We start from the raw sequence: 57671 nt of genomic DNA, 5'->3' as shown, positions 1-57671 counted from the left end.
GCGGCTTGCCATCAGCCCTACCAGCACACGAGCTTCTGGGAAGCCCTTGATTTTATTAAACGTCATCGCCGGACCGATGCGCGTCGGACGTATTACCGTACCGCCCGCGCCGATATGGCGATAAACGCCCGCCAGTTCGGCATTGGGATCGATCTCGCGGTCAGTCTCGATATAGTGGCCCGGCAGGGTGTTCAGCAGGGCAATTGCCGAGCGCAAATCGTTGACCGGCGGCACATCCCAGCCCTGCGGATGTGGTTCGCCCGGCTTGACGACGCGATAGGTATGCGGTTTTTTCTGCGGCATCATGATTCTCCTTACTCGGTTTCCATAAAAGTTTTCAGCTGAAAAAGCACTTCGCCCCAGTAAGTGTTGCAAAACGGCAGGTGCGCATCGGCAGGTGTCCATTCGCCGTGCGACAGCGCCACCAGCGTGCGTCCGTCAGGCAGATCGGAGAGAGTGAAGGTCAGGGTTTTGCCTGCCTGGCTGTCGGTTTCAAGCAGCGAGGTCTGCACGATGCGCGCGTTGGTATCCAGCGTCTCGGTGCGCCAGCTGAAGTAAGTATCGCTCTTCGGGCGCAGCGTCAGCACCTTTCCTTCTGCGATGTCGCCTTCGACTTTACCGGCATGCCAGGCGGCCATCTGGACGATGTCAGTCAGAGCGTTGTATACCGCAGGGCGCGGTGCGGCAATCTTGATAGCGTGGTGAAGTGTGATCATAAATAGCCTCATCCGAGAAGGTCCTTACGGGCCTGAGTGAAAGAAAAATTCTCATCAGGAAAAGTATAGGAAGGTTCTGAACATCAGCCGTTGCGCTTGCACAAACCATTGTTACAAAGTGCGAAAAGGACTTTAAATGATCATCTAGCCGCTTTGCCGGGTGCCGCTAGACTGTGCTTCGACACAACGCTGCCACCGCGTGCCGTTATCAGGGGTCAGGCCATCACGTCCCGCAGCAAGACCCGGAATGTGCCCGAAGCGCACACTGTAAACACCTTCAGAGCGCTAATGAATAAGGTGCAACCATTCGTTAAATCGCTAATTTGAACAAGTAAAAATCAAAGCTTTCAGCCTTGCGTATGATGCACTGCCAGAGACTACTTTTGGTAAGAACGTAGAATTAACGTGTTTCCAAAAGTCATTCACGAAAGACGGATCAGGCTGTTCAGCCGCAAAGATATGCAAAAGTTCCTTACTCAATACTTTTAAGATCAGTCAAATAAATGTCCGCTTTTCGCTCATAGCGGACATGCGCACGCTGCACAAATACTGACATTCAGCCGAAGTACGCTTACGTTGAGCAGCTTTATGTCAGTCTTGTAATGCTTTAGAGAAACATACAGCCTCTTCCCAGCCTATGTATGGTCCGTAGTTCTCAATGCGGATGTAGCCATTTTTTATAAAAAATGTACAGCCCTGTGGTTAACAAGCCGGGTTTCAAGCCAGAGCTCAGTATATCCCATGCTCTTCGCGGAAGTTTCGAGAAAAGTAAGTAAAGCATTATCAATACCAAGAGAGCTCCGGTCTGAAAACATCCTTTTAAGTTCCGCTATATTTCCTGGCAGCGTTCGGATAGCTTCGCATCCTATCGCATCGCACTTTATATTTCTTGCCAGTACCGACATTGATCTGTCCCCGTCCATTGAGTCTGGTGTGAAGTTGCTTTTGCCACAAAGCCCTGTCCGAGTCGTTGCGTAATTACTGCCGCTGACCAAGCCGCCCTTTCGCCCTGCTTCAGCCGCACGCTTCCTGTTATCGGCGAAGTTGACGGTACCACCGCATCATCAACTCATACAGCCTCTGATTTCGGTTATGTTGCCTTTAAACTTTAGCCAGTAACTTCCAGCTTTGTTTCGATGTGGTCATTTAGGGATGGCTGATGAAAGGAAAGTCCGGGTAAGGGTTCCCCAGCCGTTAAATAAACCCTATATTTTGTAAAAGAATCCCTGCTGATAGTTTTCTTTGCGTGGATTCTCAACTTATTGAAAATTTAATTAATACTTCACCGCCTTTTACTTTCTCTTTTTCTCTGGAGTGTTGGATGATGGCATTCACCGCATGCCGGTATTCAGCTTTGAGTTGACCTGATTTGAGACCAGATGAGCCCATTTCTTTATCCAGATATTTTGATTTGTGAAAACCCAATACGACGCAGTTGAAAGCCAATTAAACTCATCATATATACAGGCGGCTTTATAAACAGACGGGACTCATCCATAAACACTACATTATCTGTTTCGCAATACTCATACTTTTTGTAAAAATAATATTTTTCTTCGGGCGTCAGCGGAGCGAAGCATTGAGCGCAACAGGCTTTCATATGACATCCTCTTGTCAGATTGTTTTTTCAGACAGACACAACTGGTTTCAGGCAGGTTTTACGAAGCACAGGAACATACTGCTTACTTTTTGCACCTCCCGTCCCCTGGGATCCTCTCATTGCTGCCGTGATTTACGCTTTCTTAACTCTGCTTCCTGATGCCATCTTCTGATACTGACCGGTGCGCTCATTCTGTCAGTCCGGCACACGGGCACCCATTCGAAAAAAGATTAATTATCGATAATATAAACAATAACCCTGCATTTTTTGGTTGACGTTCGCCATCAGACCCCAGCCGCAAGGCCCGGAACGCGTCTTTTTGCGGTCCGATTGCGTTACCGGCTCTGCCGGTTAGCGCAATCGGGCTGACGACCCGGCAACGCCGGGGAGCCGAAGGGGGCCATCAGGCTGTTGATACTAACATTCGCTATGAGCTGTGGGTTCAACGGGTCGATGAACGCTATCCTTAAATGAGGAGGACGTTCCCATGAAACGAAGAACACGTATTAACTACACTCCAGAACAGAAAACGATTATCTGGGACAGATATAAGCAAGATGATCCCTTGCATGATATCGCCAGAATGTTTGATCGATATCACTCTTCTGTTATGTCTACTATCCACCCAAACGGGTGGATTCCGTCCTCCTGTTCGTAAACGCCACCGTTTATCGCTTTCGCTTGACGAAAGAGAGGAGATAACCAGAGGGCTGGTTGAAAAACGCAGTATCAAAGAAATAGCGAATAAATTATCGAGAGCCCCTTCGACTATCCGTCGTGAGATCCAAAGACACGGAGGAGCAACGTATTACCGTGCGGCAAAAGCGGACAGAACCGCATGGGATAATGCCCTGAGGCCCAGGCCTTGCCAATTAATTGAAAGCCTTGCATTGTGAAAAATAATTGCTGAAAAAATGCATCAGGGCTGGTCGCCAGAACAAATAGCCGGCTGGCTGAAGCACTGTTATCCCGATAATCAGGAAATGCATATGTCACACGAAACGATTTATAAAACGCTTTTTATACAAACCCGGGGAGCCTTAAAAAAGAACTGCAACAATATCTCAGAAGTAGAAGAACAGTACGCAAACCCAGAACCACCTCGCTTAAAGGGAAAGGATTAGGCTCAATACCTGATGCAATACCCATCAGCAAAAGGCCCCCGGATGTCGAAGACAGAGCCATACCCGGACACTGGGAAGGCGAGCTGATACAAGGCGCTAAAAACTCCTGTATTGTTACTCTGGTAGAACGTCATTCCCGCTTTGTTATGCTCGCCAGAATCAGTGTTAACAAGGCCACAACGGTAATAGCTGCCCTCATCAGACAAGCCCAAAAATTACCTGACGAAATATATAAAACATTAACCTGGGACAGAGGTGCTGAAATGACTAATCACACGCTTTTTACCGTTGTAACAGGCATTAAGGTCTATTTTTGTGATCCGCAATCGCCCTGGCAACTGGGATCAAATGAAAACACGAACAGATTACTCCGAGAGTACTTCCCAAAAGGAACGGATTTTTCCGTTCATAGTCAGCAAAGGTTAAATAGTATTTCCAGATAACTTAACGAGAGACCGAGAAAAACGCGAGGCTATGAGTCACCCGCAGAGCGATTTAACCAGTGTGTTGCATCCATTGATTGAACTCACAGGCCGGGGCAGGCGCAGGATGTAGCAAATGTCTTTGTCGTGCTGGTGCCATGACAGTAGCCGTTGAGCTTAATCAGGTTAACCGTCGGCAACTCAACACGGCGCGTAAACGTCAGAATGACAACGAAGTTTGCCGCCGCCGAGAACGCATTAGAGGGGGTGCCGCCGCCCTTCCCGCAGGCACCCGGCAGTCTGTACGCAACTAGGGGACGCTGAAGCATGAGTTGGGTTAGCAACTACAGCGAGTTACACATGTATTTAGATGGCGGCCCAGAAGAGGAAAAATTAGGCTGGCCGGGCAGCTTACCGCCACGGTAGACGCGAAAATACGTGCACTTAACGAAGAACTGTCAGGCCGCTCTAACGCCTGTGAATAATACTGAGTTGTCGCCAATACTGTTAATCTTCATCTTATTTTTCTGACATTCCGGACCGGGGAATAGGTTTCCCTGAGTCGGGAAACCTATTCCCCAAAAGATAACATATCATGAATCAAGGCAGTCATAGACACCAGTCAGTTGCAAGAAGAATTAACGCATAACGGACCGGAGTGCTTACGCAATCCACTTAACAGGGTAACAACTTGAAAAAATATGCCGTCGGACTAACTGGAAATTACTATGTCCCATCACGTGCGCATACGCTGGTCAGCCAGATCGTTTCGGAAACGGCTTGCAGATATGGGCTGAACGAAAAATTTCTATAATCTGTCTGATTTTGGTGATTCGTTGGCACTGTCGCGCAATCCTGGCCAGCTGGATGAAAAGGCCTTAGCCGTTATACAGGTTATTCTTGTTGCAGATGTACTAGTGACGGGCGTTCCTACCTACCAAGCCAGCTATCCAGGAATGTTCAAGCATCTTTTCGGCATGATTGATCCCCATGCCATGGCTGGTAAGCCGGTCATCCTTGCAGCCACGGGCGGATCAGAAAGGCATGCCCTGAAGGTTGAGCATCAGTTACGCCCCCTGTTAAACTACTTCCGGACGGCAACAGTGGCAACCGCCATTTATGCTGCCAGCAGTGAATATAATAGTTTGGAGTTACGTGATGCCAGCATGAAACAGCGTATCCTCAGGGCAGTAGATGAACTCAAACCACTGATGGTACCTCAGTATCTGACCACACAGGCTTCAGAGACTGTTTCAATCATCCTATAGGCAAGACGGCATAAATGAGTAACCGCACCGGTTCAGGAAGCTTTTAAAGGAGAAACACAATGCTGGACAAAAAAAACGTAATAAGCGATCTGACCCGCTGGATAGACAGCATGCTATGCACCCCGCTGACCATAGAGATGATTGCCAGTCGGTCAGGCTATTCGAAATGGCATATTCAACGTATGTTCCGTGAAATTCAAGATACCAGTATCGGTGCGTATATTCGTAATAAACGTCTGGATCAGGCTGCGGCAGATTTGCTGAGTTCCGGAGAAGAAATTATCGACATTTCAGAAAAAAATGGATTCGTTTCCCAGCAATCTTTTACCTATATGTTTATCCGTAAATTTGGCATCTCCCCCTATAGCTTTCGGAAGATTAACTGTTAAAAACGCGCTACTGTGTCCGCCTGTCATGCCAACCACATCTGAATGCTCTTGCCGGCTCCCAAACTGAAGACTGACACTACCCCTTAATTGTATAGATTACGCGACAGGAGGCATGAAGGCTTCCTTGGAAACCAAGCGCAGTCTTAAAGTTCAGCTTCAACATTTACGCGGGCCGTTCTCTCGCGCAGCCCGCTCAATTTAAATAAGAGCAGCTTTCTTCAAAACGAGTAAAAATAGGTTAAAAGAGCTGATAAACATATACAAAAACAAACAATTATACACAGCATATCGGGTAAAAACAGGTGAAAATACCCCTCGGGCATATACTGTCTGAACATTTAATTTCACTAATTGCTTAGAGCTGAAAGTAGTAGAAAACCATATTCGACACTGGATACTTAAACCTTGTTTTCGACTTGACGTCCGGACGCTTTCGGGGAACAGAGAAAAGTCATATGATGAGTGTTTATTCGCCTCACTGAGACGGGACAAAAAATGAATCGCCCACTTGGACGATCTGGTTGCGCTGTTTTCAAAAGCAACGGCAATATGTTACTCGGAACTAAAATGGCAGGTCCGCTTCAACGTCAATGGAAAATGCTTCCTGCCTCGCAGACTTTAGCAGGAGAAACGACTTCGACCGTTTAGTAAGTACAGCTAAATGCTTTGCCAGGAATGTATGATACATGTCAGAAGAGTGCTTATGTCCGGGCCGAATCCAAGGCTGCAGTATAATTAATTTTCACCTTTCAAGAGATTGACTGAAAACTACACCAGCCGGGGTGAGCCAAGGCAAATCAGTTAATGATATCCGCTTTCACAAATATGACTTTGAATCTAGTGCCGCCGAAGCAGTAAATTCAAAGCGTCCCTGACAACTCTGTAAAGTACTAATTACCGCTGCAGGCTGTTGTTCCATAGCCTCACGAAAAATGAAGCTGAAAAAACCTTTATTCTATTAATCATCACTAGTTTCTGTGTGACGAAACCACCCAGGAACGTATTGAACCCAAGAAAATTTCCATTTCCCATCAGTATCTCTTCTTAGACGAAAAGGATAGTGAGCTCCATAAATCGGAATACCATCCTCATCGTTAGAACGTTCAGGAATAATTCTGCCGACAAGCATAGTTGCAGTCTTACCATCTTTGCTGACTTTAATTTCAAGTGGGATACCAAAATGCTGCATAACAGGCCAAGGTCGTCGGAAGCCTTTGTTGAGGGCTACGATATTACGTTTACCCTCCATATATCCAATAGGCTGCATATCACCTTGCGCGTCATCACAATAAACGCTGGCATAAAGTTGCCAGTCTGCCTGATCGAGTGCCCAAGCATAACGGGAAAATAATTCACCAATCTGTACTTCATCACTCTCCGACAAGTCGGAGTCAGGAAACAAAGCCCAAACCGATTCATATTCACTAACTAATGATGGCAATGGGTCTCTGATATTCCAACCATTCTCGCCCGGAGGGTTAGCCCAATGAGAAATAAGTTTATTTTGTCCTTTTGACCAATACAATGACATTCTGACTTCACTGATCCGCCATTGATGGTTTAACTGGACACAACGTAAAACCATTGCCCCCCCAAATAGCAGAGCGCCTCCCTTTTTTGAACTCAAGTATCCATAGACATATGCGCTTATAGCACCTTCATTGCCTTGTATAGCAACCGCATAATTACTAGTGGATATTTTAAGAGGGTATGTTAGAACATCTTTAGCAAGTTTATGAGATAACGCATTGAGCCCTATAGCATTGCCGTGCTGGTCACAAAAAAAACTTACTGTTTCAACAAAATGGCCATTGTCGTTGTTCCATATACCGGTCTGCCACGAATAACTGAAATAGTGCAGGAGTTCCATGAATTTTATTCTTATCGGATGCATTGTTTACTCCTGACCAAGAAAATGAGGAAGAACGTGATCAATTAAGTCGTTAAGCATATCTTTGGCGGGTCTCTGCATTGGCTTCATATTGAGTGCAATGTGTGAAACGCCCGCCTCTTCTTGTTGTTTGAAATGTGAAATCAGTGCCTTCCAGCCCCCTCTCAGTACGCCGTGTGAATTATGTAATGGACCATCAGGATTTGGGCTCATGTCAAACCAAGTCGAATAACCATAAGGCCGAAACGTTTTACCATCGCCAGCGGTATTGAAGTCCGTGATTACCTCCCCAATTCGGGATGTGTCAGTTGCATACCACAGCCATGCATCAGCATTACTAGCAATCCATTCCATCGACTGTTGTGCCCGCCCTACAACCATCATAGGAATACGACTTTGTACTGGTTTAGGGACCAGATCAATCGCACCATGAAGGCTTCCATAATGGTGCGTTGTTAATGACGGAAATTCTTCTTCTGTCACTTTTTTGATTAAGTTCCAACCTTCACGATATCTTTCCCCCCGGTCTTCAAATTTTGCATTGAACGCTGGATATTCCACCGGACGATCGCCAGTTGATAACCCCAGTAAAAAACGTCCACCTGAAAGCTGGTCAATACTAGCGGCCTGTTTAGCAGTAAACAGAGGATCGCGGAGGGTTGATACAATTCCGGTTGTGCCTAGCGTTATATTTTTGGTGATTGAAGCGAGATAACCTAAATACACCATCGGGTCATAGATTTGTCCGACATCGCCAAAACGGGGGTCGAAGAAAGGCACATCTCTTATCCATAAGCTTGAAATCCCTCCTTGGTCAGCAAGTTGGGCCATTTCAGCATGATTTTTCATCGTTGGAAAAGGAGATAGTGCATAACCTTCAATTGGTGCAATTAGTCCAAAAGTCAGTTTTCCCGGTTTAAAGACATGTTTAAATCCCCGGTGGTTACAAAGGTCTTCAGGTAATGAAAGATTCATAAGTATGATGTATTCCGTTTATGATCCCGACATTCATTTTAAATGAAACAGACGAGTTTTATGGAGAAGATACAGAACAAATGACACGATAATCTATGTATTGGAGAATGTGTTTCCCCATACTGGGGAGATAATTAATCATTTATTTAATAGGTTGATAAATATGGAAATAAAGAACATTGATGATATTTTGGCTTTCGTGGCTGTAGCAAAAGCTGGCTCATTTACCTCGGCAGGTAAAGTGCTTGGCTTAACACGTTCTGCAGTAGGAAAACGCATTAGCAGGTTGGAAGAACGGTTAAACATTCGTTTATTTCAACGCACAACACGTAGCTTGAGTATGACTGACGAGGGAGAATTATTTTATGCCCGCTGTGTTCCGCTTCTTGAGGAATTACGTGAAGCTGAACAAATGTTGACCAGCCGTAATACATTACCTAGAGGCCGATTGAAATTAACTATGCCGGTTACTCTGGGCCAAATGTACGGAACAGAACTTGTGAACGATTACCTTTATAAATGGCCTGAAGTTGGTATAGACACTGTATTTACCGATCGTTATGTTGATCTTACACATGAAGCATTCGATGTGGCTATCAGGATCGGTGAACCCGATCGAGAATCAAGATTACTCAGCAGGGCAATATGTCAGCATCGTACAATAACCTGCGCTACGCCTGAATACCTTGAAAATATGGGAAAACCGGAAAATATAGCAGACTTGAAGAAACACAGTTGCATCCATTTTTCCTATGACGGAAAGGTCCTGCCCTGGCGATATAAAACAGCAGGTAAGAGCATTACTTTTTCTGGTTCCGGAAGGATCACGGCTGACAACGCTGTAGTATTGCTCCAGGGAGTGTATGCGCATATAGGAATAGCGCAGCTACCACTTTATTTAGTTTCAGATTCATTGCGATCTGGTTTACTCATCCAGGTTATTGAAAGTGCGCAAGAAGTTAGTCAATCAATCAATGTTGTTTATCCTAGCAAGCGACAGTTGTCCCCAAAAGTGAGGCAGTTTATCGACCATGTTATTGCTGCCTGGAGCCCAGTCGCGCCATGGGAAAAGGTAGTACATGATATGCTGTAATATTAAAGAATGTGCTTTTGCTAATATTTACCGAGCTTTTTGAGATTATATGTTCTACAAGACAAATGAAAAGGAGCACCAGAGGTGTAAAGTTCTCTCATGACCTGAAAACTCATCATTACTCTCGCAAGGGAATTTAGTGCTTTTTGTACGCACCTCAAAATGCGACTGGAAGGATGAAAATCGCTCATTTAATAGAACAAAAACGGTTTTCTATGTAATGCATATTTACAGGATACGTTCAGTATCAAGCTGTTTTTAACAGCTCAAGGCAAGTGTCTGTCCGCTCATATCTACTCGTAACCAGTACGGTCTCCTCTGCACCCGAATTGAGCTCCGCCAGCATAAGCCTTTAGAATACAACTACCCCTGACCTGCTCCTCGGTATTAGATACAACGATCAGTTAGTAATGTCGGTTTGTTTACCTTCTAATTTTTCATTTCTACAGTCTGCTGCAAATTCAGATGGTGTCTGGTAATTCAGCGATGAATGAGGTCTGCACTCGTCATAGTCCTGCCGCCAGTCATTAATGATTTTCCGGGCATGCAGATTATCGCTGAACCAGTGTTCATTCAGGAATTTTTCCCGAAGCGGCCGTTAAAGCTCTCAATAAATCCGTTCTCCGTTGGCTTACCCGGCTGGATTAAGCGCAACTCAACACCATGCTCAAAGGCCCATTGATCGAGCGCACGGCAGGTAAATTCTGGGCCCTGATCGGTTCTTATCGCCGCCGGATAGTCACGAAACAGCGCAATGCTGTCCAGAATGCGTGTAACCTGAACGCCTGTAATCCCGAATGCAGTGGTTATCGTCAGACACTCCTTAGTGAAATCATCCACACAGGTAAGGCCACTTAATCCGGCGGCCGCTGCCGAGTGCATCCATGACAAAATCCATCGACCAAGTCAGGTTCGGTGCATCAGGGCGCAGAAGCGGAAGCCGCTCAGTCGCCAGCCCTTTACGACGCCGTCTGCGTTTTACGCTCAGGCCATTAAGGTGATAGATGCGGTAAACCCGCTTGTGATTAACGCAAAGGCCTTCACGCCGCAGACGCTGCCAGATACGCCGGTAATCAAAGCGGCGGCGTTCAAGTGCCAGCTCAGGGATGCGTAGAGATAGCTGCGCGTCAGCAGCCGGACGCTGAGCCGAATACCGGCAGGTTGACAGGGACAGCCCTGCCAGCCTGCAAGCACGGCGTTGCGACAGACCCTAGCCTCGTACATGACTTTCTCGGCTTCCCGCTTCTGGTCTGTCGTCAGAACTTTCGGCCCGGAGCCACCTAAAGCGCCTCCTTATCCAGCATGGCTTCTGCAAGCAGCTTCCTGAGACGGGCGTTCTCCTCTTCAAAGGACTTGAACCGCTTCACTTCGGGGAACCAAACTTCTTGCGCCAGGTGTAAAAGGTGGCGTCTGAAATAGCATGCTTGCGGCAGAGTTCCCGGGCCGAAACCCCAGCTTCAGTCTCGCAGACAATACTGATGATTTGTTCGTCGGAAAATCGCTTCTTCATGGAGATGTGCTCATGTGACTTATGAAGACGTTACTAACATCGCGGTGTATTAATCAACGGGGAGCAGAACAAAGCATCACTTGCCCCGCCACCTAGCAAGCGCGATGACGCGTTGCTAGACGCACTGCTGTTTAAAACAATTCTGGGACATCACGCATAACAGGGAAGGGATATGAAAAGCTGGCTTAACCGGTTTCTGAGGAAAAAAACACAACATACCTTCCCGGTGGTGTGGGATACACAATTGCCATCGATCTATGCACGTCTTGAGCAGGCCTGTAATCAGCGACAACCGCTGGCATGGGATAACAGCGTTTTAGAGAACCAACCGTTAGGTGATTCAGATCAGGCATTTTGGGTGGCGGGCGCGCTTGAAGGCACGATGATTTATCACTTCTGTGTAGGAAGTGAGGGCCCGAGTGCAGAGGACATTCTCTCTGCGTTGCAGCAGGTGCTTGTAATACCGGACTTAAAGACAATGCAGGCGTTGTATGACCTGATAAATCATGATTCATCGCTGCATAACCTTGATGACCTGTTGAAAGCCATCCCGGGGTCCCGTGATCTGCAAGCGGATAAGCTCTATGAGCTAGTGTTATTACTCAGCACCCAGACCCCGGATCGTAATGCGGTAAAGTTTGCCATAGCGGCTTTGGCCTTCTTTCCACATCCGCGCAGTTCTGAGGTATTGCAGTTGCTGGCACGTCATGATGAGTTTACGCTGTATGGTATTATCGCGCTGCGCGCTATGGTCGAGCCAGAGCAGTATGCTGATATCTGGTTTGTCATGGCGCTGCGGGTCAACGGCTGGCGACGTATTTACCTGATGGAGCGTATGCCAGACACTATGGATAAAACGCTTTGTGACTGGCTGTTGCGCGAGGGCTTCGCTAATTCAGTCATGAACGAGTACACCGCGGTGAACAGTACAGTGCGCGGAGGGCTGGCGGATGCGCTGGCAACGGAACACGACAATGCCCTTCTGCTGGGTGCAGCGGAGATGATTTATGCGCTGTTAAACGAAGGTCCGGTTCCCGGTATGTCAGTTTACGACGATGGTGCTAAGGTCTGCCTGCTCTATTTGCAACATGTTCTTGCCTATCAGCCCGCTCATCCCCTGCACTATCTCACTGCCAGCTGGATCGGGGAGTGGGCACAGAATGAGGAATCAATGGAGACAGGCCTGTCCTCGCAATTAGTAGCAATAAGCGCCGAAGTACTGGCGTTAACGATTTGGGATAAGGTGATTAAACTGGCTCTGGCAGGCGACGAAGATTACGCATTCAATCTTGCTATTGAAGTGTGCCGCGCTCGTCAAGAGGATCCCTTCCCTGCTCTGTTTGCACGCCAGCGCGATAATCCTGAGTCAACCCTCTGGTACCAACTGATGCAAACAGAGGACGCAGACCAGGCCAGCCGCGTATGCAGCCTGGCAGAAGCACAGTTTGATCTTAAGGCGATTGTGAGTGGGCCGACGCTGAGCAGCGGCATGGGCCCGAAATGGAATTCTCAACGTCATCTGGATTCGGTATTACATGAAATGAAGCGCTTCCCAGAAATGGGATGGCCTTTACTTGCAGCTGCACTGAGGAGCCCGGTGATCAGAAACCGTCAGATGGCGATTAACGCTCTCGAAGCGTGGCCCTCTGACAGCCTGTCGGTTCATCGTAAGTACATTGTAGAATGCGCTAACGGTGAGCCTCATGAAGAGGTGCAGCAGCGTCTGAAAAGTTTGCAGGAACGGTTCAATTAAATCTGCCTCAAAAATGCCAAAACCGCTTTTTAGCGGGTTTTCGCTTTATCCGAAAAAGCCATCCACTGCTTCATTACACTCTTGATCTCCTGTTATTAGCGGTCAGCAAAAAGCCACCCCAGCAGCATCCGATTCTGCCGTCGAAATGAGCCTTGGCTATAGCGATTTCCGCAAAAAGAAACTGGGAATTTCAGTCTGAAATATATTATAAAAAGTGATTTAAAACAAAAACTTATCATAGAAAATCTGCAGGGAATTTTTAATCTTTAGAGATGCAAAAATTGTCTCCAAATTTAAATCATTCAACTATCCGCGATAACGTGCAAAGGGTAGGGGGCTTGAATAGGCACTAAACTAAGTTCGTTTTAATTCAGCTGCCAGTTTAAACGTTGCAGCTAAAGACAGATACTCGAGATAACAAATGAGATGCACTAAGGTTCTGACCTGCTCTCCGTTGATTAATACACCACGATGTCAGTAATGTCTTTATCAGTAACGTGAGGACATCTCCGTGAAGAAACGTTTTTACAACGAACGGTGCATCCATATTCTCCGCAAAGCCGAAGCCCCGATTTCTGCCCGTAAGCACACCCTCTCAGAATCGTGCTGTCACTAGGTTATCCTGCAACGATAAGAACCGATCTGAGTCCTGAATTACATGTCGGGCACAGGTCAATCGGCTTATGAACATGCCTTGACGCTGCGGTTAAATCAGTCAGGTAAGCCAATACAGAATGGGTTCAGCGATAGCATTCACATCAGGAAATGATTAAAGACTGGCGGCAGGGCAATAACGTATGCAGGCCACATTCAGCACTGAATTTTCAGACGCCATCAGAGTTTGTAGTGGGCTGGCGAAACGGAGAATTTGAAAGTAAACACACTACCATGAGTAACTGGCGGCTCTGTCTAATACCAAGAGCAGGCAGAACCTTCATGCCCGCTTTAAAAACAGTGTGTTACGTATGGATTGATTACATGAAGTAAATCGAGCGAGCCTTGGAGCCAGGTAACGAATTTCTCATTCCAGCTCCCACTGACTGCAAGGCACAAGATGCGTTGACAAAAAGCTCCATCACTGCGGTTTTCAGGTGACATGGGGCTAAATGTAAAAAATACGTTTTAGTAAAACTGCATTCAGATGCTTCTTTCAATCTTTTAATGATTAGTTTGTATGTTCTGACGAGCTGATACATATCGATTGCTTACCCGCGGCTTCCCGCATCCTTCCTGTGAGTCTGCTTTTTACTTATCCCCGTTATCAACAGGATAGATCCAGTAATACGATCTTAATACGATCTAATATCGATCCAAAAAAGCCTAAACGATCCCCGCACCTCCGCAGCCCTTGCTATGTCTGGCTTAAATGGCAATTGAGGTTATCAGTCATATGCAAAAAATTTTCAGTCGTATGCATTTGGTTACTGTTCATATGCTTTAGGTTATCGGTTATATGCTCTTTGATTTCCACTGGTATGCTGATAAGGTTATCCGTCGTATGCAGCGTAGAATTCACCTGTTGATAAACGGATGTTGTTTATGACCAAAAAAGTCAATGACTTAGATAGCATGACTGATGAAGTGAATAAAAAGACGGGTGAACTTGTCCACCTCAATCCTACGGCTAACGCAACGGTTCAGCCGGTCGCCTTAATGCGCCTTGGGCTTTTTGTTCCCAATACCGATCATGCAAAATCTAAATCCTCAGTAAGCACGGTTAAATCGACCGTGGATGCATTTGAGGATCTTTACCATCTGGAAGTGGTTAAGCGGGAAGGCTACAAGGATATCTCTATTCGTTCCGAACGGCTTGATATGGCCACTGACTTTCGGGTGTGGTTAGGGATCATACGTTCAATCTACGATAATGGCAGTTTCGCAGGTAAGCTGAAACTGCCATTCACAAAGTTTCTACAGAACTGCGGGTTCGATTCGAAGCGCTCTAACAAAGACATGAAGAAGCGTATAGATGAATCCCTTATGCGTTTACGTGGCGTGACGATACAGTTTCGTAATGAGACCGGTTCTCTTACAACAGGTCTTGTAAACAGTGCGCATTACAGCCTGACAAAAAATGAAGTCGAGATAGAAGGCGATCCTCGTCTTACTGACCTTTATCAGATGGACTATAAGGTTTATCTGCGTCTCAAGGCAATTGACCACCTTCCCCGTAAAGAATCTGCCCAGGCGCTTTACACGTTCATTGAGAGCCTACCGAAAAATCCAGCTCCGGTTTCAATGAAACGCCTTCGGGAAAGATTACGCCTGAAATCGCGCATTGCTTATCAGAATCATATTGTTCGTAAAGCCCTGGCTGAACTGAAGGAAATCAATTATCTGGAATACAGCGAGTTTAAGCGCGGGAGATCGGTATATTTCAATATCACAAAGAGAAATCCGAGCTTAGTGCCTGATAAAGCCTTAAAAATGAATGATACCTATGCTGCTGAACCTCAAATTCTTGATGAGGCAATGATATCTAAAATCAGTAAGCTCAAGGATTCAGGTTTTACAGAGGAAGAGATTGCAAAAATCCTGATCACCCTCGATAGCAAATGACCAGTAACCAGCGTTAGCATACGACTGCCAACCTTTCCAAAATAATGAGCTTATTCAATTAATTATGAATCAGCTCATCAGCATAATTTCATTTCTCATGAGTGCTTAGCTGACTTTCGGCTCGTTCCTGGTCCCTTTTTAAACTGACGCCCGCATACGACCGATAACCTTTAATCTGATCTCTTACGTTAGAGCATACGACGGGAAACCTTTGCGGATTCAGCCATACCTCAGACGACATGAAAACGGTGCTGATGACACTTTTATTTTATATAAAAAACCATTTAATCTATTGAATTTATTAAATTAAAGTTTAATCGGTGGGTAAAAAAATGACCACAGCGCTGTGGCTAAGCGTTTAGCATTATGTTTTTGAAATTGCATATGGCTGATAACTCTCGCGCATACGACTGATAACCTTCTCTCAATCCTCGCCAGTCAGATACTTCATAGCCCCGCCTGAATAACAGAAATATGCATACGACTGATAACTTTCTGCATGCGACCGATAACTACCAGCATATTTCCGATAACTTTCCCTGATACCCTTTTTAAGGATAATCCACCTCGCTAACACCCTTCATTAAAGCCTTCTCAAGCATACAAGTGATAACTTTTGCATACGACTGGAAACTTTCTTTGCGGTAGATGAGCATACTTCTGGTCCTTTGTTATAGCAGCAGACTATGACCAGAGAGTTTCTTACCTAAGCAGTGTTTTTCATTGGTAGGGCAGGGCTATTACACCGTAATTAGCATACGACTGATAACCATTGGGCCAATCGTCTACGTTTGTTGTTAGCATCAGGAGTTAGAGGGTTAGCGCTCTGCGCTTTTCTAGTCTTGGCAGAGCATACGAATGGAAACCTATTCATTACGCAAAACTTACTTACTAAGGAGTAGAACAAATGATTTTTTATCAAAATGGTATTAAATCAACAGATTGCTTAAATAAAAAGATGCAATAGGAACACATCATTGAGGCATTAAAATCTAATCCAGAACAGACGACTACGGTACAAAAGTAATGCTTAGCCGGAATCTCACGCATATGACCGATAACCTTCAACGCTTTTCCGTGACCCTGCATATCCAGCAACTCACAATGATCAATCTTAGAAGTACGGAATAGGTAATAAGCCAGGCTAAACCCTAAGAGTACGGTGACAAAAAATATTGCCACGTACAACTTTTATCTGAATATCGAAATTTATTGCACATAACAATGCTGTGTGTACACTAATGGAAAATTTGCCAAGGGAGTAGCGGGATGAAAAGCAATTACGGTGGCGTAGACGAGACGGCTCGCAGGGCAAATGCCATGCTGCGCAGCATGAGCGACGACATTATCGATAAACGCCAGGAATTTGGCCTTGATCGGTACTATCAGACTTTCACCCGTAACTCTGTGGCAAATATGCCTAAGCTCAGTCGTCGAGCCGTTGAGCAGGCGATAGAAGAGATGGAAGCGAAGGGGCATTTGTTCGGTAAAAAGGATGCGGGCAATGCCAAGCATTACGCGCTGACCGTTCAGGATGTGGTCGATATTTATGCGCATCGTAAGGTGCCGAAATATCGTGACCTGCATAAAGGGGAAGGCCCGTTTGTGATTTTCGTGGTTAACCTGAAAGGCGGGGTATCGAAAACCGTGAGTACGGTAACCCTTGCCCACGGGCTTCGCGTTCATCCAGATTTGTTACAATATGACCTACGTAACCTTGTGATTGACCTGGATCCACAGGCATCCAGCACGATGTTTTTGAATCATACCAACAGCATCGGTTCAATCATGGAGACCGCAGCGCAGGCCATGCTTAATGACCTGGATGCTGAACAACTTCATAAAGATATTATCCAGCCCACTATCATTCCGGGTGTCGATATCATTCCCGCCTCCATTGATGATGGATTTGTGGCCAGCCAATGGAACGACCTTGTTCATGAGCATCTACCAGGCGTGCTGCCCTCAGAGGTTCTGCGGCGTAATATCATTGATCGGGTCGGTAAAGATTATGATTTTATCTTTATCGATACCGGACCGCATCTCGACGCCTTTATGCTTAATGCCATTGCCGCCAGCGATCTGCTTTTAACGCCAACGCCGCCAGCTCAGGTCGATTTCCACTCCACTCTTAAATACCTCACTCGCTTGCCAGAGATGCTTGAGCAGCTGGAAGAGGAGGGCATTAATCCGCGGATTAAGGGCAACATCGGCTTTATGTCGAAGATGACCTCCAAGCGCGACCATGAAATGACGCATGGCCTGGCTCGGGATGTTTTCACTTCTTATATTCTGGACGCCACACTACCCCGCTTAGACGGCTTTGAGCGCTGTGGAGAGACTTTTGACACCATCGTCAGCGCCGATCCGCAATCCTACCCAGGGAGCGCGGAGGCACTGAAAAATGCAAAACGTGAAGCTGAACGGTTTACACAAGCGGTGTTCAAGAGAATTGAGTTCGTAAGGGGTATCAAATGACAAAAGTAATGAAAAAGATGGGCCGTACGCTGGGCAATTCAAATTTCTCGAAAATGCTGAGTGAGACGGAAGGCGCCCGGGTATTCGTACTGAAATCAGGTGTCGAAGCGCGCTTCGTTCTCACGAAAATATTGCATGATGATATTGAAGCCCAGACCTATGTAGATGCCTCAGTTAACGGTCGGGACCAGTCGTTACTTACGCCTGAATCCGTAAGTGACATTGCCCGTACCATTAAGCTGCAACAGTTTTTTCCTGCAATTGGCCGGGAGATTGATGGTCGTATTGAGGTACTGGACGGTTCTCGCCGCCGCGCAGCGTGTCTCTATAATGGTACTCCTTTTGAAGTGCTGGTAACCAAAGATGATCTTGATTTAGCCGATGCGCGCCAGTTAGCGAAAGATATCCAGACAGCTAAAGAACACACGCTGCGAGAGCTGGGAAAGCGCCTTCAACTGATGTATCCGGAAGGTATGAATCAGTCGGATATTGCCAAAGCCGAAGGACTTTCCGCTGCAAAAATAACCCGCGCATTTCAGGCTGCAGCGGTGCCTGATGAAATGATTGCCGTGTTTCCCTCAGTAAGTGAGCTTTCCATTACCGATTATCAGGCATTACTCGATATTGCAGACAAAGCTAGCGTTCAAAATATTGAAATAGGGGAGTTGGTTGACAGCGTACGTAACCGAATTGAAAACGGGATCGCACTCGATTTCGACGATCCAACAAATAAAACCAAAATTATCGGCTATTTTCGTGCGGCAAGTGCTGGCAGGAAAGCCTCGAAAGTAGATAAAAAGATTGTCACTGAGAAGATGGGAGAATTTGCTGATAAAAAGCAATTTGCCCGTAAGAAAGTTGATGTTGAAAAGCGATTAGTCACCTATGAATTCTCACGCTTACCGGCTGCTTTTCAGGCTGAGCTTGATGTGGCTGTAAAAAAAGTGATTGAGAAAATGCAGTTACAGGAGAAATAAAAGCTTTAATCTTTTAAATCTCATACACGATGGGCCACAAAGCTGCGCTTGCAGTTGAAGTGGTCCTTTTTCTATGCCATGTGGCAAAGTCATATCCAGTGAAAACATTTCCCAATTATTTTTCCACTTAACACCATGTTTTTGAAGATTAAAGTGTTATTATTTCAGTCTGAAATTCCCCGAAAATTTCAAAGGCAATTGAACCTGACGGCATCGTATTTATGTTAGTTGAAAGCCAATAAAGGCAAACTTTATCAACACATATTGGATATGAGATTGACTCATTGGCGTTCATAGAATTAACTCGGTTTTACCAAGAAATTGTATCAGGACATATTTTCACTCGTAACAATCCTCAAATCAACATTGCCATCTGAATAGGTATCAGGTTTATAACCTTGTTCAAGATGCCTGAGCATAATATGTATGGCTGAGGTAGCATGATGATGAGCATTTTGATCAAGCGTATAGTCAAGTTGATCACTTTCTAATAATTGACGCGTTACTGATGAAAGTTCATGGGTAATATAAAGACATGATTTATCTAAGTTATAATGACGTAGTATTTTGCTTATATCACTATTTCCCGTACCAGTATTATATAAGCCAATAATATTGTCGTTCCGTTTCAAAACCGTATTTAAAAGTGATCGAATTTTGTCAGGCTCATCTTGTCCAGCAAGCACCTCATGAAGTGCCAGATGTGGAGCGCGTTGTTCAATCATATCTCGAAAGCCTGCAACACGCTGAATATGTGCATGAAAATCAACACGCCCGCTGACCATGATTATGGTACCTGGCGTGGTGCGGCTCTTACTCATCAATAATCCCGCAGTTCTACCGGCCTGGTATTGATTGATACCTACATGGCAAAGCCTGTTGGCATTGGGTAGATCGGTCGCGAGTGTAATCACAGGCACACCTTTTTCCATGCAGTATGTGAGCGCTTCGTAAATTATCGGGTAGTTATGTCCAAAAACGATTATTCCATCACGGATGTTACTGCTTTGTTTGATTTTTTTGGCAAGCTTATCGGGCTCAGATTCTGGGACTAGGGTACGATGAAGTGTTATTTTACGATAGCCAAGGTTATTCGCGACCAAAGCAAATTCTTTTGCTAACTGGCGAAAGAAAAAGGATTCAAGGCTGCTCAAAAAGACTTCAATTTGCCAGGGATGACTGTTTTCTTCAGGTAATAAGCGCTGAAGGCCGGCAGCACGAGCCGCTATTAACACTTTACGAACAGTTTCAGGTTTTACTCCGCCGCGCTCATTTAACACCCTGTCAACCGTGGCGATTCCAACACCCGCTTTTTCAGCCAGCATTTCCAGGGTTACTTTTTTCATTTTTTCTCCACAACGGTGCAAAAGGAATCAGGAATTGATTTTTAAATGTACAGAGCAAAGCTTATTATTATCCTAAGCACAAACACTCAAATAAGTGAATAGATGCCGCCAAGACACCGAGTATTTTTTCAGAGCGTTCATATATTACTCATGATGGAAAACCATCAAGAAACTCCTTTGAAAGTTAAGAGGAAGTCCTTAGTATTTCGCCGCTGTTAAATTTTCTTTAAGAAACTTTCGAAAATGTAAACAATAAAAATATATAAGTCGGAAGTTTAGAATTAAAAATACCTCATGGAAATGTTCCGCTTTCAGCGGTTCCCTAATCAATTTTTGGCGATTTGTGATTGTTTTTTTAATTAGTCCATTTTGATGTGACCAATTCAATAGCAGGGATAATATGAAACGCAGAGAATTTCTCACTTCCATGACGGCGCTGGGAGTGGCCTCTTCTATACCTACAGTTGCTAAAGCTGATGTGATTAATGGTGGCCAGCCCTGGCAGCCAGGTCAGGTAAATACCCCGCCTCCACCTCCAAGACAAGGAGGATTGCAATATTTAACACCCCATGAATTTGCAACCGTTGGTGCTATTTCTGAGCGCTTTATTCCTGCTGATGAAATGAGTATCAGTGGTAAGGATGCGGGCTGTGCGATCTTCATTGATCGACAACTTGCAGGCGATTATGGCAATGCCGTAGCCGTGTACCGTCTAGGGAAGTTTGTGAAAGGCACACCAGAGCAGGGGCCGCAGTCTGCGCTGACGCCTGCTCAGCGCTACCGACTTGGCATTGCCGCATTGGATCAGGCTACCCAAAAACAATACGGCAAAGCCTTTGTTGATTTATCGGGTGATCAACAGGACAACGTTTTAACAGCAATGGAAACGAATCATATCAATTTGGGTGAGGAAGTTGAGACCAAGGTATTTTTCGAATTACTGCTTCAAAACGTCCGCGAAGGGTTCCTGTCCGATCCTATTTATGGCGGAAATAAAGATATGGCTAGCTGGAAAATGATTGGTTTTCCTGGCGCGCGTTATGACTTCCGCGACTTGCTCGCTAAGAAAGGGCAAAAGCTCAAAATCATCCCAACCAGCCTGATTGATAACACCCTTTAATTCACCGACGCTATTGTTGCGCAAGTACGAGTTTTAAAATGAAAAATATTCGACCAAAAGCTGACGTTGCCATCGTCGGCTTGGGATGGTGTGGCTCTTTAATCGCCGAAGAGTTAACACGTGCTGGTTTAAATGTCGTCGCTATTGAGCGCGGCCCATGGTTTGAAACCGCAACTGATTTTCCCCCTTCGATTGATACTGACGAACTGCGCTGGGATACCCGCCGCCGCATGTTACTGCCACCCGCAGTTGAAACCACAACGTTTCGCAATAACACAACGCAAACCGCACTGCCTTCGCGTGACTGGAACCTGAATGAGCTGGGATATAACGTTGGCGGTTCTGGAACACACTGGGCGGGCATGGCATGGCGCTTTACGCCTTTCGACTTTGAGCCCTACAGCCAAACTGTAAAGCGCTACGGTAAAAAGCAGATTGCTAAAGGCATCATTCTTCAGGACTGGGGAGTGACCTATGACGAGCTTGAACCATTCTATGATCGCTTTGAACGTATCGCAGGCGTTTCAGGTAAAGCGGGAAAACTCAACGGTGAAATTGTTCCAGACGGCAACCCATTTGAGGGCAACCGTAGCACTGAATATCCTTTGCCGCCGCTTGAAGGCATGCGCTTAACCGATATTTTTCGTGACGCGTCAAAATCTCTGGGCCTGAATCCCTTTATGGTTCCTGCAGGCCAGGCTTCACGCGCTTATGTGAACCCGTTGGGTGTCAGGATGGGACCTTGTACCTATTGCGGTTATTGCCTCTACTATGGCTGCGGTAACTTCTCAAAATCCAGCCCTAATGCCTGTGTTATTCCGGCTTTAATGCAGCGTGAAAACTTCACCGTACTGACTGATTCCGCTGTAGTGCGTGTTAATAAATCTGCTGACGGCAAGACTGCTACTGGTGTGACTTATGTTGATAAAAATAAAAAAGAGTGGGACCAACCCGCTGACATCGTCATCCTTTCTGCCTTCCAGATGCAGAACGTCCGCCTGTTGCTTCTCTCTAAAATTGGTAAACCTTACGACCCTGTAAGCAAAACGGGTGTAGTAGGGCGAGCGTACAGCTTCCAGACGGTATCTGGTGCCAGCTTATTCTTCGAAGATGAAAACTTAAATCAGTACATCGGTGCTGGGGCACTTTCACAGCAAGTTGATGACTGGAACGGCGATAATTTCGATCACACCGGGATGGACTTCATTGGTGGTGCCGGCATTTTGGTTGTTGCACGTGGTGCCAGGCCCATAGGCAATGCTGATGTTCTTCCTCCGGGTACGCCGCGTTGGGGTAAAGAGTGGAAAAAGGCTTATACCCACGCGTTCCAGAATGGCACGTTCATCTTTGGGCAGGGCACCAGTTTCTCTCATGAGGATTACTACCTCGATCTCGACCCAGAATACAAAGATGATAACGGCAATCCGCTGCTGCGTGTCACTTTTGACTACAACGATAATGATCGTCTTTCCGCAAAGTTTATCGAAGAGAAGAGTGTGGAAATTGGTAAAGCGATGGGCGCAAAAATTGTTATTGGTACCAATTCCGCGTCAGGCCATTACTCACCGTATAACTTCGCAAGTGACCACACTATCGGCGGTGCAGTAATGGGCGTTGATCCTGAAACCAGCGTACTCAACCGCTATCAGCAAAGCTGGGATATGCACAACCTGTTTGTTCTGGGTGCCTCTTCTTTTCCAAACAATGCCGGATATAACCCGACCGGAACGATTGGCGCGCTCAGCCTGTGGACAGCAAAAGCCATCCTTGAACAGTACCTGAAAAATCCCGGCCCGTTGGTAAAGGTGTGATATGAAAAAGACAACGATTATCGCTGGGGTTGCTGTTGTAGCTGCCACCGTTGCTGCTGCTCTATTGTGGGAAAATGGTGATACGTCATCAGATAATGTTGCCAGCACTGACGTGTTGACCAGCCAGCCTCCCTCCGCATCTGATGGCGGATCAGTGGCGCGTGGTCACTATGTGGCTGTTGCGGGAGATTGTATCGCCTGCCACACTGCGCCCGAAAGCAAGCAGCCATTTTCCGGTGGTTACTCAATCAGTACACCCTTTGGCGGTATCTATGCCAGCAACATCACCCCTGATGCAGAAACCGGTATTGGCAAGTGGACCGAACGCGATTTCTACCGTGCCGTTCGTCATGGCAAAGGTAAGGAAGGGGAAAACCTCTATCCAGCCATGCCTTATAATGCGTATGTAAAAATCAGCGATAAAGATATGCACGATCTCTGGATGTACATGCGGTCAGTCAAGCCAGTGAATTATAAAGTGCCAGAGACTAACCTGAGTTTTCCTTATAACATCCGTCTGGCAATGATGGGGTGGAACCTGCTGTTCTTCAAAAATCAGGGTTTTCAAATTGATACTGCAAAGTCCCAGATCTGGAACCGAGGCGCCTATTTAGTTGAAGGTCTGGAGCACTGTGCTGCATGCCATACAGCCAAAAATATCATTGGTGGTGATACCAGCGACTATCTACAAGGAAGTAACCTGGCCGAGTGGCATGCTCCCGACATCACCCCTAACACGTATACAGGCATTGGCCGCTGGAGCCAGGATCAAATCATCGATTACCTGAAGCTTGGCAGTAACCACGTTGCGGTAGCCTCTGGTCCGATGGCTGAAGCGGTAACAAATTCCACCCAACACCTGACAGATGAAGACCTGCGTGCGATTGCTGTCTATTTGAAAGCTGTTCCAGCTTCAAAGAATAAAGCGCCAGCGGCGATATCAATCAGTAATGCCCAAATGAAAATGGGTGAAAACGTTTATTCAGCTAACTGTACTGCCTGCCATAATAGTGATGGTAAAGGCATTCCAAACCTTGCAGCGAGCCTGGCAGGTAACTCAGGGTTGATGGCTGAAGATGCATCTTCCATTATCACAACGATTCTACAGGGTGGGCGTGGCGCGGTGACTGTCGGCAATCCTACCAGCGGTGCTATGCCAGCCTTTGACTGGAAATTATCAGATGAGCAGGTTGCAGCTGTCGCAACCTATCTGAGAAACAGTTGGGGTAATGCGGCAACGGCTGTCCCGGTAGAAGATGTTACCGAAAGCCGGAAGTTACTGAAGTTAAAACCGCAGATGGCAGCCCATTAAGGTGACATGATGTCCTCATATCATGACGACGGATAAAGCCTGACTGGTTTGATAGGCTGAGGATTTTAAAGGGTTCATTCTGGTCATGAACCCTTTTTTAATACGCAAATTTAAGTGCGGGCCGTGTTTCAATGAGCATTAAAAATGATATGGCGAGACCACGATAACCGCGGCCACACCGTAAAGCGGAGTCATACTCTAATCAGGCATAAAAAGCAGGTTTCGGCGGCATCTTAACAGGCAGAATTTCACCTGAGTTCTGGGCTGCGACACAGGCATCTGCAGCAACAGCTGCGGCATAACCATCCCATGCCGAGGGTCCGGTCATTTCACCTGAAGCCACGTTATCAATGAAGTCCTGCAGCTCTACATCGTAGGCATCAATAAAGCGTTTTTTCCAGTCAGTGAGAATGGCTGTAGACAATTTTGCTGCGCTACGCGTTTGAACGGAGACGGGTTCTGGCAGACGTGCGATACCTAATTCGCCAACAACTTCACACTGGATATCATAGCCATAATCGCAGTTCACGAAGATTTCGACATCAATGCGGGTTCCCCGGGTTGTTTCAAGCAGCACGATTTGTGGATCGCGTAAGTGTGATGAAGCATTGCGTGTTTTACGCGGGAAAATAACCTGCGCACTGACGTAATCGTCATTCAGTAGCCAACGCAGGACGTCAAGCTCATGGATTAAGGTATCGGTAATGGCCATGTCCGTGGTGTAAGCGTCACCAACGCTGGGATTACGATGCGCGCAATGCAGCATTAATGGCTCACCAATATCTCCACGGGTGATTACCTCTTTCAGGGCACGGTATCCGCTGTCATAGGGGCGCATGAAGCCCACCTGTACCAACTTTTTACCTGCATTAATTTCAGCTTCAACGATGTTCAGACAACCCTGTGCCGTAACAGCAAGTGGCTTTTCACAGAATACTGGCTTACCTGCTTTGATACAGGCCAGCACAAACTCTTCATGGGTGGGACCCCAAGATGTCACCAAGATAGCCTGGACAGCAGTATCGTTAATGAGATCATGCGCGTTGTCGTAAATTTGCGCATCAAGTCCTAATTCATTAATCACCTGTTCGCAGTTGCTGCGGTTTATATCGTTTAATGCCACTACGCGCGAGTTTTGAAGAACCTGACTGCAACGACGGATATGTTCACGTCCAATTGCGCCGGTTCCGATAACACCAATATTAATCGTCATAAGTTTATTTCCTGTCGTTGCTATATCAATTTATTGATTCAAGAAAAGAATGCTGTTCTTAATTTCACGAGCAATATCTTCTTCAGTCCATGAGTCCATAACAGATGAGAACGGTTCAAATGCGTAAATACCGCGATAGCCCATCTGCTCAAGCCTGTTTACCTGCTCTTTGGATTTAAGAAGATCGCCTTCACTAAGCATGATGCGTTCTTCATCAGTCAGGAGGTGAGTCGCACGCGTGTCGGTCACGCCAGACAGATGCACCAGGCCAATTTGGGTAATATCAATATCCTGCTCGAAGTCATTCTCAGCATCTTCGAAGAGATGATGATGGAAGGTATCTAAAACGAGTTTAAAGGGTACACCGGCTTGTTTAATCAGGGACTGGGCAACAGTGGCAGATCGTAAAGAGCTTTGAGGAAAGCCCAGCGGCTCAACCAATCCCTGAATGCCATATTCCGCAAACAAAGGCGCGAGCGTTTTCAATGCGGAAATCGTTTCGTCATCTGAGATCTGGGTACCGTCATTAAGCGGGCACAGCACCAGGGATTCGGCACCCACGTCACGTGCATCACTCAATAACTGACGAGTCCGACTCAGAACGTCATCATTCAACTGATTAAAGGGATATACTGCGTTGATCGTGATGATTTTTATTGCAGTTTTGTCGGCCATGTTCCTTACCGCATCGCCACCTTTACCGTCAGTCACGCTTCCGCCGTTCATATCGTTGCGAAGCTCAACTTTATTCAAACCAAGCTCTTTCACTAGCTCGAAAAAACGTTCAATACTGACGGACGGTGCTATTTTTCGGTTAATGCAGAAACGGTCATTAGTGATATTGATAGACATAAGGCATTCCTGAATGTTAATTCATCAATTGAAGGCTGATTTTGTATTTCTCAATAATTTAAAACGCTAAGATGTGTTTTTTTATCAGCATTTCGCAGGCTTGCGGCTAATTAAAAATATATCCTTAGCGCAGGGCTTATATTTTATTTAGAGCCGGCTTTTTATGGTTGTAAAGCTCATAGAAGTAATGCTCCACTTGCTCAAGACTTCTTCCTTTTGTTTCTGGAATAAATCGTATGACGAAAACGCTACCTGCAATCCCAATAACAGCGAAAATTAAAAACGCGCCGGCAAGGCCGAATGCGGCTAGCAGCAAAGGAAACGCCATCGAAATAGCAAAGTTGGCGATCCAGAGTGAGAACACTGCGCCTCCCATGCATATTCCACGCATTCTGGCTGGGAATATCTCTGAAAGAAGTAACCAGGTAACGGGTGAAAGTGCACCCTGCTGGAAGCAGAGAAAAATTAGCATTCCAGTGAGCACCAGATAAGCACGAAGTAAGTTAACCTCACCAAGATGATATTCAGGCATAAAGAAGCAAATAGCACCGATGAAGAACAGGCTACAGGTACAACCAATCTGACCAATCAGCACGAGGGGACGCCGCCCAACCTTTCCAATTAGCCAGATACCCACCAGCGTCATAACAACCGATATGACACCATTGGAGATAGTAGCAAACAGAGCGGCATCATTACTCAGCCCAGCCGCGGTAAGCATGGTTGGAGCGTAATACATAATGGTGTTCACACCAGTAAGCTGCTGTATGGCGGCAATACCGACGCCGAGAAAGAAAATCTTCATCAACCATGGCGTGGCTAAATCACGAAGACGACCTTTACCCTGTTGTCGGTTTTCCTCGATAGTCTCTTCTATTTCTTCCAGTTCCCACTCAACATCTTCAGCAGCACGCGTTTTTTCAAGTACCTTGCGTGCTTCATTTGAGTTCCCTTTCATTACGTGCCAGCGTGGACTTTCGGGCATAAAAATCATGCCGAGCCATAACAGAACGGCCGGTACGGTAGAAAGGGCGAGCATCCAACGCCAGGTATTTTCCCCACCCCATATATCATTGAATGTTGCGTTTGAGATGTAGGCGAGCAACTGCCCTGAAACGATCATCAACTCCTGAAGGGTAACAAGCTGACCGCGTTTATTTGCCGGGGCAATTTCAGCGATGTAGACAGGCACGGTGGCGGCAGCACCACCCACGGCGAAGCCTAAAAATAGTCTTGAGGCAATCATCCATTGCACGTCTGGCGCAAAGGCTGAACCGACTGCACCCACCGCAAAAATAATCGCAAGAATGATGATGATGCGTCTTCTTCCGACGCTGTCGGAGAAATGACCCGCAGCCAGCGCGCCAAACGCGGCTCCAAATAACAGGGAGCTCGTAACCAGGCCAGTTGTGAAGGGGGTGAGTTCTAAATCACCACGCATGAAAAGTAGAGCGCCGGAAACAACACCGGTATCGTAACCAAATAGCAGTCCGCCCAACGTGGCGACGATAGCGATGATCTTAACAAACGGCTCAGTACGGGTAGCGCTGTTAGGGCCAGATGCAGGATTCGACGAGATGTAGAGTTCTTTATCCATGAAACCTCCTGGTAAAAACGGCTAAGAAACATTTAAGAATGTTAAGCAGCGCTCATCCTACCGGTATTTATATTCCGAGTTAAATATTATATGAAATTTTACTTTCATTTTGTGAGCTCAAGCATTTCATATACTTTATTTTGATGGGTTCACATCAATCACAAGTGTTGTCTGTGAATTGTTACCTTTCACTTATTATTGATATAGGCTTGCCGAGTTTTTATGAGGTATCAGATTTTAATGAGCCAGATAGAAGCTACTTAAAATATTCAGATAAAGAGTGATGCGATCATGCATTTTTGATTAATTTAAAAAGTCCTCTAAAAAATCATCTATACACTTTTGATTCTTTTGATTGTTTTGATTGTTTTGATTTAACGATCTTCCGAGAAAGATATTTGATACCAATTTTATGTGAATGCAAGAGTGTTAAATGTAGTGTCTTAATTTTATAAGGTTCGGTTAATTCTACTGCGTTGTCGAAAGAAAGTAATGCCCATTGAGATCTTATAACTGGCAATAATATGAAAATCTGCGCATTCATAACCCGATAACAAATATCATTCTTTAAATTTACGTTAAGCACTGTTCTCGGAGGTATAAATCACAAACTCTACTTTGCCCTCCGCGTAGGTATCCGGTTTCTCGCCTCCTTCCAGATGACGCAGCATGAGCTCTAGTGCCAGTTGAGCATGTTGCCGGGTATTTTGATCCAGTGTTAGCGCGATACTTTGCTGAGCCATTAGTTTATGTGTGGTGGCATAGAGTTCATGAGTGATCCACACACAGGAGTTGAGCTTACGATGACGAGCCAGTGCCTGGCCAATCTCGGTATTTCCTAAACCCGTGTTGTAAATTCCCAGCAAGTTGCCCGACTTAATCAGTTGTTTCTCCAGCATTTTACTGATGGTGTCACGTTCTTCCTGACCGGCAAGCACTTCTCGCAGGTGGATATGTGGATAACGCTCGGATAAAACATGATGAAAGCCCTCTATACGCTGTCGATGCGCGCTGTAATCCACGCGTCCGCTCACTATCAGCACTTCACCGGGTTGATGAAGCATTCTGCCCATCAAATGTCCTGCCGTCCGGCCAGCCTGCAACTGGTTGATTCCAACATGACAAAGCCGCGCTGCGCCAGGAAGGTCAGTGACCAGCGAGATAACCGGTACGCCGCGCTTCTGGCAGGTTTCCAGCGCCTCATAGATAGCTGGGTATTCATGCGCAAAAACGATCAGGCCATCACGCGTCTTGCTTCCGGCAAGAATGCGTTTTGCCACCCGTTCAGGCTGCGACTCTGGAATAAAAGTGCGGTGTAAGGTCAGCCGTCGATAACCCAAATTACTGGCGACATCGCTGAAGTCCTGTGCCAACTGCTTAAAGAAAAAAGAGTCATTACCACTAAGCAAAACTTCAATCTGCCATGGATGACGATGCTCCTCAGGCAAAATCCTGTTAAGGCCACTTTCACGCGCCACCTGCAACACTTTACTAACGGTCTCCGGCGATACTCCACCACGCTCATTGAGTACACGATCCACTGTTGCCAGACCGACACCTGCTCGCCTGGCTACCTCCTGAAGGGACATCTTTTTCATTTTTTCTCCAATGAGGTAAAGACCTCAAAAACAGGGTTTAGCCAGTGTAATCATCAAGGCTATCTTGACGATGCAGCTTTTCCCAAGGATATGACGGAGTTCAAAAAATGAGTAAGAAGCAACGTGTTGCATTGTTAGGTTGTGGGTTTATTGGTGAGGTACATGCAAAAAATCTGGTTGCACATCCCGGGATTGAACTGGTCTATGTGGCCGATACAGATCCGTCGCGTGTTGATATGTTTTCACAACGATTTGATACCCGTGGCGCAACAGCAAGCCAGGCTATTCAGGATGACAGTATTGATATGGTGTTAATCGCCAGCGCCACACCGACGCATGCAGATTTACTTGAAGCCGCAGCGCGTGCGGGCAAAGCAATCTATTGCGAAAAACCGATAGATCTGTCGCTGGATCGGGCGCGTCGGGTAGCAGATGCTGTCCTGCCATTAAATGTAGCCATTACCGTAGGTTTTAACCGTCGCTTTGATGCCAGCCATCAACAACTCAAGCAGCAGCTCCGGCAGGGGCGCATTGGTGAAGCAGAATTAATTCAGATGGTCTGCCGCTCGTCTGAAATGCCGCCACTCAGTTATTTGCAGGCGTCTGGCGGCCAGATGCGCGATCAGGCGATTCATTTCTTTGATCTGTTGCGCTGGTTAACGGACGACGAAGTCTGCGAAGTTGCAGCCATGGGCAGTGCATTAGTCCAGCCCGAAATTACCCGCTTTGGCGATGTGGATACCAGCGTCCTGTTAATGCGGATGCAGCGTGGTGCGCTGGCGCAGCTGGATAATACCCGCCGCACCGGTTATGGCTACGATGAACGTATTAGCGTGATGGGGGCTAAAGGTATGTTGGAATCAGGCAGTCAAAAGCCTCAAGGTGTGACCTGCTATCAAGGCAGTCAGATCCAGCAACCGGGGCTATTTCCCGACTGGTTCAGCCGAGTGCAGGCAACCTATTATGCTCATCTGGACGCTTTTGTCCGCTCCCTCAATGGTGAAAGCGTAACTGATTTGCCCGGCCTGGAGGATGGGCTGAAGGCACAGGCGATTGCCGAAGCTGCGGTCATATCGCTGGCAGAAGGTCGCTTCTGTCAGGTCGCGTTGGCTACGTTATGACCAAAAAAAGGCGGGGAGAGTCCCGCCATTATGACTAAGCACCTGCTCTCAGCGTTGAACCGACTCCCAGCGGCGTGAAGTCATTGACGTTTCAATGGCCGCCAGGATTTCCTGATTTTGCAGGCCAAACGCGAAGTTAGGGAAACAGTCATTGTCGCTGCATATCCCCATCACTAAATCGTGCATCTCGATTACTTTGACGTCGAAATAGCCGAGACCTCCGCCACCAAAATCGAAGCCAAAGAAACCTGAATAGGCGGGGATTTGGCTTCCTGCATAAAGGGTTTTAAATCCACGGTCGTGCTTATCATCATTGAAGCGGTAAACCTGAAGTTCGTTGAAACGCTCGCCATCCATATAGATTGTACCTTCGGTGCCGGAGACTTCCCAGAACACACCAAAGATGCGACCCGCACAGATACGTGACGCTTCAATCACCCCCGCAGCCCCACTGGTAAAGTTGACCAGGCACTGTACCTGATCCTCATTTTCTACCCTGCGCATCTCTGCGTTGTCATCAACGTGACTGGCATAACCGGCATCCACCTGCGGAACGGGACGCTCAGTGATACAGGTTTGCGCGCTGGCTGTGACTTCAGTGATATCACCCATCAAAAACTGGGCCACAGATAAGGTGTGTGCACCGAGATCGCCTAATGCACCACTACCACCAAGACGTTGTGAACAGCGCCAGGACCACGGCAGGTTTGGATCATTATAAAAACCTTGATCGAAGGTGCCACGGAACCGTACTGGCGTACCAATTTCGCCTCGTTCAATAATCTGTTTTGCCAGCAGCGCTGCTGGTGTCTTGATATTGTTGAACGCTACCATAGTTTTCACGCCAGCCTGCGCGGCGGCGACTATCATCTTTCTTGCCTGTTCAGCATTCAGTGCCAGTGGCTTTTCACAGTAGACGTGTTTCCCCGCTGCAATCGCTGCCAGGGCCATGTCCACGTGCAGATGGTTAGGTGAGGTAATGTCGACAACATCAACGTCAGGATCGTTAACCAGCTCCCGCCAGTCACCGTAGGCTTTTTCCGCGCCAAAACGTTTGGCGTTTGCATCAGCCAGTTCCTGATTTTGATCAGCCAGTGCGTAAAGATGGGGATGTAACGGCAGATTTGGATAAAGCATAGCAGCACGACGACAGGCATCAGCGTGGGCCTGCCCCATAAATCCTGAACCGATCAGGCCGATATTCAGTTGTGTTTTCATCAGGCATTCACCTCCGATTGTTGCGTCAGAGCAAAATGCTCGCGCATCCATCCGGCAGCGCGAGTGGCTGTGGCAAGCGGTGGCGCCCGATTTGGGTCCTGTTCTGCTTCAACGATCAACCAACCCTGATAGTGGCCCTGCTCTATAAAACGTATCAACGGAGAGAAGTTGATGGCGCCTTCTCCGGGCACGGTGAACAGCCCGGCACGCACTGCGTCATTAAAGCTCATGTCCTGTGCACGTACCTGTGCCAGCACGTCGCTGCGCACGTCTTTCAGGTGCAGATGTACAATTCGCTGACCCCATTTTTCCAGCACTGAAGCAATATCGACACCCGCCGCAAACGCATGACCGCTGTCAAACACCAAGCCGACATTATCGTGTGTGTGAGTAAGGAAGGCTTGCAGTTCATCGGCATGCTCAACGATCATCATCAGATGATGGTGATAGGCGAGCTTTAGGTTGTAATCACGTAACAGCACGTCGGCCAGAACATTGACCTTATGTGCATACTTGGTGATATCAATCCCACCTAACGCGGGCGATTGTGACAGCGGCGCATCAAGCGGTGCTTCGGCAGGCAACTGGCCGCATTCGCCATAAACCATCACGCTGGCACCCAGTTGTTGAAGTAAACGAGCATGATCCCGAACGGCTTCCAGCTCATCTTCGACGCTACGGTCTGCCAGAAAACCGCTGTACCAGCCTGATGCCAGCTGTAACCCCACGCCGTCTAGCAAAGGGCGTAATGTATCAGCATCACGCGGGAATTTTCGGCCTAGCTCAATACCCAGATAGCCAGCCTGCGCCGCCTGCTGCAGACAGGTTTCTAGCGGAATATCACCGCCTAAGTCCTCAAGCACATCATTAGTCCAGCATAGCGGGCTGACACCAAGTTTTATCGTGGTTAACGCCATGATTTTCTCTCTCCTTTTATGTTCGTGGGCACACTGTAATAAAGCCTGTCAGTAGCGCGACATCGATAAAATGAGGGGAAACCCTCACTGTTATACCTGGTCATATAGCAGCGAAAGGATCTACGCTTTATAAAAGTGCATTAATAAATCCTTATGAAAAGCTTGGGGTTAGGGCATGCAGCAATGATTCCATTTAGGCCGGGATAAAGAATGCAAGAAACACTGTCGGAGGACAAATGACTATTCGTGGTATTGAACATATCGGCATCACCGTTACCAGCTTACCGGACGCTGAACGTTTTTTTATTAAAGCTCTGGACGCGTCGGTCCTGTATCGCATTGTGCCGCCTGAAGATTCCGGTGCTGATGTTGGGGGTGAAGAGATGCATCCTCTTAATGGGTTTCCAGCAGAGATGAAAGTGACAGGCCTGGCGATGCTGCGATTAGCAAACGGATGCAATGTTGAGCTTTTCCAGACGGAACCGGCTACCGAGAACATCAAAGCTAATCCAGGGCAGGCGGGTATTAATCATTTTTCACTTTATGTGGATGATATTCACTCTACGGCTGAAAAGATGCGGGAGCAGGGTGCCAGGATGTTTGACGGGCCCAATGACTGTTTTGCTCAGGAGGAGGGGAAGGGTAATCAAACCTGGTTTGGTATGACGCCATTTGGCGTGCTGATTGAACTGATTACGTTGCCATCAAAAATTCAGTATGACGCAGGAGCAACGCAATCTCGCTGGATCCCGGCCTCCTGAACAGAGGCTGCCCTACTGCAGCTAATCATTGAATTATGCGTTGTACTTTAGTACGCAATTTGAGATCAGCGATCTGTTTAGTGCGCGTGCGCTTGATACAATCATTGGCTGTGGTGTTGCAATAACGGCACCACGTACGGCTTTCCACCAAGTTAATGCTGAAATCAGACATACGATCAGCGTCGCACAGTATTTAACCATTTCATTGGCGCAAGACAACAGCGTATCTTCGGAGTCCCTCAATTCCAGGCGAAACCTGCATCACCATACTATTGTTTTACAATAAGTTACTGATGCTGAAATCGATGCAGTTAGGCTGCGACAGCATGAGTCCCTTCCCATTTTGACGGTCGTTAGTGCAACAGAAAAACGGGTCTGGAAAATGTAAGTTCATGTCGGGTTACTCTTGCAGAAAAAATGCATGGCAATGACGTTCTTAAGACTCCCCGCGACTACATACAGACTGCGCAGTGGCTGGAGAAGCTGCATCGACAGCGCGAAGCGGAAAATATCCCTGCAAAATAAGCAGGACTGAGATGAGTTACGCGACATCAAGCAACCCGATGACTCTGCGTGCTCATGGCAGTAGGCAAAGCGAGCGTAACGGAATGAACAGAATATCTGCATTGGCGGGTGCGGCAGCATTGGTAACTTATTTCAGGTTCATTATCAGAAGGCAAGCTGCGTTCATTTGTTGATGACCCCCCTATATAAAATAAGGGGGTAAAAAGCCGACGTTGATGCAAGCGTTTTACTGAAGCATTGTATTTAGCAACATCACACGCATGCCATAAAACAGGGGACACGCTTGTACCCGGAAATAGAGCATGTGTTACTCGTGTATTTTGTCGGCAGGAGCAATGGACAGAAATCGCTGTTCGCATCAGGCCAGTGATTTAATCGAACCTCTAAAACCATCTTTATTTGCATTATCGATGATGTTTAAACTGGCAAATCTGCTGCGCCAGCGAGCGTTTCCACCTGCCACTCTTTATGGCTCAATGCCGCATAGTAGACTTTTAACTTTCCTCACGTAAATCTGGTCCTGCAAAAGCCAGCAGTTTGCCTGCTTCTGTGGTGCTGTATTGCTGAAAGTTATCAACAAAGAGCTGCGCCAGCTTGTTAGCTGCTTCCAGCCATTCCTTTTCCGAGTCCCAGTTATTTCGCGGATCGAGCAGGTTATTATCAACGCCCGGTATGTTGTCTGGTACAGAAAGATTAAAGACAGGAATTTCTTTATAAAGAGTATTGCTGACAGAACCGTTAAGGATGGCGCTGATAATGTTGCGAGTTTTGGTGAGAGATAAACGCTCGCCTTTGCTGTTCCAGCCCGTGTTAACCAGCCAGGCTTGTGCGCTGGTGTCAGCCATTCTGGCTTCAAGCACGCTGGCATATTGTGTCGGATGAAGCAGCAGAAAGGCAGCGCCATAACAGGCTGAGAACGTTGGAGTCGGATGGGTAATACCTCTTTCTGTACCCGCCAGTTTTGAGGTGAAGCCGGAAAGGAAATGGTACTGCATTTGCTCGCGGTTCAGACGCGATACCGGGGGTAATACGCCGAACGCATCAGCCGTCAAAAAGATGATGTGCGCCGGGTGGCCTGCGCGTGAAACCGGACGGACAATATTGTCAATGTGCGAAAGTGGATAGGAGACACGCGTATTTTCCGTTTTACGACCATCAGCGTAGTCCACGCTGCCGTCTTCTCTTACAACAACATTTTCCAGTAATGCTTCGTGACGAATGGCTTTATAAATTTCAGGCTCAGCTTGCTCGCTTAAATTAATCGTTTTTGCATAGCAGCCACCTTCGAAATTGAAGATTCCCTCATCATCCCAACCATGCTCATCATCACCGATAAGCTGACGTTCGGGATCGGTAGATAACGTCGTTTTACCCGTTCCTGACAGACCAAAGAAAAGGGCCACATCGCCATTGACACCTCGGTTGGCAGAACAGTGCATTGATGCAATGCCACGTTGAGGAAGAAGGTAATTCATAACGGAGAAAAGGCCTTTTTTCATTTCTCCGCCGTACCAGGTGCCGCCAATTAACTGGATCTTCTCTGACAGGTTAAAAGCGACAAAGTTTTCGGAGTTGAGGCCCTGAGCCTGCCAGTTTGCATTGGTACATTTGGAACCGTTTATTACCATGAAATCGGGGGTAAACTGCTCAATTTCTTCGGCATCAGGAGTAATAAACATATTTTTTACGAAATGGGCCTGCCAGGCAACTTCGGTAACAAAGCGCACAGCCAGTCGCGTAGCAGCACTCGCCCCGCACCACGCATCAATCACATACAGTTTTTTGCCTGAAAGTTGAGAGGCGACGAGCGATTTGAGTTCTGCCCAGACTTCAGGTGACAGCGGTTTATTGTCATTACGTCCCGTTCCAGAGTTAGCCCACCACAGGCTATCGCGGGTTGTATCATCCAGGACGATATATTTATCTTTAGGCGAGCGTCCGGTGAATTCGCCAGTGTCCACAGCAACTGCACCGGAAGTGGTCATTACTCCGCGCTCGTAGCCCTCCAGTTCTGCTGAAGTCTCATGCTCTACAAGGAGATCATAATCAGGGTTATAAATCACTTCTGCAGTTTCATTTATCCCAACTGACAAAAGTGTTTTTTCAACAGCCTGCTGAATATTCATATAATTTCTGTCCCATATACAGATGACGTCTTACTAAGATTTTTTTAAACAGAAGAATCACGTCCTATCAATCTTTGCCGATCTTCTTGCTACTTGCTCGATTAAGGAGAAATCCGATGATCAGACTATGAGAAACCATAATTCCACGAATAAGCTGAGCCATAAGAGCGACTTCACTTATCGGTTATTCAACGTTTGCGACAGTGCCGGAATTTCACCAAGTCCTGCGCCTTTTACCTTCATGGATAGTTGAATATTGCGATGAAAAACGATGCTGATCGCGGCAAGCAGCGCGGGCAGGGCAAGAATAAAAAAGATGGCTGACTGGCCCGGGAAAGCCCCCATCAACAGACCACCCAGTGATGAGCTGAGGATTGCGCCAATACGACCAATGCCGTGCATCCAGCTTACGCCCGTCGCGCGGATCTCGGTCGGGTAGTATGCAGGCGAGTAAACCTGCAGCCCATTTTGCGCGCCGTTAATGCACATGCCCGTGATAAAAATAATCACACCCAGCGCCACGCCACTCAGTCCAAACAGGCCTTGAGTAATCAGACAGACACAGCCGATTAAATACACCACGCCAATAACCCATTTCGCGCGCAGTTTATCCATCAGCGCACCAACAATGATGCCTCCCACCGGGCCACCTAGCTGGAACAAACCGGCAATAATGGCGGCTTGCTCCAGTGAAATACCGCCGGAACGCATGATGGTTGGCAGCCAGCCATTCAGCAGATAAATGACGAATAGCCCCATAAAATAGGTCAGCCAGAGAATGATGGTGCCGCGCGCAAAGCCGTGACGAAACAACTCTGCAATGGTGCTGTTGCGCTTAATACTGGGAGAGTTAAGGATAAAGGCACTCTCATCAGTGAAATTTCCGCCCATACGGTTCAGCAGCGCGGCAATTTGCGCACGCGGTGCCTTGCGTACCACCAGATTCAGCGCCGATTCCGGTAACAGCCAGGCAATAACCGGCAGCATGATCAGCGGCAGCGCACCACCGAAAATCAGCACGGCAGGCCACTGATAATGAGCCAGTAGCCCGGCGGCGATAAATCCACCCAGCCCCGAACCAATGTTAAAACCGCTGAACATCAACGTGATCATGATCCCTTTACGACGCTCGGGCATGTACTCTGACAATAGAGTCACGCAATTCGGCATCACTGCGCCTAATCCTAATCCGGCAATAAAGCGCAACAGGGCCATTTGTGTGGGCGAAGCAGCATACGCACAGGCCAGGCTGAAAGCGGAGAAGATCAGCACCGACAGTAAAATGACCCGCTTACGGCCATAGCGATCGGACATTGGCCCGGCAATCAGTGCACCCAGAGCCACGCCAAACATTGCCGCACCGAGAATCGGCCCCATTGCTGAGCGGCTGATACCCCAGTGTTCAATCAGCGCCGGGGCAATAAAGCCCATTACGGCAGCGTCATAGCCGTCAAACATAATGATAATCAGGCACAGCACCAGTACGCGCCACTGAAAGGACGAGACGGGCCGCGCATCAATCCACGCTTTCACATTGACAAGGTTATTTGCTGTCATGGGTACGCTCTCTTCTGTGCTACCTGAGGCAGCTGTCGTTGTGGTAAGAGAAAGGGTAACAATCCAGCAACACGTTAAGCGTGGTGAATGATTCTGTCTGTCAAAAAAGGCTTTTAGAGGTATGAGTAAGGTTTATATTGTGATGCGTTTAACACTGTCTAAAAATGCTATAAACAGCGCCAGAGTGCTTTGGGAGCCAGTCCTGACACCGGATATGTTCAGCTAAGATATGAATTTCGTTTAGGCTGTGTCAGATAGCGTCTCATCGATGCAGCTCAACAGGGCTTTTGTCGCAGGTGAGTGCAGCGCACCCTGACGGAAAGTTAAACCAATTTCACGACGCGTATCAGGCAGATTAAGCGTCAGCGGCGTAAGAATGCCGGCGCGTAACTCATACTCAAGCTGATGCGAAGAGACGGCGGCTACCATATCTGAATGAAGCAGCAATCCACGCACTATCGCCAAATCTCCACTTTCCACAACCGGCTGTGGCGCGGGCATGCCTAACGCCTGAAAGGCGCGATCTAACAAATGACGCGCGGGCGTGTTATCACGCGGCAGAATCCATTGCGTCTGTGTCAAATCGTCTGGCGTCAGTGGACGCCCAGCCAGCGGATGCTGCGGTCGCGCCAGTAAAATAAGCTCCTCATCGAATAAAACCTGATTATGAATATCTGGTACGGCATCGTTTTGACGCAGTGCGCCGAGAATGAAATCAATATCGCCAGCACGCATTTCCGTTACCAGCGCGCTAAAGGCACTTTCATTGGTCACCACTTTTATACCGGGGTAGCGCGTTACCAGCTGAGCAATTGCCAGAGGCAACACACTGCTGCGGCACAGCGGCAGTGCACCCACATGCACGGTGCCGGTCAGCACACCCTGGTGTGCCGCGAGATCTTCAGGAATATGCCGTATTTCATTCAGTGCGCGACTGATAAAAGGCGCTATTTCGCGCCCGGCGGGTGTAGGCATCATGCCTTTTGGCGTACGCTGAAACAGCGTTAATCCCGCTCCCTTTTCCAGCACTTTTAATGCTGCACTAACGGCGGGCTGACTGATACCCAATGACGTTGCCACGCTTTGCGTGTGATGAAGGCGGTGCAGCGCCAAAAAGATTTGCAGGCGGCGCAGGTTAAACAGCCAGATCGGTTCTGCTTCTTCGCGCCCACTGTCGCGCTGTTTCAGTTTACTGAGCACCGACGGAATCAAATGTAACTCTTGTACAGCGCGTCTGGCACGCGGCAGAACACACTTTCCCGTTTCTGTCAGCATCATGCCGCTTGCATGACGCTCGAACAGCGGCGTGGCTAAAGTGTGTTCAAGATCACGGATTGAGCGGGTGATTGCCGACTGGGTACGAAATAATTTGTTCGCTGCTTCCGAGACTGTGCCGCGATCTGCAATCATGCAAAATGCGCGTATTTGCATGATTTTTAATTCATTTTCTTCATGAGCCTTTTTCATTTTTTTCGCCGATAGTTTGAGGTCTGAATCACAACATAAATAAAAGTCATATCTGGCGCAATGAAAGGCATTATCCGCGCGTTGACCTGCATGGCAGGATGAAAAAAACAGCAAAACGTAGGATGACATGATGGAAAAGATCGCAAAAAAGAGTGCCTTAGTCGTCAGTGCCCACTCCGCTGATTTCGTCTGGCGTGCAGGTGGCGCGATTGCGTTGCATGCCTCTCAGGGTTACGACGTGCATGTGGTATGCCTTTCCTATGGTGAGCGCGGCGAATCAGCAAAGTTGTGGCGCAAAGGCAATATGACTGAAGCAATCGTGAAGCAGAGTCGACAAGAAGAAGCCGAAGCTGCGGCCAAAATTCTCGGGGCAAGCATTGAATTCTTTGATCTTGGCGATTATCCACTACGTGCAGATAAAGAAACGCTGTTCCGCCTTGCAGACGTGTTCCGTAAAGTCCAACCGCACTTTGTTCTGACTCATTCAGTGAATGACCCTTATAACTACGATCATCCGCTGGCCGCTAACCTGACTCAGGAAGCCCGCATCATTGCGCAGGCCGAAGGTTATCGTCCCGGTGAAACCATTATCGGTGCACCTCCGGTTTACTGCTTTGAGCCACACCAGCCGGAGCAGTGCAACTGGAAACCCGATGTTCTCCTGGATATTACGTCGGTCTGGGATAAAAAATATGCCGCCATCCAGTGCATGGCGGGGCAGGAGCACCTCTGGGAATACTATACGCGCGTAGCATTACAACGTGGTGTACAGGCTAAGCGTAACGTAGGGATCACCTCATCTAAAGTGATTAGCCACGGCGAGGGCTATCAGAGTCTGTTTCCTCGCGTAACGGAGGATTTGTCATGAGTCTGGTGAATAAAAAAGGCGTAGTCGTGAGAAATATTGAGCGCGCCGAGTCCGAGCTGGTCGCACAATTTGCACGCTATGGCGTGGCGACCACGCATGAAGCGCAGGGACGAAGTGGCCTGCTTGATGTTCGTGTGCGCCCGGTTCAGCAAAACCGCACTGTCGCGGGTAGCGCCGTGACCGTGCTGGTCTCACCTGGCGATAACTGGATGTTCCACGTTGCAGTAGAACAGTGTCAGCCGGGCGACATATTACTGGTAGCGCCGACCTCAGATTGCCACGACGGTTTTTTTGGCGATTTGCTGGCAACGTCATTGCAGGCGCGCGGTGTGGTCGCTCTGGTTGGCGATATCGGTATCCGTGACAGCCAGACGCTGCGTGACATGAATTTTCCCGTCTGGTCGCGAGCTATTTATGCGCAGGGTACGGTGAAAGAGACATTAGGCTCGGTAAATGTGCCGGTCGTCTGTGCCGGGCAACTGGTCAGTCCGGGCGACATCGTGGTGGCCGATGATGATGGCGTGGTCATTGTGCCGCGTGAGCAGGCTGAGGCAGTAAGTGCTGCGGCACAAAAACGCGTTGATGCGGAAGAAGGCAAACGTCAGCGTCTCGCCGCCGGTGAGTTGGGTCTGGATATTTATCAGATGCGTCCAGCGTTAGCTGAGAAAGGGCTGCGCTATGTGAATTCCCTTGATGAACTTAAGAAGGGCTGACGATGAAACAGACCTTACTCCCTTGCGTCCTGATGCGTGGCGGCACCTCTAAAGCTGCCTGCTTTCTGGCATCAGATCTGCCCGCAGATAACGCCACGCGCGATAGTGTGCTACTGGCCGTCATGGGTTCACCCGACACGCGTCAGATTGATGGTATCGGCGGAGCCGATCCGTTGACCAGCAAAGTTGCGATTGTTTCAGCCTCAACGCGTCCCGACGCGGATGTTGATTACTTGTTCGCGCAGGTTAACGTGGATAAAGCCGTAGTAGATTACGGGCAAAACTGCGGCAACATTCTCGCTGCGGTCGGGCCGTTCGCAATTGAAAAAGGGCTGGTGGCGGCGCAGGGAGAGGTCACACGGGTACGCATTTTTATGGTGAACACCGGGCAAATCGCAGAAGCATGTATCGCCACGCCTCAGGGAGCTGTGGAGTATGAAGGCGATGCGCAGATTGACGGTGTGCCGGGTTACGCAGCTGAGCAGATACTGAATTTCCAGGATATTGCTGGCTCCAGCTGTGGTGCGTTGCTGCCGACGGGGAATGCACGCGACAGCTTTGACGGAATTGATGTGACCTGTATTGATAATGGCATGCCTGTGGTGCTGGTACGCGCAGTCGATCTGCAACGAAGCGGGCTGGAAACGCGTGAACAGCTGGACAATGACGACGAGTTGAAAGCGCGGCTGGAGTCGATCCGCCTACAGGCTGGCCCACGAATGAACCTTGGCGATGTGGCACAGCGTACGGTGCCAAAAATGACGCTGATTGCCGCCCCGGAACAAGGCGGTGCCCTTACTACACGCACTTTTATTCCGCACCGCTGCCATGCATCCATTGGCGTATTAGGCGCGGTGAGCGTGGCAACCGCCTGTCTGATCCCCGGCTCTGTTACGGAAGGGCTTGCTGAGGTCAGCACTGCCCATGAACAGAGACTGGCTGTTGAACATCCCACTGGCGAGTTCAGCGTAATGCTGACGCGCGATGCGGCGGGCAACGTTATCAATAGCGGACTGATTCGCACTGCACGCCTGCTATTTGAGGGTCGAGTAGCCATTCCGGGAACACTCTGGTCAGGCAACTGAGGAGAACACATGACAGGTATTGCAATTATTGGTTTTGGTGAAGCTGGGCAGGTTTATGCTCAGGATTTATCGGGTGTTGCAAACGTGCGTGTCTGGGACAAAAAGTTTCTCAGCCAGCACGCTGAGCATTTGCGCGGGCTGGCGGGGCAAATCGCCGTTCATCCAGCAGATTCACTGAATGAGGCGCTGGACGGCGCAGATTTAGTGTTATCCCTGGTAACAGCGTCCAGCGCGCTGGACGTCGCAAAACAGGCAGCGCCGCTGCTGCGTACCGGTCAGATTTTTCTGGACTTTAATTCCGTTGCACCGGAAACCAAGCGTGCTGCCGCTGAGGTAATAGCAACAGGGGCAGGAGCGTATCTGGATGTTGCTGTCATGGCGCCGGTGCCGCCAAAGCGGCTTGCTACACCGCTGCTGATTGGCGGGCTTGCAGCACCTGTCGCTGCGGACACGTTAAGTGCGTTGGGTTGCAACGCGCGCGCTGCCAGTGAGCATATTGGTGACGTGTCGGCAATTAAGATGTGTCGCAGCGTAATGATTAAAGGTCTGGAAGGCTTAACCACCGAATGTCTCAGTGCGGCGCGGCAGTATGGTGTAGAAGAAGCCGTTTTAGCCTCTCTGCATGCCAGTTTCCCGTCGCTGGGATGGAACGATCAATTGCCGCATTATCTTATCAGCCGGGTTGCGGAACATGGCGTCAGGCGCGCGGAAGAGATGGGCGAAGTGGTGAAAACCCTGCAGGATGTCGGCGTGACGGGGGTAATGAGCCAGGCAACGCAGCAGGTGCAGGCCGGATTGCCAGCAAGAATGGCGGAGCAGTGCGTACGCTATAGTGATTTAACGCCGTTCATCTGGCAGGAGGCGTTAGATCGTTTGAGGTAATTGATCATGAGAGCGCCTACAAGCTACTGAGTCATTGCTTAAAACCAAACCTCAGATTTTTATTGCAGAGAAGATGAATAAAAGCCGCTTCATTCATTAACTATTCTTCTATCTGCTCATGCGCTAAAGGCCATAACAGCCGATCTCGTGCGGTACTGAGCGTGACGATAGCCGGTTTATAGATTGCAAACGGCTCTGTCAGCGGGCAGGCCAGATATTTTCCCTGTTGGCTGGGCACATATTCTGATCGCGGTATAATTGCCGCGCCATCAAAGCCCTGCTCCATCATGTCCAGAATCAGCTTTGGTTCTGAGACCTTGATGCTGATATTCACCTGCGACATGGTATCGAATAGCTTACTACGTAATATTTCATAGGTTCCTTCACCACCAATCCGGTGTAGCAGGATCAGCGGGATACCGCTTAAGTCAGCAAACTGCAGTGTTTTACCTGCAAGCATCGCTGTGTAGTGTGATGAGATTACCGCCACGCTGTCTATCGGTGCCAGCTCACGAATATCCCATGAATGAGACTGGCCGGGTATCTGCATTAGCGCGATATCCAGAGTATGTTCGAGCAACATTGCTTCGAGATGACTGGAATCTGAAACCACAACGTTGATATCCCATTCTGGGCGGTTGCGATAATAATCCAGCAACACAGGGTTAAAATAACGCAGATAAAGGTAAGAAAGGCCAATATTCACGACACGTTTTTTACGCGTGGCGATAGTAATGGTCTGCCGCTTAAGGCTGTTTATTTTGCTGAGAATGTCGCAGGATTGGCGGTAAAGAAAGGTGCCGGCTTCAGTCAGCACCATTTTACGTGGCGTGCGGGTAAACAGCGGAGAGCCTATTTCTTCCTCAAGTTCCTGCAGCCTTTTACCCAAGGGCGGCTGTGCAATATTAAGCACCCGGGCCGCTTTGCTGATCGAGCCTTGCTCAGCAATAGTGCAAAAGTACTGTAGTCGTTTCAAATCCATATTTTTTCCGCCATAGACTTACCCGTCATTACTGTAAACTCAGTGAATGAAGTACGTCCAGAGATAGCTGACCGGCATTACCAGTGCCAGCGCAGGCAGCATATTCGCGACTGGAAAAGATTTAATACCTGCGATGCGAAAACCGGCCGCCAGCATGACGAATCCGCCCGCTGCCGTAAAATCATTCATCATCGGTGCACTGGTATGCGGCATAATAAGCACTGCACTCGATGCCAGCAGTAGTTGCACGATAAGCTGCGGAATTGCGATTACCGCCACTGCATAACCGAGAACAGTAGCAAAAATGGCGGCGGTAAAAATATCCATGATCGATTTTACTAACAGAATATTGGCATCATGCGTCATGCCTTCCGTCATTGCGCCAATTACGCCTGTACCGCTGGCACAAAACAGTACCAGAATGGCAACGTAGCGTTCAGTGAAAGCGGCAGGATCCAGACCGGTATCCTGCTTCTGAAAGCGTGAAACCAGGCCTTTAGCCAAGTTGCCCAGGCGACCAATTTTCGTTTCCAGAAAAACGCTTTCACCCAGTGCTGCGCCAAGGATCAGTGCCAGAATAACTGCCGGCAAGCTGTGGATCTTGCCGATCAGTACAATGCCTAAGCCCATTGATGCCAAGCCAAACGTCATCGGAAGCGCCACCCGCAAACGCTCCGGCACCTTGTTACCCAAAAACGCGCCGGCTAAACCACCTACAAGTACCGCGCTGCCGTTAACAAAAGGTCCTACGACCATGACTTTCCCCTTAGCAATCGTTGCGTTGTTCACCCCAGCGCTTCAGATTGCCCACATCTAAATCAAACAGATCGAGGGCACGCGCCACGCTGTGATGAACCATGTCATCCACGGATTGCGGCTGCTGATAAAAAGCAGGCACCGGCGGATAAATAATTCCGCCCATCTCAGTGACGTACTGCATGTTGCGAAGATGCGTCATATTGAGCGGAGTTTCACGTACCATCAGTACCAGCCGACGGCGTTCTTTCAAAATGACATCTGCTGCACGGGTCAACAGGTTACTGGTCAGGCCCTGCGCGATTGATGCAAGTGAGTTCATCGAGCAGGGCGCAACCAGCATACCGAGTGTTTTAAACGATCCACTTGAAATGGAAGCACCTAAGTTGCTGATGCTGTGTACCTCATCTGCCAGTTCAGTAATATCCTGCCGCTGCCAGTTTGTTTCCATTGCACGCGTGACTTCTGCACCTTTGGACACCACAAGATGCACCTCGATATCCTGATCGCGCAGCAGTTGCAGCGCCTTCATACCATACTGAAAACCTGACGCGCCGCTTATGCCGACGATAATGCGCCTTCTGCTCACACCTCACCTCACTTATTCAAAATCGGGTAAAAAACGTTTCACATCGACATCTTTAAATTTTGATCGCTCAAAACTGGCTTTCATGTGCCAGGGTACGGTGCAGTCAAAAATAGTCTTACAGGTCATTCCCTGTTGCAGAATAGATGGACTGTATAGCGGTTCCTGCGAGGGATCGAGTGGATGGCAACGAACACCTGGAATAGTTAGTGTGTCGACATCACCCTGATAACGGGTCTGCATTGCCCACAGAATGTCATCGGTGTCGAAGATATCAACATCTTCATCCACCAGAATTACATGCTTGAGTTCAGAGAAAGCGGCGAAGGCAATTAAAGCCGCCTGGCGCTGGCGACCTTCATCAACTGGTGAAGCTTTCTTAAACTGAATCACTGCCAGCAGCTTGCCGCCGCCTGATGTGTGTGCATTGACGTTCAGTACGCGGCCCGGCATAGCGCGATCAAGCATGTCTAGAATACTGGCTTCGGTGGGGATGCCCGCCATGCTGACATGTTCACCGCTCGGGCCTAGCGTGGTTTGCAGAATAGGGTGTTTACGGTGAGTTACCGCTCTTACTTTGATAACAGGTAAAGCCTCTTTTGCTTCGCCGGTATAACCCGGAAATTCAGGCATTGCTTTACCGGTATTGGTGTTCTGGTCTTCCCGCACCCTTACATTTGGCAACAGCACACCCTCGATAACAATTTCAGCGTGGGCGATGGCACGTTCGTCAATCGATACGCATTGCGCTAGCTCTACCGGTTGGCCGCGTAGCGCACCGGCAATGCTCAGCTCGTTAAAACCAAGCGGCGTGGTGGGCGGTTCAAAGCAGGCAGCAATTTCAATGGCTGGATCGACGCCGATACTGATAGAAATCGGCAATGGCTGGCCCATTTTCTCAGCCTTTTCACGAAAGGCGTCAATATGTCGGCCCGGCGTCAGCCACATTGAAAGTTCATCACGACTTTGAATACACAGGCGGTGAATAGTTATATCAGATTCGTGCGTTTCAGGATCGGAGGCGTAGCACATGCCCATGGTAAAATAAGGACCAGCGTCTTCCTCTGTATTAGTCGGCGCCGGCAGCAAGGTGCGCAGGTCGAAATCAGGATTTTCAGCGTAGTGCACAACCTCCTGGCAAACGGGTTTTTCACTGATAACAACCGGAGCGACGGCGTGATGAACCGAGTCGCGTAACAAAAAACCCAGTTTTTCTGGCGGGCAGTCGAGCAGGTGACCAACGCGTTCGCGAGTTGACATCAGACCGGTCACTACACGTACTTCAGGAAACCCCTTAATCTTGTTAAACATCATGGCCGGACCTTTGCGGGTAGGGCGCTTGCAAGTGCCGCCTGCACCAACGTAGCGATAAACGCCAGACAGTTCCGCGTGCGGATCAACTTCAGCATTCGTACTGACAAACTCGCCTTTAATGGACTGCAATAATTCTATAGCCGAACGTAAATCGTGTTTTGGTTGTGAGTTGTGCTCTGACATGTTCTTCTCCTGTGAGCGGTTACGATGGAAAAAAACATAGCGCCGTAAAACATATGATAAAACTACCGTTTATATTTAGCATCCAAACTTTTTTGGTATAGCTAAATAAAATCAACGTTAGTGAGACTCATTTTTAAAATAAGTTACACTGTAAGTTAACATTATGTGAACAAACCACGGTTGATAATATTTAGCAATAGTTTTATTACATGATTGAATGAGTGTTAATGACTATTAATGGATTATCAAGAAGAGATTACTTTTGATAAGAAGTGATTTCTGAATTGAATTTAAATTGCCTATAAAAAAGCGGGCAAAGCCCGCCAGAATATTCGGTTACTTTGTTTAATCACTACTGTTACTAGCATGAGCCGGATACACGATTAGCTTAATGAAATCTACGAGGAAATTAACTAAGCTTAATATCCTTCTTTTGGCAAAACATATTAACCAAGCATTACGCCGCCATCGACTGCGATTTGCTGACCGGTAATAAAATCATTCTTCATTAAAAACAGGTAAGCATCAGCCAGCTCATCCAGCTCAGCAGTGCGGCCGAGCGGAATAATGTCGGCAAAATGCTGACGCGTCTGTTCCACCTGTTCAACAGGCTGATGACGCCAGAAAGGGGTAACTGTCCAGGTCGGCGCGACACAATTGACACGACAGCGGGGCGCTATTTCCGCCGCCAAACCCTGTGTCAGAGACACGATGCCCTGATTGCCAACATAGCTGGCACATGCATGTTGTGCACGACCACCCGTACCGGCAGTAAAGGTAAGTGAACCGCCATCACTCACTTTTTCTGATGCCAGCTTTCCAATCAATACGTTAGTAAGAAATTTTGAATGCATCACCTGCTCAATGAGTGCCATATCGGCATTCAGAAAGCCGCCCCCCATTGCGTCCCCAACCATTGATACAAGATGATCAAAAGGCTCGATAAGCGGGAATAAATGACGTAATGCCATGTGGTCATGAGCATCTATGGCCAGCGTAGCGCGTATGCGGGCGCCCTGATTTTGCAGGAGGTTTTTCGCCTCGCCCAGACGATCGCTGTTGCGACCGATTAGAGTAATTTCAGCGCCCTGCATTGAGGCTTTCTGCGCTACGCTAAAACCTATGCCTGAGCTGCCGCCAATAACAACCAGATGTTTATCCTTTAACGTTGCCATGTGCTTTTCCTCACTCCGCTGAGAGTGCCGCCGCCGCCAGATCGGCCAGCAACGAATCATTCGCGCCATGCGCCCCGCTGACGCCAACTGCGCCTACCACTTCACCGTTGAGCCATAAAGGTACGCCGCCTTCCAGTGGCGTCACGCCCGGTGTGGCGAGAAAGCTGGGCATTCCGCCATTAATAAAGCTTTCGAATTCTTTTGAGGGGGACTGCAACAGGGCTGCGGTACGTGCTTTACCCTGTGCCACGTTCGGGCTGATGCCAATCGCGGCATCAGTTCTGTCCAGAGTAATCAACTCACCCGCGCGATCCACCACTGCGACGCTGATGTGGAAACCACGCTGTTCAGCTTCCTGCAATGCAGCACAGACTACTTTGCGTGCACCGGCGAGAGAAACGGAAGAGAAACGGAGCGTTAAAGTGTGTTGTGCAGATTCAGATTTTGTGCCCATAAGCTTGCCTCAGGCCGGACGATAAAACGGCCATACAGTGTATTAAAATTAATGGAAATCATTCTCATTAAAGCAGTTACAACATAGCTATGATATATCTTGTGTGCAATCACTAAAAATGCGGTTGAGACAGGTAAAACATATTTCCTTACACTGCTTATCCAAATGCTGACTTTCTCCACGAAAAGATTTCGCAGTGAAAATATGTAATGAATTTATACTTGCCACACACGGTATCACCTCAGGGAACTCTATGAAGAACAAGCTTTATTACGGTCTGCAGTTGCTGTCACTGCTGGCCGTTTTTTTAATATTGCCGGAAGCACATGCAGCCAATTTGGCAATGATGAAACCCGCGGTCAGCTGTGACAGCCTGAAATCTACTGACCTGACAGAGATCGGTGGTAAAGGCAGTCAGATTAACAGCACCTCGGTTATCAAACTGAACAATGCTCAGTGGTGCAAAGTAGAAGGCACGCTGGCTCCGGAAATTAGTTTTCGTCTTTTATTACCCGCAGACAGCTGGAATCAGCGATATATGCAGGTAGGCTGTGGCGGCTTATGTGGCTCCATTACGCTGCAGCCCGGCGCAGCGGCAGGATGCGCACCGCTCAACAGTAACGGCTTTGCTGTGGCGGCGACAAATATGGGGCATCGTGAAGAGGAAGCGGACTGGGGAAATGACAGCCAGAAACGCAGCGATTTTGCCTGGCGGGGACAACATTTAACTGCGCTGGCCGCTAAAAAACTCATCGCCGCGTTCTATCAAAAACCGGCAGCATTTGCTTACTTCAACGGCTGCTCCGACGGTGGGCGCGAAGCGCTGATGGAAGCACAGCGTTTCCCGCACGATTTTAACGGCATCATTGCGGGTGCGGCAGCCATGAATTTCCAGGTTCAGAACGCGATGTATCATGCCTGGCAGGTAGTCAGTAACCGGGACAAAGACGGCAACGCACTACTGACGTCAAAAGACCTTCCGTTGATACATCAGGCTGTGCTGAATCAGTGTGATGCGCTCGACGGACAGAAAGATGGCCTGATTGCCGCGCCGGAAGCCTGTCATCCCAACCTGGATGTGCTTCGCTGCAAAGCGGGTCAGCAGGACGGTAAATGCTTGAGCAACGTACAACTCACCGCGCTGAAGAAACTCTACGACGGGCCACGCGATGCAAAAACCGGTCGTAAATTGATTGTCGGCGGGCCGCAGTATGGCTCTGAACTTGCCTGGCAGGGCGTGTTTATTCCTGAAGAAAAGAGCCAGCCAGTGATGAGCTCAATGATTTCGCTCTCTTCGCTGCGTTACGTTAATTTTGTCACTAATCCGGCACCGTCCTTTACACTTAATGAGCTGAAATTCGATCAGAAAACTTTCGATGAGCTCAGTAAGTTGCACAGCCTCTATGATGCTACCAATCCTGATTTGCGCGCGTTCGCTAAGGCAGGCGGCAAGCTGATCATCTGGCACGGCTGGGCCGATCCGCATATTTCTCCTCTCAACTCAATTGCGTACCACAATGCGCTGGGCAAAGAGATGGGCGCATCACAGCGCCAAGCCTTTGAACGTCTGTATTTGCTGCCCGGTGTTTACCATTGTTCGAATGGAGAAGGTCCGAGTCTGGTCGATTTCCTGACGCCCGTGATGAACTGGGTGGAAAAGGGCCAGGCACCTGACGCTGTCACTACCTGGCAGGCCTCACCGCAGCAGAAAAACAGCTTTGGTCAGCCTGTCGGCGCGGGTGGTAAGCTGCCTTTGAAAGCCGGCCCGATGCAGGGAGGAAAACCTCCAGTGATGGAACGTCCGGATATGAAACTGGAAACCATCCCGTCTAACGCAGCATCGCGTCCTGTTTATCCTTATCCGCAATATGCGGTGTGGAACGGCAAAGATGATGTAATGCAGGCGGCGTCCTATGTGCCGAAAACGTTACCTGTAATCAACGAGCGTTACGACTGGGCAGGATCGCATTTTTATCAGCCTTATCAATTTAGTCATTAAAATCAGTAAAAATGGAAATGTAAAAAGCGTCGCGATTGCGATGCTTTTTATTTTAGTGAATTAAAGCTTCGTGGGTTTCTATTAACACAGAATGTTTTTAATTTTTTTAAATTAATGTCTTTATAAAAAACCTGGCTATAAAAAAGTTTGACTCCTTCTAAGTAGTCTTTATTAGGATGAGAAAAGAGGGTATCCATAGCAAGTGAATAGTCGTGTTGATTTTTTATAAATAAAAGTCATAGCTGCATAAAAATTAGTGATTGGCTTTTTTTTAAGCTTTAATAATAGATTGAGTGTAGTTTTTGATATTGTAATTTTACCGCGGCAGCGATCACAAAAATCTGTGAAATTGCTGTTATTAATCCTTGTTTGAACCTATTTCTGTATGTCGTTAAACGATAATGATGAGCGTTACCTGAAAAGGTAGCGAGCTATTTTTTTGTAGCCAACGGCGGGTGGAAAATGAAAACAGGATGGTACGGTGAACTCACCAGAAATGAAAAGAAAACCTGGTGGGCCTGTCTGGGCGGGTTTACTCTCGACTCGATGGATAGCACTATTTATTCGTTAGTCATGCCAATATTATTAAGTCTGGCAATACTGACTAAATCCGAAGCTGGAATATTAGGATCGGCATCCTTAATAGGTAGTGCTTTGGGGGGCTGGAGCGCTGGCATGCTGGCCGATCGCTGGGGGCGTATTCGCGTCATGCAGTTAACGGTTTTATGGGTGGCCTGCTTTACAGCACTGACTGCACTGTGTGGCGAGTTCTGGCAGTTTCTGATCGTACGTTTTTTACAGGGCCTTGGCTACGGCGGCGAAGTTGTCGTTGGTGGCGTGTTAATCAGCGAAGTGATCCGTGCGAGTTATCGTGGTCGTGTTGGAGCATCAATTCAGAGCGGATACGCACTGGGTTATGCCATTTCATTGGCCGTACTGCCAGTGTTACTGAGTTTTTTCCCGCAGGAAATTGCCTGGAAATTATTTTTCCTTATCGGCATTGTTCCCGCTGTTCTGGTGTGGTTTATTCGTCGCTTAGTGCCGGAGTCACCCGTTTTTTCGAATACGACGCAAAATAAACAACCTAAAAAGATAACCGAGATCTTTCAGGCAAAGCACCGGCGTATTACCGTGACCGCAACTTTATTGGCCAGCGGAATATTTGGTGGTGCTTATATAATGATTACCTGGTTGCCAACCTATCTGCGTATGGAACTGGGATTGCCGGTAGTATCAATGTCAGGCTATTTAGCGATAAATATTTTGGGTTCGCTGATAGGCCCCTTTCTCTATGGCCGCTTAAGCGATAAGTTTGGTAGATGGAAAACCATTATTCTGTTTCTGTTGTGTCAAATGATTGTTGTCAGTATTTATATGTTTGCTAACGTCAGTCTGAATATGACGCTTGGATTGGGCTTTTTTCTCGGGGCATTACAGGGCGGTTTAGCTTCAGGTTTAACCCCCGCCTTTTCTGAATTATATCCTACACACATTCGCGGTAGTGGGGCAGGATTTTGCGCCAGTTTTGGACGCGGCTTCGGTTCGCTAATGCCTGCCCTGGTAGGTATTGTCTCGAGTCAGGTTCATTTAGGATATGCAATGGGAAGTCTGGCGATTGCTTCTTATTGTATAGGGATCGTTGCCGCTCTGTGCCTTCCAAATGCAACGGGCGTTAATCTCGCAGAAGTTAAATAAAGCGAATCCTTTTTAATTCTCGTCAGGGAAACATTTTTAGTGTGGGTGCGGCTTATACAGCGCACCACCTGTAAACTGACAGGCGCGGTCGGTGATGTTGAGACGCAACGATCAGTTGCGTGATAAGCCGGGGAACCGCAGCGCCTATTGCACGTTAATCTGTTTCGGTTATGTAAAATTCCTTTCGACTGCCCCGTGTGATCATGCAATCTGTCTGCTTATATAAACGTGGGGTTGCCGCTTCTTTACCCAGCCTGTCGTGTTACCGCTGTCACATTATAAAAGAAACTCATACCTGCAAAGGTAAAACCAACTCTCTTGTTGGGTGAAAGGCGGATAACTTACCTCTTAATTAAACAGAGAACATTGGTACGCCTACACAAGAAAGGAGGTCCTTATGACAAATCAAATGACGGAGCCCTGTCATGATATTGCCCATCTGGCACATGTCGAGATTTACACTGACAAATTTGAAGAGAGCCTTAATTTCTTCGTCAATGTCTATGGCCTTACCGTCTCGGCGCAGGATGAAAAGCATGCATGGCTGCGTGCTTGGGATGACTATGAATTTCATACCCTGAAGCTGACGCGTCATCATACGACTGGAGTAGGGCACATTGCTTATCGTGCCAGCTCGGAAGCAGCGCTGATGCGACGTGTGGCCGTAATTGAAGCCAGCGATTATGAAATAATTGGCTGGGTGAATGATGATCAGGGACACGGTCGCGCCTTCCGCTTTGCCGATCCTTTCGGTCATGTTTTTGAAATTTATTATGAAACCGTACGCTATCAGGCTGAAGTAGGTGAGACCCCGTCACTGAAAAATCTTGCGCAGCGTTACCATGGACGTGGTGCTTGTCCTCGCCGCCTCGATCATCTTAATTTGCTTGCAGCGGACGTAAGTGAGTTTAAACGCTTTATGGAAACCTGCCTCGGCTCGCGGGTTACCGAGATGATTCAGCTTGATAATGGCCGGATTGGTGGCTGCTGGTTCACGATCAATAATAAAACCTACGATCTGGCATGCACGGAAGAGCATGGCGGCGGCAGAGGACGTCTGCACCACGTGACTTATGCCACAGACACCCGAGAGGATATACTACGCGCTGCCGATATCTTTCTCGAAAACGGCGTGCATATTGAGACGGGCCCGCATAAGCATGCGATTCAGGGGACCTTTTTCCTTTACGTCTGGGAGCCGGCGGGAAATCGCGTAGAGCTGGCAAACTCCGGCGCTCGCCTGATACTCGCCCCGGACTGGCAGACTGTGGTATGGACAGAGACCGAGCGTAAAAAAGGACAAGCGTGGGGATTAAAGACTATTGAGACCTTCCATACGCACGGCACACCGCCGACACCAAAGGATCCATAAGAATGAGTTTTGCATTTGTTAGAGGCTGGCATAATAAAGGGGAATAGCACTTGCTGGCCCATTGCTTAGCATTCAAGTTTTAACCTGATCTTCTGCCTGAACAGGCAGAATTTCTTCGCAATGTTTTACGTGTAATCCCTGCAATCGGCGTTTTGCGCCAAGCCCTTAGCTATTTAATATAAAACTTTAGCGCAGATCAGCGTAGTCATAAATGCTGATCTTTTGACCGGTGACGCACGTTTTTTTATTCATTAGGTTGAGCCAGATACGATATTTTTCGTACTGTTACTTCAGCAGCTTCTACAGCATGCGCAGCTCCTGCCAGGCAAAGGTATCCTCCAGCTCCGTCGGCGTTTCACTGACCGGACGGTGCAGGTTTTTCGGGTGTTTTGCTGTTCTGGCGAAGTGACGGTTGAAGCCGGCAATAAAGTTTTCCAGCCAAGCGTTAGCGGCATTAATGTCGCTGATGTTTTCTAACCGCATCACCAAAAGCGATATAATTAAACGGTGACTACCATTCAGGCGCGAATAACCTTCATTACGTTAAATGAAACGCCCTTTCAAATACACTTCTTTTACGTTCTCCATTTTTTATCCATAAATTAAACTTTCTGCACATGTCACCGCAGTTTTCTGTCGTTGAATGTAACCAATTGCGTTTAAATGTATCTTTATGATTCATCCTTCTGATAAATGCGAATGATTATGATAATTATTACGGCGCAATTTTTTGCCGATAAAAATAACCTGGTATAATCATATGTCTTATTTTTTTAATGCACGGAAAACTGCCTTGTCTTTACTGGTAGGCAGCATAATTCATAGCGGATATTCTCTGGCTTCGAATTCAGAATCTTCAGTACCGTTATTACGGAATGCCGAAGAAATAAACAATGCTTCATTGCCAAATAAAGCCAGAACGAAAAGTAACTCAGAAGATGTCACTGAAAAGAAGGCTACAAATGCTGACGTTATGGTTGTTACGGCAAAGCCGGAAGAGAAGCTGAAACAACAGCCTGGCGCTTCTCTGATTACACAAAAAGATATTGAACGTGACCCACCCGTAAATGATTTATCAGAAATTATTCGTAAAATGCCGGGCGTGAATTTAACCGGCAACAGTGCAACCGGTAGCCGCGGAAATAACCGCCAAATTGATATCCGGGGAATGGGGCCTGAAAATACGCTTATATTGATTGACGGTGTGCCGGTTTCATCGAGAAGCTCAGTTCGTTATAGCCGGACGGGTGAACGCGATACCCGTGGCGACAGTAACTGGGTGCCGCCAGAGATGGTTGATCATATTGATGTTTTACGTGGCCCAGCCGCTGCGCATTATGGTTCAGGCGCAATGGGTGGCGTCGTCAATATTGTTACTATACGCCCAACCAATGACTGGCATGGTTCTCTGTCACTCTTTACCAATCAGCCCGAAGATAAAGATGAAGGCGCAACGAAGCGCATGAATTTCAGCTTAAGCGGCCCGCTTGTTGATGATGTTTTAACCCTGCGTCTGTTTGGGAATATCAATAAAACTGACGCAGATGCATATGATATCAATAACAGCGAAAATGGCTCTTACGCAGCCGGCAGGGAAGGAGTACGTAACCGCGATATTAATACCCAGCTTCAGTGGAAAATTAATCCGCAACAGTATCTTGATTTTAATTATGCCTATAGCCGACAAGGCAATATTTATGCCGGTGACACGCAGTACAGTAACAGTAATTTAAGCACGCTTGTCCCTGATTTATATGGTTCAGAAACCAACCGTATGTATCGTCAGGCCTATAGCATAATACATAACGGCATTTGGGACTGGGGCCAGTCTAAGCTGACGATGAGCTATGAGGATACGCACAATACCCGTCTGGCAGAAGGTTCAACCGGTAAAGTCGAAGGTATGATTAGCAGCGATACCTACAATACCAGCCGTTACAAAACCTGGCGGATTAATAACGAATTCACTATTCCTTTTACGCTGTGGGTAGACAATACCCTAACGCTGGGTGCTGAGTGGAACAAAGAACAACTCAATGATCCCGCGTCAATGCAGGAAACTGACGCCACAGGGCTCGACATTAACGGTATTTCCGGCGATCCCTCGCAGCGAGCCAGTAAAAACAGTCAGGAACTCAGTGCTGTTTACCTGGAAGATACGATTGATGCTTTTGACGGTACGACTCTCATCCCTGGCGTGCGGTTTGATTACAGCGATCGCTTTGGCAGTAACTGGAGCCCAAGCCTGAACCTGCAGCATGCGTTAGGCGACAATGTTACGTTCAAAGCCGGTATCGCACGCGTTTTCAAAGCGCCGAATCTCTATCAGTCCAGTGAAGGTTATCTGCTGGCAAGCAGCGGTAATGGCTGTAACATTGGTGGCAGCACCGGTTGTTATCTGATGGGTAACAGCGATCTCAAACCTGAAATCAGCATTAACAAAGAAATCGGTCTGCAATGGAACGACGAAGGCTACAGTGCGGGGCTTACCTACTTCCGCAATGATTATCAGAATAAAATCGTCGCGGATAACGGTAATTCTCTGGGCACCGTTGAGGTGGCAAACGCGCGTTACTCATCCACGTATGATATCTATCAGTGGCAGAACGGGGGCAAGGCTCTCACTCAGGGAATGGAAGCGAACCTGACTATCCCTGTGGTAGAAGACACCCTGAACTGGCGAACCAATGCGACCTACATGTTTACCTCCAAATATAAAGAGACAGGTAATCCTCTGTCTCTGATCCCGAAATATACCGTAAACAGCTGGCTGGAATGGCAGATGACAGATGCCTTGTCGACTACCCTCAGCTGGACTATGTATGGCCGCCAGCATCCACGTACCACAGCCGAAATTCGTAAGGAAGCCAGCGGGCTGGCGGAAAACGAAGTGGGTGCCTATGCCATCTGGGGCGTAGGAGCAAACTATCAGTTTAATAAAAACCTTCGTTTCACTGCTGGTATCAGTAACTTACTTGATAAACGTATTTATCGGGAAAATGAGGGTGCCTCTACCTATAACGAACCTGGTCGCGCTTACTATGCGGGCGTAACCACGTCATTCTGATAGAAAGTCCCGAATGAGCAAAATGTGCTGTAATTAAGTACAAACATCAAAGCTGGTCATTTTATATGGTCAGCTTTTAATTCCTCCCCCCTCTTCTAAAAGCAATTAATTATCTTCTAAATCAGCAGCTTTCTAACTACAGCGGCAAATTTTTGGCTGTTGATTTACTGTTTTCTCATCCCTGATGTATCAAAAATCCTCTTGCATCTTATTATCGTAAGATATACAAAGATGAATATCTTACGATACAGTCTTAAGACACATTTAATCAGGAGAGACCTATGTTTAGAGATATGTTTAATGAACGCCGTGGCGGCTGTGGTCGAAAACACGCGCACCGCAATGAATTTGCTGATCAGGTTGAAAGCCGTACAGAGAAGCCAGAAACAAGCGTTAACCAGTGGCATCAGGCGATGCGCGGTGAACGTCATCGGGGACGTTTTGCCGGTCCGCATGGCGGACGTGACGGGGGTCATCGCGGGCATCGTCGTGGTGGTGGTGATTCCGGTCATCGCGATCGTCCCTCTTTCCTTCGTGGCAGGAAATTTGGTGCGGATGAGTTACAGATTTTATTACTGACGTTGTTGAAAGAGCAGGCCAGCTACGGCTATGAGCTGATCAAAACTCTGTCAGAAAAAAGCGGCGGTTTTTATAAACCAAGCCCGGGCGTGATTTATCCAGCCCTGACTTACCTTGAAGATGTGGGCCATGTCACTGTGCATCAGGAAGGTAACCGCAAACGCTATGCGATCAATGAGCAGGGAGAAAGCTGGCTGACCGACAATCAGGCAATGGCGGATGCGTTGCTTGCTAAACTGGCGTTGTTCGCTCAGCAGAGCGAAACCGTGAATCAGGCAATGTCTGAGCAGCGTCAGCCGTTTGAATCGTCATTAATGCAGGCGCTTCATGAACTACGAAGCCAGTTACATAGCTATCATGGCAGTGATGAAGAGACGCAGCGACAGGTTGCCGCCATTTTGCAACAAACGCTTGCACAGCTTAAATCTGTAGAATCTTAATTTGTATCAAGCTCGCACTAACGCATTATAAAATAATAACTTTCCTCCACATGCTGATCCTGCCAGTACGGACAGCATCATAAAAAAGGTATTGAGTGATCCCTCACTTAATACCTTTTTCGCTTTGCTGAGCGCTGCAACTTCAACGTTTTTTAACCTTCATCCTGAATTGTGCGCTTGATCTCCAATTCATCGCAAACAATGAGATATATCTATTAATACGAT

The 57671-nt window shown here is 47.8% G+C and carries 44 protein-coding genes and 4 pseudogenes (1 of these 48 cut by a window edge); 24 read left to right on the top strand and 24 right to left on the bottom strand.

Annotation, left to right across the window (positions count from 1 at the left end; all coding sequences use genetic code 11):
- From ACF2G4_RS23200 to ACF2G4_RS23185, 4 genes and pseudogenes are all read right to left on the bottom strand, one after another.
- Nucleotides 1–306, bottom strand: the start of a protein-coding gene (locus ACF2G4_RS23200) for a UbiD family decarboxylase (RefSeq protein WP_409076507.1). Its footprint begins 1248 nt before the window's first position; the window shows 306 of its 1554 coding nt (coding positions 1–306); the start codon lies at nt 304–306; its stop codon lies beyond the left edge, outside the window.
- Nucleotides 307–314: 8 nt separating this feature from the next.
- Nucleotides 315–716, bottom strand: a complete 402-nt coding sequence (locus ACF2G4_RS23195) for an SRPBCC domain-containing protein (protein WP_409076506.1) — start codon at nt 714–716, stop codon at nt 315–317.
- Between the two features lie 591 nt (nt 717–1307).
- Nucleotides 1308–1678, bottom strand: a pseudogene (locus ACF2G4_RS23190) (GNAT family N-acetyltransferase); the annotation flags it as partial.
- Nucleotides 1679–1970: 292 nt separating this feature from the next.
- Nucleotides 1971–2162: a hypothetical protein gene (locus ACF2G4_RS23185; protein WP_409076505.1), complete on the bottom strand. Its 192-nt coding sequence runs from the start codon at nt 2160–2162 to the stop codon at nt 1971–1973.
- Between the two features lie 711 nt (nt 2163–2873).
- Between ACF2G4_RS23185 and ACF2G4_RS23180 the strand changes: the two genes are divergently transcribed.
- The 4 genes and pseudogenes from ACF2G4_RS23180 to ACF2G4_RS23165 all read left to right on the top strand — a co-directional run bounded on the left by ACF2G4_RS23180 (nt 2874) and on the right by ACF2G4_RS23165 (nt 5519).
- Nucleotides 2874–3212, top strand: coding sequence for a helix-turn-helix domain-containing protein (locus tag ACF2G4_RS23180; RefSeq protein ID WP_409076504.1), 339 nt, complete (start codon nt 2874–2876; stop codon nt 3210–3212).
- Nucleotides 3213–3346: 134 nt separating this feature from the next.
- Nucleotides 3347–3883: pseudogene (locus ACF2G4_RS23175) on the top strand (IS30 family transposase); the annotation flags it as partial.
- 815 nt (nt 3884–4698) lie between these two features.
- Nucleotides 4699–5130 (top strand): NAD(P)H-dependent oxidoreductase, encoded by a 432-nt coding sequence (locus ACF2G4_RS23170; protein WP_409076503.1) that lies wholly within the window; start codon nt 4699–4701, stop codon nt 5128–5130.
- 59 nt (nt 5131–5189) lie between these two features.
- Nucleotides 5190–5519, top strand: coding sequence for a helix-turn-helix domain-containing protein (locus ACF2G4_RS23165; RefSeq protein ID WP_409076502.1), 330 nt, complete (start codon nt 5190–5192; stop codon nt 5517–5519).
- A 958-nt stretch (nt 5520–6477) separates the two neighbouring features.
- On the opposite strand, the gene ACF2G4_RS23160 is transcribed toward ACF2G4_RS23165, so the two are convergent.
- Both ACF2G4_RS23160 and ACF2G4_RS23155 read right to left on the bottom strand, forming a co-directional pair.
- Entirely contained in the window at nt 6478–7413 is a 936-nt protein-coding gene (locus ACF2G4_RS23160) for a nuclear transport factor 2 family protein (RefSeq protein WP_409076501.1), read from the bottom strand.
- A gap of 3 nt (nt 7414–7416) precedes the next feature.
- Entirely contained in the window at nt 7417–8385 is a 969-nt protein-coding gene (locus ACF2G4_RS23155; protein WP_409076500.1) for an LLM class oxidoreductase, read from the bottom strand.
- A 163-nt stretch (nt 8386–8548) separates the two neighbouring features.
- Between ACF2G4_RS23155 and ACF2G4_RS23150 the strand changes: the two genes are divergently transcribed.
- A complete protein-coding gene (locus tag ACF2G4_RS23150) occupies nt 8549–9478 on the top strand; it encodes a LysR family transcriptional regulator (RefSeq protein WP_409076499.1) in 930 nt (309 codons plus the stop codon).
- Between the two features lie 400 nt (nt 9479–9878).
- Here the strand turns inward: ACF2G4_RS23150 and ACF2G4_RS23145 are convergent.
- Nucleotides 9879–10988 (bottom strand): annotated as a pseudogene (locus ACF2G4_RS23145) (IS3 family transposase).
- A 172-nt stretch (nt 10989–11160) separates the two neighbouring features.
- Between ACF2G4_RS23145 and ACF2G4_RS23140 the strand changes: the two are divergent.
- The 5 genes and pseudogenes from ACF2G4_RS23140 to ACF2G4_RS23120 all read left to right on the top strand — a co-directional run bounded on the left by ACF2G4_RS23140 (nt 11161) and on the right by ACF2G4_RS23120 (nt 18755).
- Entirely contained in the window at nt 11161–12741 is a 1581-nt protein-coding gene (locus tag ACF2G4_RS23140; RefSeq protein WP_409076498.1) for a hypothetical protein, read from the top strand.
- Between the two features lie 600 nt (nt 12742–13341).
- A pseudogene (locus ACF2G4_RS23135) lies at nt 13342–13638 on the top strand (IS3 family transposase); the annotation flags it as partial.
- Nucleotides 13639–14280: 642 nt separating this feature from the next.
- Nucleotides 14281–15300, top strand: a complete 1020-nt coding sequence (locus ACF2G4_RS23130) for a RepB family plasmid replication initiator protein (protein WP_215845127.1) — start codon at nt 14281–14283, stop codon at nt 15298–15300.
- 1269 nt (nt 15301–16569) lie between these two features.
- A complete protein-coding gene (locus ACF2G4_RS23125) occupies nt 16570–17778 on the top strand; it encodes an AAA family ATPase (protein ID WP_409076497.1) in 1209 nt (402 codons plus the stop codon).
- Nucleotides 17775–18755, top strand: coding sequence for a ParB/RepB/Spo0J family partition protein (locus ACF2G4_RS23120; protein WP_409076496.1), 981 nt, complete (start codon nt 17775–17777; stop codon nt 18753–18755). Before ACF2G4_RS23125 ends, ACF2G4_RS23120 begins: the two co-directional genes overlap by 4 nt.
- Before the next feature lie 326 nt (nt 18756–19081).
- Here the strand turns inward: ACF2G4_RS23120 and ACF2G4_RS23115 are convergent, their stop codons facing one another.
- On the bottom strand, nt 19082–20101 hold the full coding sequence (locus ACF2G4_RS23115) for a LacI family DNA-binding transcriptional regulator (protein WP_409076495.1): 1020 nt from the start codon (nt 20099–20101) through the stop codon (nt 19082–19084).
- A gap of 400 nt (nt 20102–20501) precedes the next feature.
- Here ACF2G4_RS23115 and ACF2G4_RS23110 point away from each other — a divergent pair, with 400 nt between their 5' ends.
- From ACF2G4_RS23110 to ACF2G4_RS23100, 3 genes are read left to right on the top strand one after another with little or no spacing between them, the layout of a single operon-like run.
- The gene (locus tag ACF2G4_RS23110) at nt 20502–21221 is read left to right on the top strand and encodes a gluconate 2-dehydrogenase subunit 3 family protein (RefSeq protein WP_243080050.1); all 720 of its coding nucleotides are present in this window, start codon (nt 20502–20504) and stop codon (nt 21219–21221) included.
- A gap of 38 nt (nt 21222–21259) precedes the next feature.
- Nucleotides 21260–23032, top strand: coding sequence for a GMC family oxidoreductase (locus tag ACF2G4_RS23105; RefSeq protein ID WP_409076494.1), 1773 nt, complete (start codon nt 21260–21262; stop codon nt 23030–23032).
- Nucleotide 23033: 1 nt separating this feature from the next.
- Nucleotides 23034–24344, top strand: coding sequence for a c-type cytochrome (locus ACF2G4_RS23100; protein ID WP_409076493.1), 1311 nt, complete (start codon nt 23034–23036; stop codon nt 24342–24344).
- A 202-nt stretch (nt 24345–24546) separates the two neighbouring features.
- On the opposite strand, the gene ACF2G4_RS23095 is transcribed toward ACF2G4_RS23100, so the two are convergent.
- The 4 genes from ACF2G4_RS23095 to ACF2G4_RS23080 form a co-directional block, all read right to left on the bottom strand.
- Nucleotides 24547–25557 (bottom strand): Gfo/Idh/MocA family protein, encoded by a 1011-nt coding sequence (locus tag ACF2G4_RS23095; protein ID WP_243080047.1) that lies wholly within the window; start codon nt 25555–25557, stop codon nt 24547–24549.
- 30 nt (nt 25558–25587) lie between these two features.
- Complete coding sequence (locus ACF2G4_RS23090; protein ID WP_279234078.1) at nt 25588–26409, bottom strand: TIM barrel protein; 822 nt, start codon at nt 26407–26409, stop codon at nt 25588–25590.
- A 136-nt stretch (nt 26410–26545) separates the two neighbouring features.
- Nucleotides 26546–28006 (bottom strand): sugar porter family MFS transporter, encoded by a 1461-nt coding sequence (locus ACF2G4_RS23085; RefSeq protein WP_215845120.1) that lies wholly within the window; start codon nt 28004–28006, stop codon nt 26546–26548.
- A gap of 578 nt (nt 28007–28584) precedes the next feature.
- A complete protein-coding gene (locus tag ACF2G4_RS23080) occupies nt 28585–29604 on the bottom strand; it encodes a LacI family DNA-binding transcriptional regulator (RefSeq protein ID WP_409076492.1) in 1020 nt (339 codons plus the stop codon).
- A gap of 107 nt (nt 29605–29711) precedes the next feature.
- Here ACF2G4_RS23080 and ACF2G4_RS23075 point away from each other — a divergent pair, with 107 nt between their 5' ends.
- Nucleotides 29712–30725 carry a Gfo/Idh/MocA family oxidoreductase gene (locus ACF2G4_RS23075; RefSeq protein ID WP_409076491.1) on the top strand — a complete coding sequence of 338 codons (1014 nt, stop codon included), beginning with the start codon at nt 29712–29714 and terminating at the stop codon, nt 30723–30725.
- 48 nt (nt 30726–30773) lie between these two features.
- Here the strand turns inward: ACF2G4_RS23075 and ACF2G4_RS23070 are convergent, their stop codons facing one another.
- Both ACF2G4_RS23070 and iolE read right to left on the bottom strand, forming a co-directional pair.
- Nucleotides 30774–31943, bottom strand: a complete 1170-nt coding sequence (locus ACF2G4_RS23070) for a Gfo/Idh/MocA family protein (protein ID WP_409076490.1) — start codon at nt 31941–31943, stop codon at nt 30774–30776.
- On the bottom strand, nt 31943–32860 hold the full coding sequence (gene iolE, locus ACF2G4_RS23065; RefSeq protein ID WP_409076489.1) for a myo-inosose-2 dehydratase: 918 nt from the start codon (nt 32858–32860) through the stop codon (nt 31943–31945). Before iolE ends, ACF2G4_RS23070 begins: the two co-directional genes overlap by 1 nt.
- 236 nt (nt 32861–33096) lie before the next feature.
- On the opposite strand from iolE, the gene ACF2G4_RS23060 reads away from it, so the two are divergent.
- Nucleotides 33097–33621 (top strand): VOC family protein, encoded by a 525-nt coding sequence (locus ACF2G4_RS23060; protein ID WP_409076488.1) that lies wholly within the window; start codon nt 33097–33099, stop codon nt 33619–33621.
- A gap of 1019 nt (nt 33622–34640) precedes the next feature.
- On the opposite strand, the gene pckA is transcribed toward ACF2G4_RS23060, so the two are convergent.
- From pckA to ACF2G4_RS23045, 3 genes are all read right to left on the bottom strand, one after another.
- Nucleotides 34641–36272, bottom strand: a complete 1632-nt coding sequence (pckA, locus tag ACF2G4_RS23055; protein ID WP_409076487.1) for a phosphoenolpyruvate carboxykinase (ATP) — start codon at nt 36270–36272, stop codon at nt 34641–34643.
- A gap of 177 nt (nt 36273–36449) precedes the next feature.
- Nucleotides 36450–37829 carry an MFS transporter gene (locus tag ACF2G4_RS23050; protein ID WP_409076486.1) on the bottom strand — a complete coding sequence of 460 codons (1380 nt, stop codon included), beginning with the start codon at nt 37827–37829 and terminating at the stop codon, nt 36450–36452.
- 240 nt (nt 37830–38069) lie between these two features.
- A complete protein-coding gene (locus ACF2G4_RS23045; protein WP_409076485.1) occupies nt 38070–39296 on the bottom strand; it encodes a LysR family transcriptional regulator in 1227 nt (408 codons plus the stop codon).
- 127 nt (nt 39297–39423) lie between these two features.
- Here ACF2G4_RS23045 and galB point away from each other — a divergent pair, with 127 nt between their 5' ends.
- From galB to ACF2G4_RS23025, 4 genes are read left to right on the top strand one after another with little or no spacing between them, the layout of a single operon-like run.
- Nucleotides 39424–40164 (top strand): 4-oxalmesaconate hydratase, encoded by a 741-nt coding sequence (gene galB, locus ACF2G4_RS23040; RefSeq protein ID WP_332625024.1) that lies wholly within the window; start codon nt 39424–39426, stop codon nt 40162–40164.
- Nucleotides 40161–40877, top strand: a complete 717-nt coding sequence (locus ACF2G4_RS23035) for a 4-carboxy-4-hydroxy-2-oxoadipate aldolase/oxaloacetate decarboxylase (RefSeq protein WP_409076484.1) — start codon at nt 40161–40163, stop codon at nt 40875–40877. The genes galB and ACF2G4_RS23035 overlap by 4 nt, the downstream gene beginning before the upstream one ends.
- Nucleotides 40878–40879: 2 nt before the next feature.
- Complete coding sequence (locus tag ACF2G4_RS23030) at nt 40880–41962, top strand: 4-oxalomesaconate tautomerase (RefSeq protein ID WP_409076483.1); 1083 nt, start codon at nt 40880–40882, stop codon at nt 41960–41962.
- Nucleotides 41963–41971: 9 nt separating this feature from the next.
- A complete protein-coding gene (locus tag ACF2G4_RS23025) occupies nt 41972–42844 on the top strand; it encodes a DUF1932 domain-containing protein (protein WP_409076482.1) in 873 nt (290 codons plus the stop codon).
- A 100-nt stretch (nt 42845–42944) separates the two neighbouring features.
- On the opposite strand, the gene ACF2G4_RS23020 is transcribed toward ACF2G4_RS23025, so the two are convergent.
- The 6 genes from ACF2G4_RS23020 to ACF2G4_RS22995 form a co-directional block, all read right to left on the bottom strand.
- On the bottom strand, nt 42945–43826 hold the full coding sequence (locus ACF2G4_RS23020; RefSeq protein ID WP_409076481.1) for a LysR family transcriptional regulator: 882 nt from the start codon (nt 43824–43826) through the stop codon (nt 42945–42947).
- A gap of 39 nt (nt 43827–43865) precedes the next feature.
- Nucleotides 43866–44582, bottom strand: coding sequence for a DUF554 domain-containing protein (locus ACF2G4_RS23015; RefSeq protein ID WP_409076480.1), 717 nt, complete (start codon nt 44580–44582; stop codon nt 43866–43868).
- Between the two features lie 10 nt (nt 44583–44592).
- The gene (locus ACF2G4_RS23010) at nt 44593–45171 is read right to left on the bottom strand and encodes a UbiX family flavin prenyltransferase (protein WP_409076479.1); all 579 of its coding nucleotides are present in this window, start codon (nt 45169–45171) and stop codon (nt 44593–44595) included.
- A 12-nt stretch (nt 45172–45183) separates the two neighbouring features.
- A complete protein-coding gene (locus ACF2G4_RS23005; RefSeq protein WP_409076478.1) occupies nt 45184–46665 on the bottom strand; it encodes a UbiD family decarboxylase in 1482 nt (493 codons plus the stop codon).
- Between the two features lie 446 nt (nt 46666–47111).
- Nucleotides 47112–47840 carry an SDR family oxidoreductase gene (locus tag ACF2G4_RS23000; protein WP_409076477.1) on the bottom strand — a complete coding sequence of 243 codons (729 nt, stop codon included), beginning with the start codon at nt 47838–47840 and terminating at the stop codon, nt 47112–47114.
- 10 nt (nt 47841–47850) lie between these two features.
- Nucleotides 47851–48294, bottom strand: coding sequence for a GlcG/HbpS family heme-binding protein (locus ACF2G4_RS22995; protein ID WP_409076476.1), 444 nt, complete (start codon nt 48292–48294; stop codon nt 47851–47853).
- 253 nt (nt 48295–48547) lie between these two features.
- Here ACF2G4_RS22995 and ACF2G4_RS22990 point away from each other — a divergent pair, with 253 nt between their 5' ends.
- The 3 genes from ACF2G4_RS22990 to ACF2G4_RS22980 all read left to right on the top strand — a co-directional run bounded on the left by ACF2G4_RS22990 (nt 48548) and on the right by ACF2G4_RS22980 (nt 53360).
- Nucleotides 48548–50293, top strand: a complete 1746-nt coding sequence (locus ACF2G4_RS22990; protein WP_409076475.1) for a tannase/feruloyl esterase family alpha/beta hydrolase — start codon at nt 48548–48550, stop codon at nt 50291–50293.
- Between the two features lie 462 nt (nt 50294–50755).
- Nucleotides 50756–51988, top strand: coding sequence for an MFS transporter (locus ACF2G4_RS22985; RefSeq protein ID WP_409076474.1), 1233 nt, complete (start codon nt 50756–50758; stop codon nt 51986–51988).
- A gap of 397 nt (nt 51989–52385) precedes the next feature.
- Nucleotides 52386–53360: a VOC family protein gene (locus ACF2G4_RS22980; protein ID WP_409076473.1), complete on the top strand. Its 975-nt coding sequence runs from the start codon at nt 52386–52388 to the stop codon at nt 53358–53360.
- Between the two features lie 300 nt (nt 53361–53660).
- On the opposite strand, the gene ACF2G4_RS22975 is transcribed toward ACF2G4_RS22980, so the two are convergent.
- Nucleotides 53661–53843 carry a hypothetical protein gene (locus ACF2G4_RS22975; protein ID WP_409076472.1) on the bottom strand — a complete coding sequence of 61 codons (183 nt, stop codon included), beginning with the start codon at nt 53841–53843 and terminating at the stop codon, nt 53661–53663.
- Between the two features lie 277 nt (nt 53844–54120).
- Between ACF2G4_RS22975 and ACF2G4_RS22970 the strand changes: the two genes are divergently transcribed.
- Nucleotides 54121–56427, top strand: a complete 2307-nt coding sequence (locus ACF2G4_RS22970) for a FepA family TonB-dependent siderophore receptor (protein WP_409076471.1) — start codon at nt 54121–54123, stop codon at nt 56425–56427.
- Between the two features lie 281 nt (nt 56428–56708).
- Nucleotides 56709–57446, top strand: a complete 738-nt coding sequence (locus ACF2G4_RS22965; RefSeq protein WP_409076470.1) for a PadR family transcriptional regulator — start codon at nt 56709–56711, stop codon at nt 57444–57446.
- Nucleotides 57447–57671: the final 225 nt, after the last annotated feature.

Source organism: Pantoea phytostimulans, from assembly GCF_046118715.1.
Taxonomy (GTDB): domain Bacteria; phylum Pseudomonadota; class Gammaproteobacteria; order Enterobacterales; family Enterobacteriaceae; genus Pantoea; species Pantoea phytostimulans.
Note: the sequence above shows the minus strand (reverse complement) of the source record. Positions and strands in the feature narration are given on the sequence as shown.

What these genes read in the sequence shown, in the direction of transcription:
- ACF2G4_RS23195 (WP_409076506.1), bottom strand. Translation starts at nt 716, where the DNA reads ATGATCACACTTCACCACGCTATCAAGATTGCCGCACCGCGCCCTGCG.
- ACF2G4_RS23180 (WP_409076504.1), top strand. Translation starts at nt 2,874, where the DNA reads ATGATCCCTTGCATGATATCGCCAGAATGTTTGATCGATATCACTCTT.
- ACF2G4_RS23165 (WP_409076502.1), top strand. Translation starts at nt 5,190, where the DNA reads ATGCTGGACAAAAAAAACGTAATAAGCGATCTGACCCGCTGGATAGAC.
- ACF2G4_RS23160 (WP_409076501.1), bottom strand. Translation starts at nt 7,413, where the DNA reads ATGCATCCGATAAGAATAAAATTCATGGAACTCCTGCACTATTTCAGT.
- ACF2G4_RS23155 (WP_409076500.1), bottom strand. Translation starts at nt 8,385, where the DNA reads ATGAATCTTTCATTACCTGAAGACCTTTGTAACCACCGGGGATTTAAA.
- ACF2G4_RS23150 (WP_409076499.1), top strand. Translation starts at nt 8,549, where the DNA reads ATGGAAATAAAGAACATTGATGATATTTTGGCTTTCGTGGCTGTAGCA.
- ACF2G4_RS23140 (WP_409076498.1), top strand. Translation starts at nt 11,161, where the DNA reads ATGAAAAGCTGGCTTAACCGGTTTCTGAGGAAAAAAACACAACATACC.
- ACF2G4_RS23130 (WP_215845127.1), top strand. Translation starts at nt 14,281, where the DNA reads ATGACCAAAAAAGTCAATGACTTAGATAGCATGACTGATGAAGTGAAT.
- ACF2G4_RS23125 (WP_409076497.1), top strand. Translation starts at nt 16,570, where the DNA reads ATGAAAAGCAATTACGGTGGCGTAGACGAGACGGCTCGCAGGGCAAAT.
- ACF2G4_RS23120 (WP_409076496.1), top strand. Translation starts at nt 17,775, where the DNA reads ATGACAAAAGTAATGAAAAAGATGGGCCGTACGCTGGGCAATTCAAAT.
- ACF2G4_RS23115 (WP_409076495.1), bottom strand. Translation starts at nt 20,101, where the DNA reads ATGAAAAAAGTAACCCTGGAAATGCTGGCTGAAAAAGCGGGTGTTGGA.
- ACF2G4_RS23110 (WP_243080050.1), top strand. Translation starts at nt 20,502, where the DNA reads ATGAAACGCAGAGAATTTCTCACTTCCATGACGGCGCTGGGAGTGGCC.
- ACF2G4_RS23105 (WP_409076494.1), top strand. Translation starts at nt 21,260, where the DNA reads ATGAAAAATATTCGACCAAAAGCTGACGTTGCCATCGTCGGCTTGGGA.
- ACF2G4_RS23100 (WP_409076493.1), top strand. Translation starts at nt 23,034, where the DNA reads ATGAAAAAGACAACGATTATCGCTGGGGTTGCTGTTGTAGCTGCCACC.
- ACF2G4_RS23095 (WP_243080047.1), bottom strand. Translation starts at nt 25,557, where the DNA reads ATGACGATTAATATTGGTGTTATCGGAACCGGCGCAATTGGACGTGAA.
- ACF2G4_RS23090 (WP_279234078.1), bottom strand. Translation starts at nt 26,409, where the DNA reads ATGTCTATCAATATCACTAATGACCGTTTCTGCATTAACCGAAAAATA.
- ACF2G4_RS23085 (WP_215845120.1), bottom strand. Translation starts at nt 28,006, where the DNA reads ATGGATAAAGAACTCTACATCTCGTCGAATCCTGCATCTGGCCCTAAC.
- ACF2G4_RS23080 (WP_409076492.1), bottom strand. Translation starts at nt 29,604, where the DNA reads ATGAAAAAGATGTCCCTTCAGGAGGTAGCCAGGCGAGCAGGTGTCGGT.
- ACF2G4_RS23075 (WP_409076491.1), top strand. Translation starts at nt 29,712, where the DNA reads ATGAGTAAGAAGCAACGTGTTGCATTGTTAGGTTGTGGGTTTATTGGT.
- ACF2G4_RS23070 (WP_409076490.1), bottom strand. Translation starts at nt 31,943, where the DNA reads ATGAAAACACAACTGAATATCGGCCTGATCGGTTCAGGATTTATGGGG.
- iolE (WP_409076489.1), bottom strand. Translation starts at nt 32,860, where the DNA reads ATGGCGTTAACCACGATAAAACTTGGTGTCAGCCCGCTATGCTGGACT.
- ACF2G4_RS23060 (WP_409076488.1), top strand. Translation starts at nt 33,097, where the DNA reads ATGACTATTCGTGGTATTGAACATATCGGCATCACCGTTACCAGCTTA.
- pckA (WP_409076487.1), bottom strand. Translation starts at nt 36,272, where the DNA reads ATGAATATTCAGCAGGCTGTTGAAAAAACACTTTTGTCAGTTGGGATA.
- ACF2G4_RS23050 (WP_409076486.1), bottom strand. Translation starts at nt 37,829, where the DNA reads ATGACAGCAAATAACCTTGTCAATGTGAAAGCGTGGATTGATGCGCGG.
- ACF2G4_RS23045 (WP_409076485.1), bottom strand. Translation starts at nt 39,296, where the DNA reads ATGAAAAAGGCTCATGAAGAAAATGAATTAAAAATCATGCAAATACGC.
- galB (WP_332625024.1), top strand. Translation starts at nt 39,424, where the DNA reads ATGATGGAAAAGATCGCAAAAAAGAGTGCCTTAGTCGTCAGTGCCCAC.
- ACF2G4_RS23035 (WP_409076484.1), top strand. Translation starts at nt 40,161, where the DNA reads ATGAGTCTGGTGAATAAAAAAGGCGTAGTCGTGAGAAATATTGAGCGC.
- ACF2G4_RS23030 (WP_409076483.1), top strand. Translation starts at nt 40,880, where the DNA reads ATGAAACAGACCTTACTCCCTTGCGTCCTGATGCGTGGCGGCACCTCT.
- ACF2G4_RS23025 (WP_409076482.1), top strand. Translation starts at nt 41,972, where the DNA reads ATGACAGGTATTGCAATTATTGGTTTTGGTGAAGCTGGGCAGGTTTAT.
- ACF2G4_RS23020 (WP_409076481.1), bottom strand. Translation starts at nt 43,826, where the DNA reads ATGGATTTGAAACGACTACAGTACTTTTGCACTATTGCTGAGCAAGGC.
- ACF2G4_RS23015 (WP_409076480.1), bottom strand. Translation starts at nt 44,582, where the DNA reads ATGGTCGTAGGACCTTTTGTTAACGGCAGCGCGGTACTTGTAGGTGGT.
- ACF2G4_RS23005 (WP_409076478.1), bottom strand. Translation starts at nt 46,665, where the DNA reads ATGTCAGAGCACAACTCACAACCAAAACACGATTTACGTTCGGCTATA.
- ACF2G4_RS23000 (WP_409076477.1), bottom strand. Translation starts at nt 47,840, where the DNA reads ATGGCAACGTTAAAGGATAAACATCTGGTTGTTATTGGCGGCAGCTCA.
- ACF2G4_RS22995 (WP_409076476.1), bottom strand. Translation starts at nt 48,294, where the DNA reads ATGGGCACAAAATCTGAATCTGCACAACACACTTTAACGCTCCGTTTC.
- ACF2G4_RS22990 (WP_409076475.1), top strand. Translation starts at nt 48,548, where the DNA reads ATGAAGAACAAGCTTTATTACGGTCTGCAGTTGCTGTCACTGCTGGCC.
- ACF2G4_RS22985 (WP_409076474.1), top strand. Translation starts at nt 50,756, where the DNA reads ATGAAAACAGGATGGTACGGTGAACTCACCAGAAATGAAAAGAAAACC.
- ACF2G4_RS22980 (WP_409076473.1), top strand. Translation starts at nt 52,386, where the DNA reads ATGACAAATCAAATGACGGAGCCCTGTCATGATATTGCCCATCTGGCA.
- ACF2G4_RS22975 (WP_409076472.1), bottom strand. Translation starts at nt 53,843, where the DNA reads ATGCGGTTAGAAAACATCAGCGACATTAATGCCGCTAACGCTTGGCTG.
- ACF2G4_RS22970 (WP_409076471.1), top strand. Translation starts at nt 54,121, where the DNA reads ATGTCTTATTTTTTTAATGCACGGAAAACTGCCTTGTCTTTACTGGTA.
- ACF2G4_RS22965 (WP_409076470.1), top strand. Translation starts at nt 56,709, where the DNA reads ATGTTTAGAGATATGTTTAATGAACGCCGTGGCGGCTGTGGTCGAAAA.